At 45.8% G+C, this 57,671-nt stretch carries 59 protein-coding genes; 48 read left to right on the top strand and 11 right to left on the bottom strand.

From position 1 onward, the window contains the following. Positions 1-137 precede the first annotated feature (137 nt). The 19 genes from M2404_RS18865 (at position 138) to M2404_RS18775 (ending at position 19,156) form a co-directional block, all read left to right on the top strand. Positions 138-989, top strand: coding sequence for a flagellin N-terminal helical domain-containing protein (locus tag M2404_RS18865; RefSeq protein WP_259241416.1), 852 nt, complete (start codon positions 138-140; stop codon positions 987-989). A gap of 68 nt (positions 990-1,057) precedes the next feature. Beyond that, positions 1,058-1,435 (top strand): flagellar protein FlaG, encoded by a 378-nt coding sequence (locus tag M2404_RS18860; protein WP_259241415.1) that lies wholly within the window; start codon positions 1,058-1,060, stop codon positions 1,433-1,435. 8 nt (positions 1,436-1,443) lie between these two features. Next, positions 1,444-2,904 (top strand): flagellar filament capping protein FliD, encoded by a 1,461-nt coding sequence (gene fliD / locus M2404_RS18855; protein WP_259241413.1) that lies wholly within the window; start codon positions 1,444-1,446, stop codon positions 2,902-2,904. A gap of 22 nt (positions 2,905-2,926) precedes the next feature. Continuing rightward, positions 2,927-3,364 (top strand): flagellar export chaperone FliS, encoded by a 438-nt coding sequence (gene fliS / locus M2404_RS18850; protein WP_259241412.1) that lies wholly within the window; start codon positions 2,927-2,929, stop codon positions 3,362-3,364. Next, positions 3,364-3,669, top strand: coding sequence for a hypothetical protein (locus tag M2404_RS18845; protein WP_259241411.1), 306 nt, complete (start codon positions 3,364-3,366; stop codon positions 3,667-3,669). Before fliS ends, M2404_RS18845 begins: the two co-directional genes overlap by 1 nt. A gap of 20 nt (positions 3,670-3,689) precedes the next feature. Beyond that, positions 3,690-6,488 carry a 6-hydroxymethylpterin diphosphokinase MptE-like protein gene (locus M2404_RS18840; RefSeq protein ID WP_259241410.1) on the top strand — a complete coding sequence of 933 codons (2,799 nt, stop codon included), beginning with the start codon at positions 3,690-3,692 and terminating at the stop codon, positions 6,486-6,488. Between the two features lie 77 nt (positions 6,489-6,565). Further along, the gene (locus tag M2404_RS18835) at positions 6,566-7,513 is read left to right on the top strand and encodes a glycosyltransferase family 2 protein (RefSeq protein ID WP_259241409.1); all 948 of its coding nucleotides are present in this window, start codon (positions 6,566-6,568) and stop codon (positions 7,511-7,513) included. Continuing rightward, positions 7,510-8,688, top strand: a complete 1,179-nt coding sequence (glf, locus tag M2404_RS18830; protein WP_259241408.1) for a UDP-galactopyranose mutase — start codon at positions 7,510-7,512, stop codon at positions 8,686-8,688. Before M2404_RS18835 ends, glf begins: the two co-directional genes overlap by 4 nt. Positions 8,689-9,047: 359 nt before the next feature. Beyond that, positions 9,048-9,863: a capsular polysaccharide export protein, LipB/KpsS family gene (locus M2404_RS18825; RefSeq protein WP_259241407.1), complete on the top strand. Its 816-nt coding sequence runs from the start codon at positions 9,048-9,050 to the stop codon at positions 9,861-9,863. Continuing rightward, complete coding sequence (locus tag M2404_RS18820) at positions 9,856-10,977, top strand: class I SAM-dependent methyltransferase (protein ID WP_259241406.1); 1,122 nt, start codon at positions 9,856-9,858, stop codon at positions 10,975-10,977. Before M2404_RS18825 ends, M2404_RS18820 begins: the two co-directional genes overlap by 8 nt. Next, positions 10,974-12,170 carry a glycosyltransferase family 2 protein gene (locus M2404_RS18815; RefSeq protein ID WP_259241404.1) on the top strand — a complete coding sequence of 399 codons (1,197 nt, stop codon included), beginning with the start codon at positions 10,974-10,976 and terminating at the stop codon, positions 12,168-12,170. The genes M2404_RS18820 and M2404_RS18815 overlap by 4 nt, the downstream gene beginning before the upstream one ends. Before the next feature lie 79 nt (positions 12,171-12,249). Next, on the top strand, positions 12,250-13,017 hold the full coding sequence (rfbF, locus tag M2404_RS18810) for a glucose-1-phosphate cytidylyltransferase (RefSeq protein WP_259241403.1): 768 nt from the start codon (positions 12,250-12,252) through the stop codon (positions 13,015-13,017). After that, on the top strand, positions 13,017-14,093 hold the full coding sequence (gene rfbG / locus M2404_RS18805) for a CDP-glucose 4,6-dehydratase (protein ID WP_259241400.1): 1,077 nt from the start codon (positions 13,017-13,019) through the stop codon (positions 14,091-14,093). Before rfbF ends, rfbG begins: the two co-directional genes overlap by 1 nt. After that, on the top strand, positions 14,078-14,641 hold the full coding sequence (gene rfbC, locus M2404_RS18800; protein ID WP_259241398.1) for a dTDP-4-dehydrorhamnose 3,5-epimerase: 564 nt from the start codon (positions 14,078-14,080) through the stop codon (positions 14,639-14,641). Before rfbG ends, rfbC begins: the two co-directional genes overlap by 16 nt. Continuing rightward, positions 14,638-15,864, top strand: coding sequence for a class I SAM-dependent methyltransferase (locus M2404_RS18795; RefSeq protein ID WP_259241397.1), 1,227 nt, complete (start codon positions 14,638-14,640; stop codon positions 15,862-15,864). The genes rfbC and M2404_RS18795 overlap by 4 nt, the downstream gene beginning before the upstream one ends. 4 nt (positions 15,865-15,868) lie before the next feature. Beyond that, complete coding sequence (locus M2404_RS18790) at positions 15,869-16,996, top strand: DegT/DnrJ/EryC1/StrS family aminotransferase (protein ID WP_259241396.1); 1,128 nt, start codon at positions 15,869-15,871, stop codon at positions 16,994-16,996. A 1-nt stretch (position 16,997) separates the two neighbouring features. Next, positions 16,998-17,822, top strand: a complete 825-nt coding sequence (locus M2404_RS18785; protein WP_259241393.1) for a formyltransferase family protein — start codon at positions 16,998-17,000, stop codon at positions 17,820-17,822. Then, entirely contained in the window at positions 17,822-18,625 is an 804-nt protein-coding gene (locus tag M2404_RS18780) for a cephalosporin hydroxylase family protein (protein ID WP_259241390.1), read from the top strand. Before M2404_RS18785 ends, M2404_RS18780 begins: the two co-directional genes overlap by 1 nt. A 24-nt stretch (positions 18,626-18,649) precedes the next feature. Continuing rightward, positions 18,650-19,156 carry a hypothetical protein gene (locus M2404_RS18775; protein ID WP_259241389.1) on the top strand — a complete coding sequence of 169 codons (507 nt, stop codon included), beginning with the start codon at positions 18,650-18,652 and terminating at the stop codon, positions 19,154-19,156. Between the two features lie 303 nt (positions 19,157-19,459). Here the strand turns inward: M2404_RS18775 and M2404_RS18770 are convergent, their stop codons facing one another. Beyond that, on the bottom strand, positions 19,460-20,719 hold the full coding sequence (locus tag M2404_RS18770; protein ID WP_259241388.1) for a glycosyltransferase family 2 protein: 1,260 nt from the start codon (positions 20,717-20,719) through the stop codon (positions 19,460-19,462). Between the two features lie 233 nt (positions 20,720-20,952). Here M2404_RS18770 and M2404_RS18765 point away from each other — a divergent pair, with 233 nt between their 5' ends. Next, positions 20,953-21,780, top strand: a complete 828-nt coding sequence (locus M2404_RS18765; protein WP_259241387.1) for a glycosyltransferase family 2 protein — start codon at positions 20,953-20,955, stop codon at positions 21,778-21,780. A 203-nt stretch (positions 21,781-21,983) separates the two neighbouring features. Here M2404_RS18765 and M2404_RS18760 read toward each other — a convergent pair whose 3' ends face one another. The 10 genes from M2404_RS18760 to pseB form a co-directional block, all read right to left on the bottom strand. Further along, positions 21,984-22,670 (bottom strand): PEP-CTERM sorting domain-containing protein, encoded by a 687-nt coding sequence (locus M2404_RS18760; protein ID WP_259241386.1) that lies wholly within the window; start codon positions 22,668-22,670, stop codon positions 21,984-21,986. 134 nt (positions 22,671-22,804) lie between these two features. Next, positions 22,805-23,521: an SDR family NAD(P)-dependent oxidoreductase gene (locus M2404_RS18755; RefSeq protein ID WP_259241385.1), complete on the bottom strand. Its 717-nt coding sequence runs from the start codon at positions 23,519-23,521 to the stop codon at positions 22,805-22,807. Further along, a complete protein-coding gene (locus tag M2404_RS18750; protein WP_259241383.1) occupies positions 23,514-24,797 on the bottom strand; it encodes an AMP-binding protein in 1,284 nt (427 codons plus the stop codon). The genes M2404_RS18755 and M2404_RS18750 overlap by 8 nt, the downstream gene beginning before the upstream one ends. After that, positions 24,794-25,060, bottom strand: a complete 267-nt coding sequence (locus tag M2404_RS18745) for an acyl carrier protein (protein WP_259241381.1) — start codon at positions 25,058-25,060, stop codon at positions 24,794-24,796. Before M2404_RS18745 ends, M2404_RS18750 begins: the two co-directional genes overlap by 4 nt. 11 nt (positions 25,061-25,071) lie before the next feature. After that, entirely contained in the window at positions 25,072-25,659 is a 588-nt protein-coding gene (gene pseH / locus M2404_RS18740; protein ID WP_259241378.1) for a UDP-4-amino-4,6-dideoxy-N-acetyl-beta-L-altrosamine N-acetyltransferase, read from the bottom strand. 4 nt (positions 25,660-25,663) lie between these two features. After that, on the bottom strand, positions 25,664-26,713 hold the full coding sequence (pseI, locus tag M2404_RS18735; protein WP_259241377.1) for a pseudaminic acid synthase: 1,050 nt from the start codon (positions 26,711-26,713) through the stop codon (positions 25,664-25,666). Further along, positions 26,700-27,740 (bottom strand): UDP-2,4-diacetamido-2,4,6-trideoxy-beta-L-altropyranose hydrolase, encoded by a 1,041-nt coding sequence (gene pseG / locus M2404_RS18730; RefSeq protein ID WP_259241376.1) that lies wholly within the window; start codon positions 27,738-27,740, stop codon positions 26,700-26,702. The genes pseI and pseG overlap by 14 nt, the downstream gene beginning before the upstream one ends. Before the next feature lies 1 nt (position 27,741). Continuing rightward, positions 27,742-28,440: a pseudaminic acid cytidylyltransferase gene (pseF, locus tag M2404_RS18725; RefSeq protein WP_259241373.1), complete on the bottom strand. Its 699-nt coding sequence runs from the start codon at positions 28,438-28,440 to the stop codon at positions 27,742-27,744. After that, positions 28,437-29,585, bottom strand: coding sequence for a UDP-4-amino-4,6-dideoxy-N-acetyl-beta-L-altrosamine transaminase (gene pseC, locus M2404_RS18720; RefSeq protein ID WP_259241372.1), 1,149 nt, complete (start codon positions 29,583-29,585; stop codon positions 28,437-28,439). The genes pseF and pseC overlap by 4 nt, the downstream gene beginning before the upstream one ends. After that, the gene (gene pseB / locus M2404_RS18715) at positions 29,582-30,583 is read right to left on the bottom strand and encodes a UDP-N-acetylglucosamine 4,6-dehydratase (inverting) (protein ID WP_259241370.1); all 1,002 of its coding nucleotides are present in this window, start codon (positions 30,581-30,583) and stop codon (positions 29,582-29,584) included. Before pseB ends, pseC begins: the two co-directional genes overlap by 4 nt. Before the next feature lie 201 nt (positions 30,584-30,784). Here pseB and M2404_RS18710 point away from each other — a divergent pair, with 201 nt between their 5' ends. The 28 genes from M2404_RS18710 to M2404_RS18575 all read left to right on the top strand — a co-directional run bounded on the left by M2404_RS18710 (position 30,785) and on the right by M2404_RS18575 (position 57,588). Further along, positions 30,785-31,579 carry a flagellin gene (locus M2404_RS18710; protein ID WP_259241367.1) on the top strand — a complete coding sequence of 265 codons (795 nt, stop codon included), beginning with the start codon at positions 30,785-30,787 and terminating at the stop codon, positions 31,577-31,579. Between the two features lie 112 nt (positions 31,580-31,691). Continuing rightward, positions 31,692-33,143, top strand: a complete 1,452-nt coding sequence (locus tag M2404_RS18705) for a sigma-54 dependent transcriptional regulator (protein WP_259241366.1) — start codon at positions 31,692-31,694, stop codon at positions 33,141-33,143. A 120-nt stretch (positions 33,144-33,263) separates the two neighbouring features. Continuing rightward, a complete protein-coding gene (locus M2404_RS18700; protein ID WP_259241364.1) occupies positions 33,264-34,367 on the top strand; it encodes a sensor histidine kinase in 1,104 nt (367 codons plus the stop codon). Between the two features lie 6 nt (positions 34,368-34,373). Beyond that, complete coding sequence (locus tag M2404_RS18695) at positions 34,374-35,744, top strand: sigma-54-dependent transcriptional regulator (protein ID WP_259241361.1); 1,371 nt, start codon at positions 34,374-34,376, stop codon at positions 35,742-35,744. Between the two features lie 116 nt (positions 35,745-35,860). Continuing rightward, positions 35,861-36,196 carry a flagellar hook-basal body complex protein FliE gene (gene fliE, locus M2404_RS18690; RefSeq protein WP_259241358.1) on the top strand — a complete coding sequence of 112 codons (336 nt, stop codon included), beginning with the start codon at positions 35,861-35,863 and terminating at the stop codon, positions 36,194-36,196. 14 nt (positions 36,197-36,210) lie between these two features. Continuing rightward, a complete protein-coding gene (fliF, locus tag M2404_RS18685; RefSeq protein WP_259241356.1) occupies positions 36,211-37,905 on the top strand; it encodes a flagellar basal-body MS-ring/collar protein FliF in 1,695 nt (564 codons plus the stop codon). Continuing rightward, the gene (fliG, locus tag M2404_RS18680; RefSeq protein WP_259241354.1) at positions 37,898-38,932 is read left to right on the top strand and encodes a flagellar motor switch protein FliG; all 1,035 of its coding nucleotides are present in this window, start codon (positions 37,898-37,900) and stop codon (positions 38,930-38,932) included. Before fliF ends, fliG begins: the two co-directional genes overlap by 8 nt. A 17-nt stretch (positions 38,933-38,949) precedes the next feature. Next, positions 38,950-39,774, top strand: coding sequence for a flagellar assembly protein FliH (gene fliH / locus M2404_RS18675; protein ID WP_259241352.1), 825 nt, complete (start codon positions 38,950-38,952; stop codon positions 39,772-39,774). A 3-nt stretch (positions 39,775-39,777) separates the two neighbouring features. Further along, a complete protein-coding gene (fliI, locus tag M2404_RS18670; RefSeq protein ID WP_259241351.1) occupies positions 39,778-41,124 on the top strand; it encodes a flagellar protein export ATPase FliI in 1,347 nt (448 codons plus the stop codon). After that, positions 41,121-41,576: a flagellar export protein FliJ gene (fliJ, locus tag M2404_RS18665; protein WP_215397906.1), complete on the top strand. Its 456-nt coding sequence runs from the start codon at positions 41,121-41,123 to the stop codon at positions 41,574-41,576. Before fliI ends, fliJ begins: the two co-directional genes overlap by 4 nt. A 129-nt stretch (positions 41,577-41,705) precedes the next feature. Then, entirely contained in the window at positions 41,706-43,496 is a 1,791-nt protein-coding gene (locus M2404_RS18660; RefSeq protein WP_259241350.1) for a flagellar hook-length control protein FliK, read from the top strand. A gap of 95 nt (positions 43,497-43,591) precedes the next feature. Continuing rightward, entirely contained in the window at positions 43,592-44,113 is a 522-nt protein-coding gene (gene fliL / locus M2404_RS18655; RefSeq protein WP_259241349.1) for a flagellar basal body-associated protein FliL, read from the top strand. Between the two features lie 12 nt (positions 44,114-44,125). Continuing rightward, entirely contained in the window at positions 44,126-45,214 is a 1,089-nt protein-coding gene (gene fliM, locus M2404_RS18650) for a flagellar motor switch protein FliM (RefSeq protein ID WP_259241346.1), read from the top strand. 6 nt (positions 45,215-45,220) lie between these two features. Beyond that, positions 45,221-45,610: a flagellar motor switch protein FliN gene (fliN, locus tag M2404_RS18645; RefSeq protein ID WP_259241343.1), complete on the top strand. Its 390-nt coding sequence runs from the start codon at positions 45,221-45,223 to the stop codon at positions 45,608-45,610. Further along, complete coding sequence (gene fliO, locus M2404_RS18640) at positions 45,610-46,116, top strand: flagellar biosynthetic protein FliO (protein ID WP_259241341.1); 507 nt, start codon at positions 45,610-45,612, stop codon at positions 46,114-46,116. The genes fliN and fliO overlap by 1 nt, the downstream gene beginning before the upstream one ends. An 8-nt stretch (positions 46,117-46,124) precedes the next feature. Then, positions 46,125-46,871, top strand: a complete 747-nt coding sequence (gene fliP / locus M2404_RS18635; protein WP_259241339.1) for a flagellar type III secretion system pore protein FliP — start codon at positions 46,125-46,127, stop codon at positions 46,869-46,871. After that, a complete protein-coding gene (gene fliQ, locus M2404_RS18630; RefSeq protein ID WP_215397912.1) occupies positions 46,868-47,137 on the top strand; it encodes a flagellar biosynthesis protein FliQ in 270 nt (89 codons plus the stop codon). Before fliP ends, fliQ begins: the two co-directional genes overlap by 4 nt. Before the next feature lie 6 nt (positions 47,138-47,143). Then, positions 47,144-47,917 carry a flagellar biosynthetic protein FliR gene (fliR, locus tag M2404_RS18625; RefSeq protein WP_215397913.1) on the top strand — a complete coding sequence of 258 codons (774 nt, stop codon included), beginning with the start codon at positions 47,144-47,146 and terminating at the stop codon, positions 47,915-47,917. A gap of 15 nt (positions 47,918-47,932) precedes the next feature. Next, on the top strand, positions 47,933-49,060 hold the full coding sequence (gene flhB, locus M2404_RS18620; protein ID WP_259241336.1) for a flagellar biosynthesis protein FlhB: 1,128 nt from the start codon (positions 47,933-47,935) through the stop codon (positions 49,058-49,060). 105 nt (positions 49,061-49,165) lie between these two features. After that, positions 49,166-49,837 carry a nucleotidyltransferase domain-containing protein gene (locus tag M2404_RS18615; protein WP_259241335.1) on the top strand — a complete coding sequence of 224 codons (672 nt, stop codon included), beginning with the start codon at positions 49,166-49,168 and terminating at the stop codon, positions 49,835-49,837. 15 nt (positions 49,838-49,852) lie between these two features. Further along, positions 49,853-53,821, top strand: a complete 3,969-nt coding sequence (locus M2404_RS18610) for an RHS repeat-associated core domain-containing protein (protein WP_259241334.1) — start codon at positions 49,853-49,855, stop codon at positions 53,819-53,821. Continuing rightward, positions 53,818-54,264: a hypothetical protein gene (locus tag M2404_RS18605; RefSeq protein ID WP_259241333.1), complete on the top strand. Its 447-nt coding sequence runs from the start codon at positions 53,818-53,820 to the stop codon at positions 54,262-54,264. The genes M2404_RS18610 and M2404_RS18605 overlap by 4 nt, the downstream gene beginning before the upstream one ends. 120 nt (positions 54,265-54,384) lie before the next feature. Beyond that, entirely contained in the window at positions 54,385-55,074 is a 690-nt protein-coding gene (locus M2404_RS18600; RefSeq protein WP_259241331.1) for an RHS repeat domain-containing protein, read from the top strand. Next, a complete protein-coding gene (locus tag M2404_RS18595; RefSeq protein ID WP_259241330.1) occupies positions 55,071-55,487 on the top strand; it encodes a hypothetical protein in 417 nt (138 codons plus the stop codon). The genes M2404_RS18600 and M2404_RS18595 overlap by 4 nt, the downstream gene beginning before the upstream one ends. 42 nt (positions 55,488-55,529) lie before the next feature. Continuing rightward, positions 55,530-55,928: a hypothetical protein gene (locus tag M2404_RS18590; protein WP_259241329.1), complete on the top strand. Its 399-nt coding sequence runs from the start codon at positions 55,530-55,532 to the stop codon at positions 55,926-55,928. A 196-nt stretch (positions 55,929-56,124) separates the two neighbouring features. Then, complete coding sequence (locus M2404_RS18585) at positions 56,125-56,736, top strand: RHS repeat domain-containing protein (protein ID WP_259241328.1); 612 nt, start codon at positions 56,125-56,127, stop codon at positions 56,734-56,736. A 395-nt stretch (positions 56,737-57,131) separates the two neighbouring features. Next, positions 57,132-57,350, top strand: a complete 219-nt coding sequence (locus M2404_RS18580) for an RHS repeat-associated core domain-containing protein (RefSeq protein WP_259241427.1) — start codon at positions 57,132-57,134, stop codon at positions 57,348-57,350. A gap of 61 nt (positions 57,351-57,411) precedes the next feature. Further along, complete coding sequence (locus M2404_RS18575) at positions 57,412-57,588, top strand: hypothetical protein (RefSeq protein ID WP_259241327.1); 177 nt, start codon at positions 57,412-57,414, stop codon at positions 57,586-57,588. The last annotated feature ends 83 nt before the right edge of the window (positions 57,589-57,671 follow it).

The raw sequence follows: 57,671 nt of genomic DNA, 5'->3' as shown, positions 1-57,671 counted from the left end.
GATTTTTTCCTAAAGTATATGAAGTCGTGGCCGAAATACTGGTTAAGCCAAGTTGCAGCTTGGCTCAGTTAACGGGATAACCGTATTTTAAACAGCAGTTGAACGTAGCTTTGTTACCGACAACTAAGGAGTGACTCATGGCTTTATTTGTAAATACCAATACCTCGTCGCTGAATGCTCAGCGTCAGTTATTTAACTCTGGTAATTCACTGGATGTTGCGTTTAAGCGCTTATCTTCAGGTTTCCGCATTAACAGTGCTGCTGATGATGCGGCAGGTTTGCAGATATCTAACCGTTTAACCAGTCAGGTTAACGGCTTAGATCAGGCAGCCCGTAATGCTAACGATGGTATTTCACTGGCGCAGGTAGCAGAGGGTGCCTTTGATGAAATTACCACCTCATTACAGCGTATGCGCACACTGGCAGTACAGGCACAAAACGGTATCAGTAATGAGGATGATATTGCTGCTTTGCAAAAAGAATTCAGCGCATTAAAAACAGAAATTACCCGTATTGCTGATACTACAGAGTTTGGTGGTACCAAGTTATTGACAGGGAGCTTCTCTACTAAGGTTTTAGTTGGTGCTCAAGCCTCAGCTAACGACTTTATTTCCGTTAACATCGCTGCCAGCAGTGGAGCGAATGGTTGGACTGCAACAGGCTTAGGTTTGGGTTCAAACAGCCTTAGTTATGTTGCAGGTACTAGCCATGGTGCGTCGGCGGCAATGGCGCAGATTGATGCCGCAATTAAAGCTGTAGATGGCAAACGTGCTGATTTAGGTGCGGTGCAAAACCGTTTCCAGGCTACTATTCGTAACTTAACGAATATCTCTGAAAACGTTTCTGCTGCCCGCAGCCGTATTCGTGATACGGATTTTGCTAAAGAAACGGCCGAATTAACCCGGCAGCAAATTCTGCAGCAAACCAGTACAACAGTGTTAGCGCAGGCAAACCAGCGGCCACAGGCAGCCTTATCTTTATTGGGCTAAACTAATACGCGTAGCGGTGAGAATTTGGTATAAAATTCTCACCCTGCGCGCCGATAAGGAGTTTGGATATGAGTAGCATTAGCGCTAATACTATGGCGGGTGTAAGTTATATTCAGGTAGCTGATAAACCAGCATTGCCTGCTGAAACAACCCCGGTAATTGATAAGCCTGCCCAGGCTGTAAAGCCAGTTACAGATGTTAGTGATATTGAACTGCAACAGGCGATTGATGTAGTTAATCAGGCTGTTGCTTTGGAGCAGCGGTCATTAAACTTCTCAATAGATGAAGCATCAGGTCGTTCAGTGATTAAAGTGATAGACTATGAGACAGACGAGCTGATAAAGCAGATACCATCAGAAGAGCTGTTAAAAGTTGCGCAGGATATTAAACGATTGCAGGAAGAGATGGGGCAGTCTATTGGCCTGTTAATTGACAATAAAGTATAGAGGTTATTATGTCTGGTGTTAATTTTTTAGGTTCAGCTTCCGGATTACCGCTGGAAGAACTGGTGACAACCTTTGTTAAAGCTGAGCGAGATGTAAAGCTTGGCCGGATTAATACTCAGAAAAAGACGCTGGAAGCTTCCCTTTCTGGTGTTAGTCGCCTCAAATCTGTTTTATCCGCTTTTCAGGATGCAGCCAAAAAGCTCAGTGGCGAAAGTTTAAATACCCGTAAAGCAACCGTTATTCAGCCGACAGACAATAAAACCTATATTGAAGCAACGGCATCTAACCGATCTGCCGCGGGCAGTTTTGATATTAAAGTAAATCAACTGGCATCTGGTAGCCGGTTTGAGACTCAGGATCAGGCCTTCTCCTCTGCAAATGATGTTGTTAGTACCACGAACGGCAAGCTGACGTTTACTGCAGGCAATAAAAGCTTTGATGTTGATGTTACCGCAGATATGACACTAAATGAATTACGTCGAAAAATTAACGAGAACAGCGGAAATTTTGGTGTCAATGTTAATATTGTTAACGCTGGCGGGAGTGTTGGTTCCAAGCTGGTATTTACCTCAGATATCAGTGGTGATGGCAATGATTTGGTTGTTAGTAACAATAATGCTGAATTAGACAAGATATCTACAGTGGCGACAGGCTCTGATCCTGCAATGGTACAAAAACAAGTTGCTCAGAACGCTATCATCGAGGTTGACGGAATCACTGCAACCAGTAGCAGCAACGTATTTTCTAACGTTGTCCAGGATCTTGATATCACTGTTAAAGCTGTCACTCCAGAAGGAAACAACGCCACAGTAGATGTAGCCTATGACAAAGAAAGCGTTGAAACCAATGTTAAAGCCTTTATTGATAGTTATAATGCGCTGGTTGATCAGGTTAATGCTTTAACAAAGTTCCGCACTTTAGGCTCAGATGGAAAAACAGTAACCAGCGAAGGTGGTGCTTTGGCTGGCGATTCACTGCCGCGTAACATCATGACTCAACTGCGTGGTATTTTAGGTTCTAACGTAGATACTGCGGATTCGGGGTTGTCCACTCTTTACTCACTGGGCATTACCATGGATAAAAATGGTAAGCTGGAAATTTCTACCAGTACTGAATTCGGCTCAGAGTCAGGTAAAATGCGCTTTGATAAAGCGTTAAATGAAAATTTTGACAGCATTGCAAAAGTTTTTGGCGGCAATAATGGCCTTGTCAGTCAATTGGACAGCTTTATTTCAGATTTTAACAAAGGCGGCGGAATCATTGATGTACGTGAAAAGTCGCTTAAAAAACAAATTGAAGATAATACTAAAGCTTTGGATGCCGCTAACCGATATATGGATAACTACGAACAAACCCTGCGTAAGCAATACGTAGCACTGGATTCACTGTTGGGCGGGATGCAAAGAACAGCTTCAGCTGTGACATCTCAGCTTACTAACTTGCCAGGGTTTAATACTAATAAGTCTTAAATGATTTAAGAGGTTATCTAATATGAGTTATGGTGTGAAAGCATATAAAGCCGTTGGTGTTAAAGACGATTTAGCTGTTGCTGATCCGCATCGTGTCATCCAGTTACTGATGCAGGGCGCGCTTGAGAACCTTGCCAAGGCTAAAGGTTGTATAGAGCGCAAAGACTTTGCCGGAAAGTCATTGACGGTGTCTAAAGCGATGGCCATTATCAGTGCACTGCAGAATTCCTTAGATATGGAAGCGGGCGGTGAAATATCAGACAATCTCTGGTCTTTGTATGACTTTATGATAAACCACTTAATGCTCGCCAGCCGCGAAAACAGCCTGGAAAAGCTTAGCGATGTGCTTGGTATTTTGTTAACAATTAAATCCGCCTGGGATCAAATACCTGTAGCCGACAGAGAGAAAGGATACCAGTTACAAGCACAGAAACAACAACCGCTGGCTGTTGGTGCCTGATGTCGTTATCTGAGCTTATGTTGCAAACTGCTGCTCTACGTAGCCAAATGGATATATTAGTATCTCAGGAGCAGCCTTCAGTGGAAGAACTGGAAGTATTAGCAGGGCTTTTTCATCAGCAGATAGTATTTCCCCAGCCTGAAGGCAGTAATGCTGCCGAGTATGCTAACTTTCTCCAACAAAACCTTGACTGGTTGAATACTTTTATAGATAAACTGTCAGTAGCAAAGCAGGCTGTTGCTACTGAATTACTTAAAATTCAAAAAGGTAAAAAGGCAAAGCAGGGCTACAGCGAGAATAATTAGTATAATTCGATAAGGCCGTTATGCTTAGGTATATAAATAATCAGTTGTTACAAGATCAGCTACAGCAGCAACAGCTTGAAATGCAGCTCTCTGCACACATCCAACAACGCCTGCCACAAAATATAGCGGCATTTCGCCAATACCAGCCTGCTTTGTTACCCTTACTTCAGGCTGTTGCTACACAGTACTTTGTATTCTGCACACGTACCGGTGAGATGAATATTACTGATTGTACTACCGGGAGGGTGTTATACGGCGAATCTCCTTCACAAGAAACGATAGCTGAGACACAAAGTTTCTGGCAGCATGCCCCTTATATCAGTCTTGCTGCAGCTTCTAAACCAGCCGGCCAACAACTTCAAACTGAAACATTGCCGGTGGCAGTTGATACTCTTATGGTGTTTGGTTTAGGGCTTGGACATCATATTGCAGAGTTACTGCGGAATGTACGCATTAAATACTTAGTTATTTATGAACCTGAAGCTGATTTTTTACTCTGCTCTGTTCAGGCAATTGATTGGACAGAAATTTTTGAGCTTGCAGAGGTCTTAGGCACGCAAATCGCATTTCAGATAGGCAATAGTGGTACCAGTGTTACTGAAGACCTAGCTGAACTACTATCATTATCTGCAGATATGCAAAAAGTGTATTTATATCGGCATATTTGTCATAAAGTTAGTGATGAAGTCTTTGAATTTCTAGTAAATAACTCTGGTAAACCACAGCAACTACTGAAACACGGCAAGCAGTTTCTGGGATTTGACCATGCGCAAGATTTTTTACCTCAGCGGCCTGGCAATGTTCTGGCAAACCAGTTGTACAGCACTGAATATACAACGCAGCAGAAGCTCTGTTTTGAGCGAAATATGCAAGCTATTGCAAAGTTATATCCGGATGTTTATCAGAATTTTATTGCATACCAACCAACGCGCTGGCAGCTGGTTAATCAAAGCGATGGTTCAACTAATATATGGCACATTCAGCGCCAGGCAGCGTTTTATCAGGATATTGAATACGAGTCTGCTGAGTTAACACAGCTGTTTATAAAGCAGCCAGCAAAAGACGATATTATGGTTAACCAAACCGTAAGATGGAAGTTTCGTCATTATGTGCATTATCAGGCAATAAAAGAGTTACAGGCGGTATTCGCTAACATTGAGCATCAGCAGCAAACATTGCCGGAGCAGGTTAACTCTTTGATTATATTTGGTATTGCTCTGGGGCGCCATCTGGAGCTGTTGTTAGAGCAACATGAGGTAAATAATTTATACCTTTGCGAACCTAACACTGATTTCTTCTATGCCAGCCTATATGTTACCGATTGGGCCGGGGTACTGGAAACAGCGGAGAAAAGCGGGCGTCGAATTTATCTGAATATTGGCGGAACCGGGCAGGAATATTTCGCTGACTTTGCTGAGCAATTTTATCATAGCGGTGCTTATGCAATAGCTGATACTTATATGATGACCAGCTACTACACACCTGCACTAGCTCAAGCTGTACGCATGTTACGCAGTCAGCTAAGAGTTATTCTGGCATTAGGCGAGTATTTCGATCATGTGCGTTATGGCATCGCCCACACTGCACACAGCGTGCAAGTTAATCATCATTTCTTAAAAAATCTTACAAATTTGCCTGTTCATGCAGCACAACATATTCCTGTTTTTATTATCGGTAATGGCCCTAGCCTTGATGACTGCATAGAATATATCCGGGAATATCGTGATAAGGTTGTGGTTATCAGTTGTGGTACGGCACTTAAGGCGCTTTATCAGCTAGGCATTAAACCCGACATTCATGCAGAAATAGAGCAAAACCGTTCAACTTATGACTGGGTTACACAGGTACCAGATAATGACTATTTGAAAAGTATTAAGTTGCTGTCTGTGAATGGTATTCACCCTGATACGGCAGCGTTATTTCAGGACGCATACTTGGTATTTAAAGAGGGTGAAGCCTCTACTGTACTATTTCAGTCTACCCTTAAACAAGCTGGATTTGATGCTGAGACGTTAGAGTTTGCTTACCCCACAGTGTCAAATTTAGTAGTAAACTTTGTACTAAAAACCGGTTTTAAGCATATTTATCTGTTTGGTGTCGATTTGGGTTATGCAAATGTATCGCAGCATCATTCTAAACACTCGGCATACTACAAAGCTGATGGCAAAGAGGTGTACAACTATCAGAAAATGCATGGTGATGGTATTCCTGTATCCGGTAATTTTCAGCCTACGGTATACACCAAGCCGGAATTTGATGTTTCGCGCCGTTTGATTGAGGAAGCTATTGCCGGACATCTGCAAAAAACTGATGTGTACAATTGTAGTAATGGTGCAAGAATTAGCGGGGCAATGCCACTTCTACCAGATAATATTCTGCTGCGTGATGTGCCGGCACAACCAGAAAAACTTATTGATGACTTGTTCAAAGTACTGTTTCACCAGCATTATTCCAAATCTGTTGAAAGTATTTTGCAAAATTATGACCTTGAATTGTTACGAAACTCTGTGGGGCAATGGTGTCAGTTGATTGAAACACCTGTTACCTCGTTAACCGAGGCCCGCGATATTATCAGCCAACAGTGGCTACATTTGCGTAGCTCTGTTCAGCAAAAAGGCAATTTAACCATGCTGCTGTTTAACGGCAGTGCTATGTACTTTTTAAGTGTGTTAACTAAACTTCTACCTGTTAATAATACGGAAGAGCAATTCCAGCGTTTTAATCGGGTACTTAGTGTGTGGCAAGACTATCTGCAAAAAGCAGTTGACGAGTTTATTGCTGAGCCACTTAAGTTTGATACTACACAGGTCGCTCTATAGCTGAGAATATTAAAGCTGATAACCAGACTAGCCGATAAAACAAGTGACAATGGAATTTTTCCAAGCTCAGAGCATCTATGAAATTATCTGTTATTGTTCCAGCATTTAAACTAGCACCTTATATTCATGAATGCCTGCTAAGTATTCTGGCTCAGCAGACAAACTTTAATTTTGAGGTGATAGTTTGTGACGACACCTCCCCTGATAATACGCTGGGAGTGATTAATTATCTGGCATCCGCCTATCCTAATTTAAAGATCCTGTGTAATACGCAAAATCTGGGCTTAATAGGAACAATGCGGCGCTTGCTGGAAACAGCAAAAGGAGAGTATATAGCTTATCTTGATGGTGATGACATCGCTTTGCCAGGTAAGCTTCAACAACAGGTAGACTATCTGGATGCTCATCCTGAATGCCGTATCGTCTACCATGAGTCGGATATGTTTGATAGCAAAACGGGCGAAACGCTGAAGTGGTACTCCCGGGATTTCTATAACTATAAATATATTCCACAGCAAGCTACTATCGCTCATCTGATTAAATACACTGTCTTTTTACAGGCAAGCAGTGTAATGGTTCGACGCTATGACCAAATGCCCGCTGCTCTGGCACATGGAAACCGCATTATATGTGACTATCCGTGGCATATTATGAACCTTGGATTGGCTGGCGGCACAGTTGACAGACTTGATCAGGTATTGGGGCGTTATCGTATTCATCAGGACAGTTTCGGCGGCCAAACCCAGCGAAATGCGCAAAGACGTATTGAGGTAACAGAGGAATTAGCAAACGCCTGTCAGCTTGGCAGCCGCTTTAATGTTGATCAGTCTATAATACAATTCGGTGTGAACCACGTTTATTTCTCCGCTGCATTGTATTTTTTGCGCCAGCAGGAATTCGATTTGTTCCGTCAGATGATCGAGCTTTCGGCTACAGATCAACTTTATTTTGATGAACGCCATCAGTTGGTGTATCACCATCGGGCAACACCAGACAAAGTATCTGAACTACTGGGATGGGTATGATGGGTGCTTATCAGGCTATCATTGTCGGGGCAGGATTTTCAGGTGCTGTAATGGCTGAGCGGCTTGCCAGCGTGTTGGGTTGGAAGGTATTAGTGTTAGAGCAACGTGCGCATATAGCAGGGAACTGTTTTGATAAGAAGAACGAGCAAGGTATAACAGTACATCAGTACGGCCCTCATTTATTTCATACTTCAAAGCCAAGGGTTTGGCAGTATTTGTCAGCTTTTACCGCCTGGCATCCTTATCAGCATAAAGTATTAGCCAGAGTAGGGGAAAAGTTAATCCCATTACCTTTTAATCTGAACTCCTTGCATTTGGTATATCCGGCGGAGCAAGCGCTTGCATTGGAAAGAAAGTTACTTGAGTTATACGGTGCCGGAAACAAGGTGTCTATTCTTAAGCTGCGGGAAACGGCAGAGCCAGAACTGGCCGAGCTCGCTGACTGGATTTATCAGAATATTTTTGTAAATTACACCATGCGGCAATGGGGCATTAAAGCCGAGGATATTGCTCCTGACGTTTTGGCCAGAGTACCGGTGGTGTTAAGCCGGGATGACCGTTATTTTCACGATAGTTATCAGGCGATCCCTGCTGCAGGTTACACTGCGCTGATTAACCGTTTATTGTCACATCAAAATATTAATGTGCAACTACAGCAAAACGCTTTGCAAAGGCTAAAACTGGAAAACGGAAAAATCTGTTTTGACGGTGAGATTTTTAGCGGCAAACTGATTTACACCGGTATGCTTGATCAGTTGTTTAGTTATCAGTTTGGTGAATTACCTTATCGGTCGTTGCAGTTTGTGTTCCGGCAGCTTGATTGCCCTTACTTTCAGACGGCAGCCACTGTTAATTACCCTAATGCCCCTGATTTTACCCGTATTACTGAGTTTAAACATATTCTGGCTGAATCGTCAGATGGCACCACAATCGTTACTGAATACCCTCAGGATTATGATAAAAACGATCCTGAAAAAAATATTCCATATTATCCCGTATTTACTGCAGACAATCAGCAGAGATTTGAAAAGTACAAAACGCTATCAGCACAATATCCGCAACTTATTCCTCTGGGACGGTTGGCAGAGTATAAGTATTTCAATATGGATGACGCAGTGGCTAATGCTCTTGAGGTTAGCCAACTGCTGTATGAGCAGTATGGAAAGCCAATATGAACAGGGTATGCCCTTGGGGTCTCAGTGAATTAAATCAGCATGATTATGCAGTGATCGGCTCAGGTGGTTTTGTACAACTTTTGCTAGATACATTGCGCCAAACAAATACCCGCTTACCGCAAACGCTGCTTGATGCAAACAAACCTGAGCGGGCTATTAGCGAAGCCGACTATCTTGTGCTGGGGACTGATACTTTTCAGTTAGAAATTATTGAGCGTTGGCAGCCTTATCTCAGAACCGGGCAGCAGTTTATTGATGTTAGCGATATAGTGCTATGTGCCAAATTCGGAGTTCAACCTCCTGCTTTGGATTATCGCTGTAACAATACAGCCGATGTTCTGTTTTGTGGCATTGGCACCGTGGTTAGCGAAGCTCAGTGGCTTTATCCTGTACGCCAATATCTGGCAGAGAAGGGGCTGAGCTGGCGTTGTATGCACCCTCTGGATAACCATCAAAGCGATTTGCTCCGTCAGGCAAAAGCCACCATAGTCTGGAATGGCAGCCAGCGTATTTACAGGGACTTTCTAACTCAATGTCAGTTAAACCGCGTCCCTGTCACCTATGCAGAATGTGGCTTTTTCCCTCAAGCTGAACATTTTTACTTTGACAACGCCGGTGTGAATCTTAGTTCTCAGTTGCGAGCAGATGATTTGAGCTGGTTAACTGAGCATGATGTCAAAGTGGCGCAACACTATCGTGAACAGCTTTTTCAGAAAAGACAGAGCCAGGATAAGGGCTATGTTTTTGTGCCACTGCAAATTGCTTCCGATAGTAATATCCAGAACCATTCGCGTTTTACTAACGGCATGCAGCAATATATCAACTTTGTGCTGTCACAGCATGATGCTACAAAAATCATTTTTAAGGTGCACCCCAAAGATCTATATGCAGATAGCTATGAATTTCATGGTGCTACAGTCAGCTCTGCAGATACGTTAGATCTTATTGCCGGTGCGACTTTGGTTCGGGGAATTAATTCCTCAGTGTTGTTTGAAGCTGCTTTGTTCGGCAAACAAATTAAAACAGATGGCGATTGTTTATTAAATAATAACAGCGCTGATGCGCTGCGGGTTGTTCAAGCCATGATTGCCCGCCAGTACCGCACAACTGAGTTTGAACCTGGACAAGCCAAACTGGCTCGTTTTTCCAATCTTGGACATTTATTTTATGACTGAATTAAAGCTGCAAGTCTGCATCGATCAAGCGCCTTCTGTTCTGGTAAGTGTTAATGCAGGGCAGCAAAGCGACTCTGTTCTTGCATGGGAACTATCTCGCACTTATCAAAATGTCCGGCATATCCGGCTTGAACATGTGCTGCAGTATCTGACTACTATGGAAGCCGATACTATGCTGCTGGATGTATTTAACGCTCTGCAGATAGGCGGAACTGTCGAAATACTCTGTGAGGATTTTGATGCAGTCGTTTTGCAGTGGCAAAACGCTGTTTGGGATGAGGGCAGTATTCGCCGTCCTGACTCTGATGCGCGGCAAGCTTTTGCCAGATTATTCGGCCCGCAAAAACAGGGAAACCCGACACAAACGAATTATGACTCAGGATACCCTGATACATTTAAATCTGCTTATAACAGTGCCCGGTTACATTTTCTGCTTGAAAGAACTGGTTTTACTCAGGTAAGTGTAAAGGCCTCGGCAGGCGGTTTGGTCGGTCAGGGTTTAAAAACAATGCAAAGAGGCGAGCGTCAAATTGCCAATAGTCTGGCGGGTATCCGGCCTGACCATATCAATCGTTATACTTTTGCAAAAGAGCAGCTTATTCCACAGCAGCCTTCCGCAGTGCTGGATTTGGCTTGCGGTATAGGCTATGGCTCAGCGTTATTGGCTGATACATTGAAATGCCGGGTAGTTGGCGTAGATATCGACACAGGTGCGATTCAATATGCCAGACAGCACTATGCATCAGAAGGCACTGAATTTATTCAGGCTGATGCCCGATTGCTGGAGTTAGGTACTGAAACTTTTGATGCGGTAGTATCTTTTGAAACTATTGAACACGTAGCGTTCGATTTGGAATTATTGCAGAAGTTTCATCGGGTACTGAGAGTGGGTGGAACTTTGATTGTCTCTACCCCAAATCAGGATGTTATGCCTTTTGATGCTGAAAAGTTTCAGTATCATATCCGGCATTATACCGTTGAAGAGTTTGTTAGCCTGGTACAGGCAGCAGGCTTCCATGTTACAGCCCGTTATCAGCAAAAAGATCCACATGGCGGTGTGGTAGAACCCGGTCATGAAGGTGCTTTCACCATTCTGGTATGCAATAAGCAATGAGCTTAACTGAACAGGAGCCTCTCTTTTCTATTGTGATACCGGTATATAACCGGGTCGAGCCGTTGCACAGAGCTCTAACGTCGGTGCTTGCACAGGATTATCAAAGCTTTGAAGTTGTGGTGGTTGATGATGGTTCGGCACCTGAAACAGGCATGGCAATAGCTGTGTTAGTGGCTAAGTTAAAGGATAATCGCATTAAGTTGGTTGCCTACCCGGAAAACCGCAATGGCGCTTATGCCAGAAATCAGGGTATAGCGGCTGCGAAAGGGAATTACATCTGCTTCCTTGATTCCGACGACGAGTGGTTGCCCACTAAGCTCAGCGAGTGCACAGAATTTATCCGCAAACACCCGGACTGCAAACTGTTTTACCACCGTTACTCAAATGTCAGGCAGGGTAAGCCTGAGCCTGCATTACCTACCGAGCCGATAAAAATAGGCCAGACGGCTGCTGAGTACTCATTTTGCACTAATCGCTACGGTGGTATTCAGTCTAGTTGCATCACCGTTGAAGCCGGACACGCAAAAAGTATCCGGTTCAATGAGAAGCTAAAAGGCCATCAAGACTGGGATTTTGTGCTCAGAGCGACAGCTACTCTTCCTCATATAGGTTTTGTACCGGAGGCATTAACCTGGCGGCATATTGCAGATGGAAATGCTGGCATGGTATCGCGGGATCTGAATTACCAGTTTTCCCGCGAATTTTTTAGTGATTATCGGCGTTACTTTAGCCTGAAAGCGGCGGCAGGTTATTCAGCGTATATACTGACCCACAAAAGACTAAAAACCTGGCCGAAGCCTGATTTTGATCGCTACCAGTTGCTAGCCTGGTTATATCATCCTTATTACTGCTATCAGCAGTACAAGCAATTACGGCAGCTGCAGACCAGATGTACCAGATTGCTACAGTATTGCCAGCGAAATAATATTCAATACCTGGCCTTGGTTGGCGTGAATGCCTATACCGAGTTTTTCATTGGTCATCATGGCAAGAATTTTGCTGGTATTACGTTGATAGATAAAACCAAGCGCGTCAATACTATGTTTGGTCCTAGCCGTCCTGCGGCAGAGTTAATGCTCGAAGACTGGCAAAGAGTAGAGCTAGTGGTGGCTATGACTGATCATCACTTTGTATCTATGCAGAGTGACTTAGCTCCTTATACTGCAAAAGCCAGTCAGATGTATGCATTTTGATTTATATATCATTGGCTTATAAGGCCTTGTTCCGGTTGAAGTTTGTAGTCGATAAAATGGCAGGAGAGTCAGTAAGCTTATGAAAGCAGTTATTCTTGCGGGGGGCTTTGGTACTCGCATCAGCGAAGAATCGCATCTGCGCCCTAAACCGATGATTGAAATTGGTGGCAAACCTATTCTGTGGCATATCATGAAAATTTATTCTGCTCATGGTATTAATGATTTTGTGATTTGCCTCGGTTACAAGGGATACATCATCAAAGAGTATTTTGCTAATTATTTCTTGCATATGTCAGATGTCACTTTTGATATGCGTTCAAACACCATGGAGGTTCATGAGAAACATGTCGAACCTTGGCGCGTAACTTTGGTAGATACTGGCGAGCACAGCATGACGGGCGGGCGTTTACGCCGTGTCAGGGAGTATGTTGGAAACCAGACTTTTTGTTTTACCTATGGGGATGGTGTTTCAGATATCAATATTAAGGAAACAATTGCCAAGCATAAAGCATCAGGCAAGAAAGCGACGGTAACTGCTATTCAGCCTCCAGGGCGTTATGGCGCTCTGGATATCAGTGGTGGTGTTGTGCAACAGTTTCAGGAGAAACCGGCGGGAGACGGTGCATGGATAAATGGGGGTTTTTTTGTACTAGAACCTTCTGTGTTTGATTACCTAAGCAGCGATGCTGATAGTTTTGAAGCAGAGCCACTCATGAAGATAGTGAGCCAAGGGCAGTTAAATGCCTATCAGCATAAAGGTTTCTGGCACGCAATGGACACGTTACGTGACAAAAACCATCTCGACCAGTTATGGCAACAAAATAAAGCTCCCTGGAAAATATGGTGATGTCATTATTTAACGGTATTTTTAAGGGAAGAAAAGTATTGCTGACAGGCCATACCGGCTTTAAAGGCAGCTGGTTGGCGTACTGGCTAAGGCGACTTGGAGCTGACGTGACTGGTGTCTCATTGCCGCCTGTTACGTATCCTAATCACTGGCAGTTGCTGAGTTTGGATATCGACAGTGTCGAGGCAGATATCAACAACGCTCAGCTGATGAGATCGCTTCTGAAGCAGACTAAACCTGAACTCGTGTTTCATTTAGCTGCGCAGCCTCTGGTTAGGGCGTCTTATCAGTCTCCTATAGATAACTGGCAAACGAATGTGATGGGTACAGTGAATGTACTGGAAGCCTGCCGTTCAGTATCATCTGTAAAAGCCATCGTTGCCGTTACAACAGATAAAGTGTATGAAAACAATAATAAAGGCGTTAATTTTTCCGAACAGGACCCATTGGGTGGCCATGACCCTTACAGTGCATCTAAAGCTGCCTGTGAACTGGTGATCCAAAGCTATCGACGCAGTTTTTTTGAACAACAGGGAGTATTGTTAGCCAGTGCCAGAGCCGGTAATGTTATAGGCGGAGGCGATTGGGCCGAAGACAGACTAATTCCTGATATTGTTAGGGCCTCTCACGCCGGTTCCCCGTTAAAAATTCGTTACCCCGAGGCTGTGAGACCTTGGCAACACGTCCTTGATTCGATATCAGGATATCTTTGTCTGGCGCAAAGTCTTTTGCTTGGAGAATCAGCTGGAGCTAGAGCTTGGAACTTTGGCCCTGACGTTTCTGAATGCGCAACAGTTGATATGGTGCTCCGGCAAATGCAACAACACTGGCCGGAGCTTAGCTGGCAGGCTGAATCAGAGCCACAACCTGTTGAAATGTCGCTCCTAATGTTAGACAGTGAGCAAGCACGGTGTCAGTTGAACTGGCAGCCAGTATGGCATTTTGAACAAGCCGCACATTATACAGCTCAATGGTATCAGAATTTTTATAACCAAAAGCAGGTGAGTACGGATGTCCAATTACAGCAATATTGCGAGGATGCAAAACAACAGGGGTTGGTATGGGCCAACAGCTAACCGCAGCTAAAACAAAGTTAAATGGAGTGTACTGTATTACCTCAGAACGCTTTAGCGACGAACGAGGTTTTTTCAGCCGCTGGTTTTGTGCCGAGACTTTAAAACCGTTGATGGGGGAGGCCGTAATACGGCAAATTAACCATTCGGTTAATCTGCTCAAGGGAGTAACCCGTGGGTTACATTTTCAATATCCCCCTGCAGCAGAATACAAGTTGGTGCGCTGTATTAAAGGTAAAGTATATGATGTAGTTGTTGATTTACGACATGGCTCACCGACGTTGAATAAGCATATCGGTGTCGAGTTGGATGCAGAAAGCAATAACATGCTGCTTATTCCACCTGGCTGTGCTCATGGTTTTCAAGCACTTGAAGATGATAGCCAGTTACTGTATTTGCATACCGCCGATTATCAGCCGCAATACGAAGGAGGCTGCCGGGTGGACGATCCTGCACTAAAAATAAATTGGCCTTTGTCGATAATTCTATTATCAGAGCGGGATGCTAACTTTCCGCTGCTCGGTCACAGTTTTGACGGAATTATGTTATGAGATGCCGACACTGTCAGTGTGCGCTTTCCTTACCCATGGTTGATCTAGGGACAATGCCGCCCTCGAATGCATATTTAACTGGTGCTGAGCAATTTGCTAATGAAAAAGCGTATCCGCTAAAGGTTTGGGTTTGTCAGTACTGTTGGCTAGTACAAACTGAAGACTTCACAAAGGCTGATGAGCTGTTCACAGCTGACTATGCTTATTTTTCATCGACTTCAGCGAGTTGGTTGGAACATGCTAGGCAGTTTGCAACGCAAAGCCGGGTACGACTTGGGTTAAATGCACAAAGCTTTGTGGTTGAACTGGCATCAAATGATGGTTATTTACTGAAAAATTATCAGGCTGCAGGTATTCCCTGTCTAGGAATTGAACCTACTACGGCGACAGCCAATGTGGCGAGGCAGCTGGGGCTTGAAGTAGTATCCGCATTCTTCGGGAAAATGCTGGCAGAACGTCTTTACACACAATATCGCCAGGCCGACCTGATTATCGCAAATAATGTGCTGGCCCATGTGCCGGATATCAACGATTTTGTGTCAGGGATCAGCCTGCTGCTGTCGGATAATGGGGCTGTCAGTCTGGAGTTTCCCCACTTGTTGAACTTGCTGACACAATGTCAGTTCGATACCATCTACCATGAGCATTATTCCTATCTGTCGTTGCATACGGTACAAACAATTTTGCACACAGCAGGGCTGAGAGTGTTCGATGTTGAACAGTTGCCAACCCATGGTGGCAGTCTGCGGCTTTGGTGCTGCCATCAGCAAGCCCAGTATGAAACCTACGATAGCCTGCAGCAAGTGCTGGCGCTGGAAACACAAGCTCGGTTGACAAGTCCAGTTGCTTATCATGGCTTTCAGCAAAGAGTGGTGGGTATTGCAACGAAATTGAAGGATTTTCTGCAACAATGCCATGCGGAAGGCAAAACGGTTGCCGCTTATGGAGCGGCAGCAAAAGGTAATACGTTACTCAATTATGCAGGTATCGACAGCCGTTTGCTGCCTGTTGTGTACGATGCTGCAAAATCCAAGCAAGGCAAATTTCTGCCTGGTAGCCATATTCCCATTGTTTCGCCTGACTTGCTGGTTAATAATCCGCCTGATGTGGTGATTATTCTGCCGTGGAATATTGCCGATGAAATCAAAGCCCAGCTTCGTCAGCAATGCCATACAGCATTGACTTTTGTCACTGCTGTGCCCTCTTTGATTATAAGTGAGTGATTTTATGCACGAAATCCCCGTATTTAAACCGCTGATTACTGAACAGGAAATTAATGCAGCCACTGAGTCTCTCCGTATTGGATGGTTAGGCATGGGGGCAGCGGTAGGTGAATTTGAACAGCATTTGTCTGACTATTTGGGGTTACAAGATCGGCATCTGGTGGCTGTTAGCACCGGACATGCCGCATTGCATCTGGCAATGATGTTGATTGAAGCCTGCCCAGGGGATGAGATTATTACGCCGTCTTTTAATAACATCGCCGACTTTCAGGCTATTCTGGCCGTTGGTGCCACGCCAGTGTTTTGTGATATTGACGAACGGACGCTCTGTATCGATCTTGTTAAGGCAGAAGCACTGATTACGCCTCGGACTAAAGCCATTATTGTAATGGATTACGACTGCTGCCTTGCGGATCATGATCAGGCCGCCCGCTTGGCCGAGCAGTATGGTATCCGAATTATTCATGATGCCGCTCATTCGCTAGGATCTGCCTATAAAGGACGTAAAGTAGGCACTTTCTCTGATTTATGTATGTTCAGTTTCGATCCGGTAAAAACGATTACCACTATTGATGGTGGCGCATTGGTCGTTCGCTCAGAGGCCGAAAAGCAGGTATTGCACGAAATGCGTCTGATCGGCATGGGGCAGCCTGCTGCTGTAATGTATGAGAATAAGCGAGCCTGGACTTATGATGTGCAGCGGTTAGGGTTTCGCTACCATCTGGCAAATCTGCATGCGGCTATAGGGCTGGTCCAGCTTACAAAAATGCCAGCAATTACTTACAGCAGACAGCAGACTTGCAAGCGATACAATGAACATTTTGGCAGGCTCCCTCTGGTGCAAGTGCCACATTCTGATTTTAATGACGTCACCCCGTTTTTGTACTATATCCGGGTGCCGGCAGAACACCGGCAACCACTACGCGATTACATGAAAGCCGACGGGATTGATACGGGTATTCATTGGCAGCCTGGTCACTATTTTGCATTGTTGAAGGATATGCCCAGAGGGAAGTTGGAAGTGACAGAGCAAATTGCTAGTGAGATTCTTTCTTTGCCACTGCATTCTATGATGTCAGAAGATGACGTCTTACGTGTCATTACTTCGGTTACACGCTATTTTGAGGCATAAAATGACTAAACCATCAGTAATTCTGCTTGGTTCTAAGCCCGGTGCCGTTGTTGCGCTGGAAAGTCTGGTTGAGCGCGACTGGACGGTTGTTGCCGTAGTATCGGCAGACCAGGACAGCCACACTTTTATTCGTAGTGAAACATTGTCTCAGGCGGCTGACAGAATGAAAGTGCCGTTATATTCTAATCAGCGCCAGTTAAGCGGCTTGCAGGCTGATTATGTAATCAGCTATATGTTCAGGCACAGAGTACTGCCGCAGACACTGACAATGGCAAACAAGGCTGCACTAAATTTTCATGCGGGCCCTTTACCAGAGTTTGGAGGTTGGGCATTTTACAATGTTGCTATTCTTGAAGGGGCTAAGGAATATGGTTGTAGCTGCCATCATATGGATGACGGCTTTGATTCTGGAGCGATAGTTCGGGTTCGCAGATTTCCTGTAAACAGCGAACAAGAAACAGCTTTTAGTTTAGAACGCAGATCCCAGCAGGAGATGATCAAACTATGGCATCAAGTCTTGGACATGGCTGAAGCTGGGGCTCCATTACCTTGTGAGCCACAGGACCCTTCCAAGATGCGTTACATGGACAAAGATACGTTTATGGCACTTAAACAGATCCCTGATGGTGCTGACGCTGAAACAATAGAGCGGGTAGCACGAGCATTCTTTTACCCACCCTATGAACTGGCTTATCTGATACATAACGGCCATCGTGTGGCAGTGATACCTAAGTTGGCAAATACTCTGCTTGGTGAGTGGTTGCATCGGGATGATCTGGATGACTTACGCAATGTAAGTCGGTTATGCAGCAACGGAGAAATATAGTGATTACGATAGTAGACGATAAGGTCATGGTGACTGATGAGCAAGGCAATACTCAGTCGTTCGGCATCGGTACTCCAGAAGCTTTCCAGATTATCAGCAATGTTTGGCTGCGTTCGGGTTGGGACACCAAGTATGTCTATTCCTTTAGTTGGCTTGGGCGCCCGGTGATTCAACTGCCTGAAGATATGATCCGTATTCAGGAACTGATCTATGAGCTTAAACCTGATGTCGTAATCGAAACAGGAATAGCGCACGGTGGCAGCCTAGTCTATTATGCTTCTATTCTGAATGCGATTGGGAAAGGTCGGGTTATTGGTATTGATATTGAGATCAGGCCACATAATAGAGCTGCGATTGAAGAACATCGTTTGGCACCGATGATTCATCTAGTGGAAGGCTCATCTATTGATGCAGATGTTGTGGCACAAGTCAGGTCTCTGGTTGTGGCGGGGGAAAAGGTGTTGGTGATTTTGGACTCGAACCATGAATGTGACCATGTGCTTGCCGAATTAGAGGCTTATGGCCAGCTTGTAACGCCGGGTTCTTATATTGTGGCCTGCGATGGCATTATGCAGGAAGTAGTTGGAGCGCCAAGAACTTCGCCGGATTGGAAATATAATAATCCGCAGCAGGCTGTTCGTATTTTTCTGGAACAGAATCAGGAGTTTGAACTGGTTGAACCAGACTTTCCCTTTAACGAGGGGATGATTATGGAGCGGGTAACCTATTGGCCTAATGCTTACCTTAAAAAGAATACAAGTTCTGTGGAAAAACAATGGGAAGTGGGTGGAATTTTTCCCTAAGATATAATGCCTCGGAGGTTTTTTATGAAGAATGTTATTTTGGCTTTAATTTTTACTTTTCCTATTTATTCCTATGCACAGAGCGGTAAAGCAATAATTAATAACTTTCAATCGTCAAACTATGGTCAAACAAATAGAATTGAATCTTTTATTTATCTTTCTAATATATCGGTTAGTTCAACAACTGTAAGGATTACATTTTATGATAAGAATGGCAGTGTTGTGACTGATGGTGATGATAGTAGCTTTGCTGGATTGTTGAGAGCGGAAAATGTTTCATCATATTCTGACAATAATTCAGAATATTCTTTGCAGTTTGTTTTAGGTTCCAATAAGTCAACTAGGGTTTCAATTATGAATCCTATAAATACTGATATTTATGGTTATGCTGTTGTTGAATGGATGAAAGAGGATGCCCAAGTACAGAGTCTTGCTTCATATTCTTTGATTGGGCACTCATATGGTTACAGAGTATATAATGGCTCAACCGGTTATTACTCAATCCCCATAAATAATGGGGAACCATTTTAGAATTTAGTATTATCTGAACTTTAAGAGAAGACGTAACATGGGGATTGGATCTGATAATGCTGACAACTAGCTTGAAAAACGCCGACAGTGCCAGATAGATAAATAGAGTATGTCAGTGCGTCTGGAATTATGTCTGGGATTGCCAGAATAGTAGTTGAATGAACGTCAATTGGAGCATAATATTTTACTCACTGGGCAGGTGCATGGCTAAGACGAGTCAATCAGTAATTGCAGCTTTTGATGCAGATAGCACGCAACCATGCCAAAGCAACGTTGCGCTATCTGCTGCTTTATATTACTTTTTCACAAGCATAAAGTTTTGATTTGTTCTTTTTTAAAACCAAGGGTAAGTAAACTGGCCAGAATTTCTTTGTCCCATTGCGAGGCAATAATAATCAGTGAGTTGTCAGGGATTTCTTTCGGAGATAGTACTGTAATATCACCCACTGACGTTCCCCATTTACCTTCTGCAGAGTCGGCATAAAAACTAACAGAGACTTGATTATGCTGACACAGTTTTACAAAGTCTTTTCCTTTATTACCAGTGCCATAGACAACTAGTGGGGCTAAAATCAGTTTTAGTTCTGCATAACATTCTGCTGACAGACCGAGCTGTCTGGTGTATTTATAAGTGCATATGGCATCCTGATGACGATACTGAACTCTCCCAAATTCTTGATAGAGAACCCGAAGTGAGCTGCAATGTTGTTCGGATAGATTTGCTCGCAGCTGCTGTATCCCATCTGCGGTGTGCCACTTGTGTAGTTCAGCGACGTAACCAGGATGTTTAGCTTTGATATAGTCTAGACCTTGTTCCTGCTTTTTCTGCTTTACAGTTAAATGATTAACGCTTTTGGCAAAGTCGTGGCGCAGTATCGCAAAGGGTAGATAAAGTTGCTGTGTTTGTTTAACACCTTTAGCTTGTAATCGAAGGGCAAGATCTATGCCGCCATGGCCAAAATTAATTTGGTCATCCCAGCCACCAGCTTCAAAAAATGACTGCGCGTTGTAGGAGCTGTTGCCCTCAAGCGTGGAGTACAAGGGAAATACAGTCTGGCCGTGGTAATAATGCTGCGGTAACTCATTAGCAGGGTTTTCTGGTAGTAGTGGCAAATAGACCCCTCGGATAGCAACGGTTTCAGGTATTAACTGATGCATACGTAAATGCGCTTTTACTAAGTCCTGATCAGCAACTCCATCGTCTTCCAGAAACAATAGGATAGGTGTGCTTGCAAACAGAGCTCCAATATTTCGGGCTAGATAAGCCCCCGTATTTCGTTTCAAACGGATAAAATGATGGCAATGTGGCTTGACCCAGCCTAGTTCGCTATCCACGCTACCGTTATCGACAAAAATCAGCTCAAAAGCTTGGCAACTTTGCCGAGAGAGGGCTGCAATCGCATCGGATAGCAAAGGGTTTATTTGCCAGCAGATTATGATGACAGAAACAAAAGGCTGAGAAATAGCTTGTTTATAACTTGTATGAGATTCAAAATCAGGTTGATATAAAGCTGTTTTGTAACTCCAGTTGCGCTCTTGCAGTTTGCTGATTAGTATGTCCATACTTATTTCCTGTTACAACAGTTTTAAAGTTTGATGCTAACATATTGATTTTTATTTTATTTGTCGCTCAATAGGGTATAAACTTTAGCAAAGTAAGAATCGCCTGAAGTTGTTAAACAGCCCAAATAGATAGTGTACTGGCTAGATACATTTTTGGGAAAGGTTTTGCTTCGTTTACTTTTTCAGTATTTCTACCCATTTGGGTTAAAGTGTTTGTAACAGGGATATTTTCTATGCCTCGAGTAACTATCGCAATACCGATGTTCAACGAATCTCAGTTTATCCGAGATTCCGTTCTATCTGCGTTAAATCAGGGATTTCAGGATGTTGAAGTTGTGGTTTATGATAATGCTTCTACTGATGGTAGTGTGGAGGAGATAGAGGGGCTGCCATCTCTTAAGGTTGTTAGACACGCAGAAAATATTGGTGCACTTAACAATTTCAAGCATGCTTTTCTTAGTAGCGAAAGTGAATATTTCATGTGGCTTGGTGCGCATGATGTGATATCTGTTAACTATGTCGAGAATGCTGTCAGTTTTTTACATGAAAACTCAGATTTTACAGCTGCTTTTTCACAGTGTTATAGGATTGATGCTGCAGGCAAGTTAGAGCGCGAACTGACAGAGTCCTATTATGATTTCACTCAGGATAATGTAGTGGAACGTTATTTGTATTCAGTTTTTAGCTTAGTGAATTGTACTTGTGTGCATAGCTTATTTCGACGGGACAGTCTAAATAACTTCACATGGCCAGTTGCTCCTGCCTGCGATAAAGTAATGCTTAGCCATATATTATCTACAGGAAAGATGGCTTTTCTGAAAGATTCAGCTTATTACCGTCGTTACTTCGACAATAGAACTGGAATAAATGACAGTGCTCGCATGAAAAGAATTGCAGGAAGTACTGCTGATGTAAATCTCAGCTACGCTGATTTGATTAAAGAGTATTGTAATGACTTCCGGCGTTGCTTTCATTCCGATAATGTTAGCCGTGAACTTGATATAGGTGCTTTAGCTATACAAGCTTTTCTGAAGAAACGATATGCTGCTGATCTAAAGTAAAGTTGCATTTACACTGTATTTTATAGAATTTTTTAGCTAGATAAAATAATATAATAACCTGAAATACCTTAATGGGATGACAAGCATTATATTTTATAATGCTTGTCATATTCAGACTTGGCTTAACTGTAACTGTATGTTCTATTTATTTAGTGAGAGAGTTTTAATTTGTACACCGTAACCCACTTATGATAACTAACTTTTCACTGGGGAACCGAGTTAGTAGATTTCCGTCTAAATAATAATAATCCCATTAAGCCAAAGGAAAATATTCCTACGTAAGACGGCTCGGGAACCGCATAACTATCGCCACTGAACCGTACGTTATCCAAAGAAACAGTCTCTGCGCCAGATCGCCAGTCTCCTAGTATTCGGATTTGAGTGACTGAGGATAAAATTGATGTAAATTCAGCCAAACTTGCTGTTTTTCCTCCCAGCAACCAATCGTCTGGAGTCAATTGGAATTGTAATGTAGTCCATTGTCCTGCTCTAATGTCACCGATGATGTTGCCAACTTTCAGCTTGGTTTGTAACTCTCCGTCAAGACCCATAATCGTCGCAATTGAATAGTCTAATATGGGGTTACTAACGCTACTTAGCCTGATATCAAAAGAGAAAACTCCATTTAGAAATTCACTTAAATCACCGTTAAACTTATTCGGAGCTATAAACCAATCTACAGTTCCTCTTGCGGCATCTTGTATATAGATATAGCCGTCAGGGTTTCCGTTGCTGCTACTGTATCTTAACGACGATCCGCTGTCTCCTATACGTCCCCATCCCTCAGTGTTATAGTCAAAAGAAGATTCTATCGTAATTGGAGCAGCAAGACATTTTCCTGACCACATTATAAGAAAGACAATAACAGCAGGTAGTGATTTTAAAATCATAACTATTCCTTTAAATAACTTATTTCATTACCCATAATTAGGTACTGATTTCATGCAAATAAACTGCCAACCTTGAAATTGGTTGAGTTTTTAAAGGTCTCGTCGAAATGTTATCTAAAACATGGAAAACAGGGTTAAGCCGTACTACCAGCATCAACAGTAATGGTAGTGCCTGTTATCGCTGCCGCTTGTTCACTCAATAGGTATAACACAGCACTTGCCGCATCATCCGGTGTTGCCAACCGGCCCAGTGGGCTGCGCCGCTTTACACTCTCCAGCTTGTCACCTTGCAAGCTGCTGGTCATTTCGGTTTGCATATAGCCTGGTGCTACGCAGTTTACCGTGATGCCTGCTTTGCCCACTTCACGTGCTAATGATTTTGTAAAGCCTTCCAGTGCCGCTTTACTGGCGGCGTATACGCTTAAGCCGTTAAAACCAGTACGGGCGATAATCGACGAAATATTGACGATACGGCCGCTCTGGTTTAACAACATTGGCCTTAACAGGTATTTGCTAAGCAAGATAGGTGCCTGAATGTTCAGATTAAGTAGGCTATTTATCTCAGTGTTGTGCATGGTAGCCAGCACGCCGTCATAACCAACAGCAGCGTTGTTAATCAGCGCATAAGGCCGGCCGTATTGCTTGGTTAGTTCGCTGCAAAGGGTGGGGATCTTGTCCAGTTCAGATAAATCTGCAGCATAAAAGTGTAAGCCATGCTGTTGTAATTGTGTTAGCTCTTTGCTTTGGGTTCTGGCCAGCGCAAGCACACTATAGTCAGCCTGCAGCAACTGGCGGCATATTGCCAGGCCTAAGCCACGGCTGGCACCGGTAACAATGACTAATTTACTCATGAGCCTCCTTTACATCAGCCTTACGGCTTAACTTACCGGTTGCATTGGTTGCTAAGTTGCTGACAATATTAAACCGGGCTGGCCACTGATAACGTTCCAGTTGCTGCTGGCAGTGCTGCAGTAGCAATACTTGCAGTGTTTTACTGTCATTACTGCTGTCGGCAACGATATCTGCAATAACTAGCTGGCCTAATACGCTGCTGGTTTTGCCATACACTTTTGCCTGATGCACTGCCGGGTGCTGCAACAACACTTGCTCTACCTGCTCAGGGTGTACTTTATTGCCGCCAACATTGATAACACCACTGGCCCGGCCGAGAAAGATAACTCTGTCTTGCACAATAGCGACTAAATCGCCGCTGTCCAGATAGCCATCGCTATCAACGGCGGATGCCAGGCGGGTATCAGGCAGCTGTGGCGGTTTTAACCATAAATGTTGGTTGGCGTCTATTTTAAGAAACAGGTCGCTGTGGCATTGATTTAACCAACTGACCGGAAAGCCTGCATGTTTATCGGCAACAGCAAAGCCCACACCGGCTTCGGTGGAGGCGTAGATATGCAGCAATCGGGAAGCCGGAAATAACGCGGCAAGTGTATCAAGCAGCGGTTGGTCGGCAATTTCGCCGCCCAGCGTTATTTGTTGTAATGGCAGCGTGCTTAGTTGTCCGGTCATTAGTAACTGACGCCATAAAGATGGCGTGGCCGAAATTGCTGTAATGGTATGCTGCTGCATCAGGTTGATACGCTGCTGCGTGTCACTGCTGCTGCAGTCGGTTATTACCGCGCCGGATAATAAACTTTGTAACAGCACTTGTAAGCCGGCAAAGCGGGTTGGTTGATAACATAATGCCCAGCGTAGCGCCGTGCTTTGTGCAGAGGTTTTAGCAGCGCGGCTTAAGCTGGTAAATGAATGCGCTATCCATTTGGGTGTGCCGGTAGTACCGGATGTCGCCAGATACCAGCGGGTTGGCTCTGCTGTGGGCGTTACAGTTGTGGCAGTAGTGTTTTGAGGCCAGCGTATAACTTGCTCTGGCAGTTGCAGGTCGTTATCCGGTAGCAGATATAGTGAGCTGCACCAGCCATCGAACGCCAACAAGGCACAGGTAAAGGTGTTTAGATCTGTATAGCTAAGGGCAATAGCCTGATGTTGCAGTGCCGGATATTGCTGCCTGAGTTGCAGTGCTTGCGCTATCAGCTGCGAATAGCTGATATCAGCACCAGCGCTGATGGCAATGGTGTTATAGTTTGTTTGTTGCAGCCGCTGCAGCAGGCTCATTGGTTCTGGTTGCCGCCTGCCAGCGCCTGGCGATAAACGCTGACAAATTCGGCGAAAGTACGAGGATATACTGCAATTTGCATCTGGCTGAATGGATCTATACCCAGATCCTCTTCCAGTTGCGCGACCAACATAGCAAAACCCAGTGAGTCGAGCCCGCTTTGCAGCAGTACCGTGTCATCGGTGATGTTATCAATCAACTGGCAGTTTGCGATCATGGCAACCTGCTCCAGCGTTTGGCGAATAGTATGTTCCAGTTCCACGTTAAAACCTGCTACTGAGTAAATTGAATTAAGGCAGCCGCTGCAGCAATTTGCTTTGGCAACCGCGCTAAAACAGCATCGCGGTTGGCACGCCAGTCGGCCAGCGGGTAATGAAATGCCTTTACATGGTAAGGCTGATTATCTCTGAGCTTGCCCGGCAAATCGAGTAAAGGCTGATAACCAAACAACTTGTGCATTTTTAGCACGCTTTGGTTAAAAGACAGTACTTCCGCATATAGGCTGTGCTGTGCACTTTGCATCGCTGCATAGTCCAGTGCGGCAATCTCCAGCAAGAGGCCTGAGCCTGGCCAGACATTAGTTTCACCCAGATAACAGCCCCATTCCAGCACACCGCTACTGCGCTGGTTAAAGTTAAGCACACCTATTGGCCGTTGATGCTGATAAAGCACAAAGAAGTTACGGCTTAAATCATGCTGCAGCTTTTCAAACCAAGCCAGGTGTTCAGGCCAGCTAATCGGTGTGTCATTGTGCATATTACGTCTGATATCTGGCTGGTTACGCCACTGCCATACCTGCTTAAGCTCAGCCTCGGTCAGTGGGCGAAACTCGCTGGCAGGATACTGCTTAGCTGCCACCATAGTGCTACAGATACTCCCAACTCATCGCGGTGCCTTTGGCCGCAGCTTTTTTTACCGGTTTGCCCAGTAACATAGGCAGATATTTGGGCTCTAAACCAAAGCCGGGGCGCACTGAGCGCAGGTTAGATTTGGTGAAAATATCACCGGCCTGCATATCTTCGGCAATGTATAACGAACGGCGGTATTTACGCGAGGCTTGCTCTTTGTCTGTGCCGCCGTACGTTACTTTACCCAGTGCTACCGCTGCACGCTTGCACTCCTGCACCAGCGCGGAAAATTCATCGGGCTCAAGCGAAAACTCGGCGTCAACACCGCCTTCGCTTCTGTCTAACACAAAGTGTTTTTCAATCACTGTTGCGCCCAGCACCACACTGGCAACGGCAACACCGATACCGGCAGTATGGTCAGACAAACCAACCTGACAATTAAACAGCTGGGCTAAATGTGGGATTGTCACCAGATTGGCATCAACTGGATCGGCCGGGTAGTGGCTGGTACATTTTAGCAAAATAAGCTCTTTGCAGCCGTGTTTACGCAGTACCTCTACTGATTCGGCCAGCTCGGTTTGTGTAGCCATTCCGGTAGACATAATCACCGGTTTGCCGGTTTCAGCTACTGCTGCCAGCAGCGCATGATCGCTGTTTTCAAATGAGGCAATTTTATAGCAGGGTACATTTAACTGTTCGAGATATTCTACAGCCGCCTGATCAAAAGGCGTGCTAAACGCCAGCATGCCGTGTTGTCTGGCACGATCAAAAATAGCCTGATGCCAATCCCAGGGGGTCATGGCCAGTTGATACAACTGATACAGTGATTTGCCCTGCCATAAGTTGCCCGGATCCTGAATCACAAAGTCACCACTGCGGATATCCAGCGTCATGCTGTCGGCAGTGTAGGTTTGTATTTTTATCGCATCGGCACCACAGGCTGCTGCTGCGTCTACCATCGCCAGTGCTTTATCCAGCGACTGATCATGGTTACCTGATAGTTCAGCAATGATAAATGGCGTTTCACCCGGTCCTATGGCGCGCTGGCCCAGTTTAATTATTGCCATTTAATCCTCGTACTAAAGCAAGTATCTGTTGTGCTACTAACGGTGTGCCAGCGTCTGCCGGTACAACACCGGCAGCGCTCTGGCTTATTTTATCTAACAGTGCCGGTTGGGACAGGTAATAGCATAGTTGCTCTGCAAAGAACTCTGCTGACATTTCAGCAGCCTGACCCAACCAGACACAAGCGCCAAGCTGATCCAGATAAGCCGTTGTCGCCTGCTGATTTTCGGCAACGGTAACAACCAGACCCGGCAGGGCGCAAATACACCTCTCCCAATGGCTGGCACCACCGGCACCAAGCATGAGTCGTGCGCGGTACATCAGGGTTGCCATATAGTTACATTGCACATGTAACTGCACATTGGGCAGGCATGCTACTTGCTGTTCAATCGCAGCACGCCACGGATTATTTGCCCCTATTACTATATCGGCTGTAAACCGCTCTGGCTTTAATTGTTGTAGCGCTTTAATTGCCAGGGAGGTTAAATTTTGCTCGTCACTGCCGCCAAAGCCAATCAGAATGTGATTAGGCTGGCGATGTTTTACCGGCTGATAAAATTCTGGCCGTAACAGGGCAAAGCGTGGCCCAAGCAATATTTTACAATGCGCAGGTACTAACTCAGCATAGCGTTGCTCAGCTTGTGGTAGCAGGTTTTGATCAAGCAGCATATCGCAGTCATGTTGCCGGTTAGCCAGATCGTCAATCACCATAATATGTTCACAGCACTGGCGCATAGCCGAGCAATATTGCTGCGCCAGTGCGTAGTGATCAACTACCAGCAACGGGTAGTTTTGCGTAAGTTGCTGCAGTGTTCCGGTGGCGTCCTGTTGCTCGTCAGTTGCGCGGGTAAGAATATAAAGCGGGTACCCTTGCTGACGAATCACATCGTGCAGATTGCCATCGGTCTGACGACAGACAAAATGACATTCAGCCCCCAGCTCTGTTAGCTTTTGTGCCAATGCCAGACAACGCATTACATGGCCGGAGCCTATTCTGACTGAAGCATCAGCACGAAACAGGATCTTCATGTTATGGCGCTTCTTGTTGCAGCAACTGATATAAAAGTTCAGCGCGACGCCAGTCTTCCGGTGTATCGATATCCTGTACCAGATGATCTGGCAGCACCAGCATGCGTGAATTGGTACCAAAAATAGTTTTGCTGCTATCCAGCCAGGTGCTGGCTTTACCCCAGTAAAGCTGGCCTGCATCGTGATAAGCCGGGGGTAAGTCCTGCGAGCGTTTGCTTATGCTGTGTGGGTCAAACGGCGCTACGCCACCGCTTGCGGTCATTACCAGAGCACGTTGGATCGGAAATGAAAAACGGGCACTGGTAAATACATAGTCTGCGCCGGTTTGCTGCAGTTGTTGCAGGCCGTCGCGGATGAGTGCAGCGCTTAATAACGGCGTAGTAGCGTATAAGCAGGCGCATTCGTCTAACTGCCAGCCGATGGCTTGTAACTGTTGTATTGCATCGCGGATCACGGCACTGGTGCCGGTATGATCATCGGCAAGTTCGTTACTGCGTCTGAACGGTGTTTCTGCACCATAGTGCTGTGCTATAGCGGCTATTTCTGCATCATCGGTAGACACAACCACCTTGTCTACTACACCGCTATTTAGTGCCGCTTTAATGGGATAAGCCAGCATAGGCTGGCCACAGAAGTCGTTAATGTTTTTGCGTGGTATGCGCTTACTGCCGCCACGCGCCGGAATAATGGCTACTCTCACTGCAACAATTCCGCCAGTGTATCGGCAATATATTGCTGTTGCTCGCCGCTGAGCTCAGGAAACATTGGCAGGCTGATAATACGCTCGTAAAAATCTTCGGCAACAGGAAAATCGCCCCAGTCGAAGCCCAGTTGCTGGTAGTACGGCTGGGTATGGATGGGAATATAATGCACATTTACCCCAATGCCTGCGTCACGCAAACCGTCAAATACCGCTTTGCGCCTGGTTTTGTCATCCAGGCGGATAATATATAAGTGCCAGGCGCTGATATTAATATCATCCAGCGCTGGCAAACCAAGCGGCAGGTCGGTCAGCAAGCGGTCATAGTTAGCTGCCAGCAACTGACGCTTTTGAATAATAGGTAATAAACGCAGGCTTTGGCTTAACCCCAGCGCGGCCTGAATGTCGGTCATGCGGTAGTTAAAACCCAACAGCAATTGCTGATAATACCAGGCACCATGGGCAGGCTCGGTCATCAGGTTTTCGTCGCGGCTAATGCCGTGGCTGCGTAGCAGGCGCATTCTATCGGCCAGCTCTGAGTTGTTAGTCAGTGCCAATCCGCCTTCAGCGGTAGTAATAATTTTTACCGGATGAAAGCTGAATACCGTAATATCGCTGTAACGGCAGTTGCCTACCGGCTCATCCTGGTAACTTGCACCAACAGCATGTGAGGCGTCTTCAATAACGCTAAAACCAAACTCATTGGCCAGATAATGTATCTGCTGCATATCACAGCTGGCACCGGCTAAATGCACCGGTATTACCACTTGCGGCAGGTTGTCATTGCTACGGGCCAGTTCCAGCTTTTGTCGTAACTTATCTATCGCCATATTGCCGCTGTCGGGTTCAATATCAACAAAATCGACATCGGCGCCGCAGTAACGTGCGCCATTAGCTGAGGCAACAAAACTGACTGGAGACGTCCAGACTCTGCTGCCGGGGCTAACGCCAAGTGCCAAACAGGCAATATGCAAAGCCGAGGTAGCACTATTTACTGCTACAGCATGCTGCGCCGTTGTCAGTTCACAAAAGCGTTGCTCAAAAGCAGGTACGGTCGGCCCCTGGGTTAAAAAGTCACTTTGCAGTACCTGTGTTACTGCATCAATATCTGCCTGGCTAATATGCTGACGGCCATAGGGGATCACAGCATTGCTTCCTGATTAAACTGACGCATCTGGTCAACACTAAGAAAATCCGGGTTGCTGTCAGACACATATTCAAAACCCGGTGTAACCAGTTTGCCTTGCTCCAGCAATGCATTGCTGGAGAAATCATTGCTACGGTTAAAAAACTTAATTGCCGGGGCAATGACGAAGTGATCAGCAAACTCGTAAGTGTGATAAGACATATCGCCCGGACACATCATTTCATGTAATTTCTCACCGGGGCGAATGCCCACCTCTTTTACGGGTAAATGCGGGGCCATGGCTTTGGCTAAATCGACAATACGGATAGAGGGAATTTTCGGCACAAAAATTTCACCGCCAAGCATACGCTCAAAGTTTTTTAATACGAAATTGACACCTTGCTGCAGGCTGATCCAGAACCTTGTCATTTCAAGGTGGGTAACCGGAATATGATCATGCTTTTTATCAATCAGCTGTTGAAAAAATGGCACCACTGAACCACGCGAACCGACTACATTACCGTAGCGTACTACCGAGAAGCGCGGTTTGGCACCGCCGGAGATGTTATTAGCAGCGATAAACAGCTTATCGGAAGCCAGCTTAGTAGCGCCGTATAAGTTAACGGGGTTAGCGGCTTTATCGGTAGACAGTGCAATGACTTTTTCTACACCATTTTCTATCGCCGCGTTGATCACATGTTCAGCGCCGTTAATATTGGTTTTAATGCATTCCATCGGGTTATATTCGGCTGCAGGTACCTGTTTTAGCGCTGCCGCGTGGATAACGTAATCCACGCCGTGCATTGCCCGCACCAGCCGGTGTTCATCACGCACATCGCCGATAAAATAGCGCATACAGCTTTGGTTAAACTTTTGCTGCATTTCGTACTGTTTTAGCTCGTCACGGGAGTAAATAATGATTTTTTTCGGCTTATAGCGTGCAAGCAGGGTTTCTGTGTACTTATGGCCAAATGAGCCGGTACCACCGGTAATTAAAATTGTTTTGCCGTTAAACATAAGCTGCTCCCGGGAACCACTTTTGTGCGAAATGCTGTTTAAAATGACATTAGCATAAACTGTGCCGCCAGAGCTAACATATTCAGTTCAAACACTTTAATACTAATATATTGGCTTAATTTTTGCGCAGGTTTAATTAATAGCGGTTTACCGTCGCTTTGACTAAACTATAACCAGTTTTAAACACAAATTGGTGCCAAGATGAAACTTAATACCCCCGGCAGTTTAAATACCTTAAACCAGGCCCAGTTACAGCAGGACAGCCTGTTAAAAAAGCTGGCTGCGGCAAAGCGTATTACCAGTGCTGCCGATGATGCAGCCGGTTTGCAAATAGCGAATCAGCTAAGCAGCAGTATTAATGGCAAAGGCCAGGGCGAGCGTAACCTGTATGATGGTGTGTCACTTGCGCGGGTTTATGAACAAGGCTTGCAGGGCATAAATGACAACCTTGGTGAGCTTAGCCGTTTGGCAGTCGCTGCCGGTAATGGTATTTACGGCGCACAGGAGCGCTCAGCGCTGCAGGCTGAAGCTGCGCAATATACCGCTAATATTCAGCAGGTTATTGATAGTACAGAATTTGCTGGTAAAAAGTTGTTTAATCAGGATGGCGCTTTAAGCTTTGGCACCGGCTCTGGCAGCCTCAGTTTCAGCACCGCAGATGTTGCGGCAGGTTTAACAGCACAGAATGTTTTTAGTATCGATTTAACTTCAGTTGACAGCGCTGCAGCGTCGCTGAGCAGTATTCAGCAGTCACGGGATTACATTAGTGCTTTACAGGCCGATGCGGGCGTGTCAATTAACAGCTTCAGCTCTGCGGCCAGTAATTTAAATGGCCAGCAAATTGCCGAGTCAGCGGCACGCAGCCGGATTGAAGATCTCGATTTTGCTCGCGCCAGCAGCAATAAGGTGGCTGCTGATATTCTTGCAAATACCTCCGTCAGCGTGGCTTTACAGGCCCGGATACAGCAACAACAAGCATTAAACCTGCTAAGTTAACCGGGCAAAATAACGCTATTTTTTTGACACAGTGTCAAGAAAATAGCGTTTTGCCTTGCAAGCTGGTCTATGAGAAGTACAATGCTATAAAAAGCATAATAAAAGCAGTGGCATGGTAAATAATCCTTTTCTGTATATCGTAGATGAACAAAGCAGCCGCAGCAGCCGGCTTAGTACGGTATTAAGTTTTATTAATGAGCCGCACCAGCTCCTGGATATGGCAACACTACAGATGCGGCTGGGTAATCAGGAGCCGGTAGTGGTACTGCTTGGTGCTCTTGAAAGCCAACAGCATGCTGATCTTCTGTTGCGCTATCCGGCAACGGCGTTCTTACTGCTTGGTGAACCTCTGCAACCCCTGCTGCAATATGCTAATGCGGTGGGCTTGCTTAGTGAACCATTCTCTTATGCCTCTTTAACTCAGCTCTTACGTGACAGCCAGCAGTATCATCGCTTGTTACCACTGCAGCATAAACAGCAAAACACGGCCAAATTTGACGGTATGGTGGGTACCTCCGCCTCTATGCAGCAGGTTCGTTTTCTTATTCAGCAAGTGGCAAAAACCGAAGCTAATGTATTAGTGCTTGGCCCTTCAGGTACCGGCAAAGAAGTGGTAGCGCGTAATATTCACTTATTGTCTAACCGGGCGGGCGGGCCTTTTGTACCCATAAACTGTGGTGCTATACCGGCGGAACTACTGGAAAGTGAACTGTTTGGCCATGAAAAAGGCGCTTTTACCGGCGCTATTTCTACCCGCAAAGGCCGTTTTGAGCTGGCGCAGGGGGGGACACTGTTTTTAGATGAAATAGGCGATATGCCACTGAACATGCAGGTAAAGCTGCTAAGAGTATTACAGGAACGTACCTATGAGCGGGTAGGTGGCACCCAGCCTATTAAGGCTGATGTGCGCATTGTTGCTGCCACGCACCGTGATTTAGAGCACATGATTGCTGAGGGCAGTTTCCGTGAAGATCTGTACTACCGCTTAAATGTATTTCCTATTGAAACCCCTGCGCTTAACCAGCGCTGCGATGACATACCGCTGCTGATCAGCGAGTTGTTACAACGCCAGGAAAAATACAGCCAGGCCAAAGTCAAATTTACCGAATATGCTATGCAAAGCCTGCAACTGCACAGTTGGCCGGGTAATGTGCGCGAGCTGGCAAACTTGCTGGAGCGGATGGTTATTATGTACCCGGATCAGGTTGTTGATGTAGCCGAGTTGCCGTTTAAATACCGTCATCTGGATATTGAAAGCTATGTACCGCAATATCCTGAAAGTTTACAGGAACGTGATTTACTAAACGAAATGTTTCAGTCTGCAGATGATGGCGAAGACGACACTGATAGCGAAGGTTTTTTTGCCGTTGCCGATGGCCTGCAGGAATTACCCGATCAGGGGCTGGATTTAAAAGAATATCTGGCCGGGTTGGAAATCCGCTTTATATCCCAGGCTCTGGAGCGGCACGAGTTTGTTGTGGCCCGGGCTGCTGAAGTGCTGGGGCTGCGCCGTACCACGCTGGTAGAAAAAATGCGTAAGTATAACCTCGGTAAAGACGAATAATAATAGCCAGTAACTGCTAGTGTCAGCCTTTTGACACTGTAAGTGGCTAAAAATATTAAAGTTTATCTGGCATAATGCCTGCATTACCCCTTAGCGATAACGTAACGTTTAAGGGTAATTATGACAACGGCCAACGCATATGACTTTTCCTTGCGCACTTTGCCGGATACTGCAGCGGCAGCAGCCAGCGGGCGCAATGTACTGCAGTTATTGCCGCCAGCTCACTACGATGCCGTATTACAGGCTTTACCTGCCGCAGTGATCCTGCTGGACCAGCGTGGTGTAGTGTACCAGGCCAATCCGGCGGCAATAAATTTGTTGGGAGAGCCGCTTACCGGGCAGCGCTGGCTGGACGTTATCGGCCGTTGTTTTCGCCCGCGTAGCGATGATGGCCTGGAAGTATCCTTGCAGGATGGCCGGCGGGTTAAACTGCAAATAAGTACTTTGGCACAAAGTGGCGCCTCGCTGCAGGCGGGCCAGCTTATTATGCTGACTGATCTGACCGAAACCCGGCAATTACAAAGCCGCCTTAGCCATATGCAGCGTTTATCCACTCTGGGTAAGATGATGGCAACGTTAGCTCACCAAATCCGCACACCGTTATCGGCTGCTTTACTCTATGCGCAAAATCTGGCTAACCCAAGAGCCACTTTGCAGGTACAACAGCAGTTTCAGCAAAAGTTATTATCGCGTTTACAGGATTTAGAGCAGCAGGTCAGTGATATGCTGCTATTTGCCCGTTCTGGCAGTGCCCGGCAAGTTACCTCATTCTCACTTGGGGCTTTAATTGAGCAGTTAAACACCAGTATTGAAGCATTGCTGCTTCAGCATAATAGCCGTTTATCACTGGCCTGCAGTGATCCTGCGCTTTGTTTGCTGGGCAACCAGAATGCGCTGTGCGGAGCCTTGCAAAATCTTATTCAAAACAGTATTCAGGCAGCCGGGCCTGATACGCAAATACAGCTTGATATCATGCGCAGTGAACACCAGCACGATATGTTATTGCTGCGCCTTACCGATAACGGGCCGGGGGTGGCTGCGGCACTGCGCGACTCTCTGTTTGAACCCTTTGTTACGGGCCGGGCACAGGGCACCGGCCTGGGGCTTGCGGTGGTGCAGGCGGTAGCGCACTCGCATCATGGATCGGTGCAATATATTCCGACAGAGCAAGGCGCCTGCTTTGAAATGCTGCTGCCAATACAGCAGCCGGTTAGCGGGGAGTAACACCATATGAGCCAACATATATTATTGGTAGAAGACGACGCCGGTTTGCGCGAGGCCCTGCACGACACCCTATTGCTGGCGCAGTATCAGGTATGTGCAGTTGACAGTGCCGAGCAGGCCTTACTGACACTGAAACGCCAGACGGTACAATTGGTTATAAGCGATGTGCAAATGCAGGGGGCTTCAGGCCTTACGCTACTCAAAACCTTACGCGAGCAGTATCCGAATATTCCTGTACTGATGATGACAGCTTACGCCACGGTGCAGGCGGCGGTTGAGGCTATCCGACTGGGGGCAATTGATTATCTGGCAAAGCCATTTTCACCGGAAGTACTGCTTAATACTGTCAGCCGCTACGTTAGTGTTGAACCCGTAGCCAGTTTTGAACCCATAGTGGCTGCAGCATCCAGTAAACAGCTGCTGGCACTATGCGCTAAAGTTGCCCGCACCGAAGCCAGTGTAATGATTACCGGCCCCAGCGGCTCAGGCAAAGAAGTATTGGCCCGTTATATTCACCAGTTGTCCGAGCGCAGCGGTGGGCCCTTTGTAGCAATTAATTGCGCCGCCATTCCGGAAAATATGCTGGAATCCACTTTATTTGGTTACGAGAAAGGCGCTTTTACCGGCGCTATCGCAGGTTGCCCAGGCAAGTTTGAACAGGCCCAGCAAGGCACTATTTTGCTGGATGAAATAACAGAAATGGATTTAAATCTGCAGGCCAAATTATTGCGCGTGTTACAAGAGCGTGAAGTAGAGCGCTTGGGCGGTCGTAAAACCATTAAACTGGATGTCAGGGTATTGGCCACCAGTAACCGCAACCTGAAGCAAGCCGTAGAGCAGGGCCGGTTTCGGGAAGATTTATACTACCGGCTGAATGTATTTCCACTGAGCTGGCCGGCGCTATGCGAAAGGCCGGCCGATATCGTACCGCTGGCGCAGCACTTACTGCAGCGCCATTGCCAGGCAGCCGGGCGTGCTGTAGTGCATTTAACTGAAGCGGCAGCTTTGCAATTAACCCGCTATAGCTGGCCGGGCAATGTACGTGAGCTGGATAATGTAATACAGCGCGCTTTAATTATCTGCCAGAATGACAGTATTGAAGCTGATGACATTTTGCTGGAGCAAGCCGGTATGCAACTGCCGGTTCTGGCTGAGCATGAGATACCTGCACAGGTTACAAGCCTGGAGGCAGATGATGACGCTAATACCGGTTTTAAAGCCAGCGTACACGAGCAAGAGCATCGTATTATTCTGGCAACGATGAAAGCCTGTGCCAACCGGCGTAAAGACGTAGCCGAACGGCTAGGCATCAGTGATCGCACCCTGCGCTATAAACTGGCCCGTATGAAAGAGCATGGTATAGAGCTACCAGCCTGACATAAAACCCTCAAATTGAGGGTTTTTTCTATTAAATTCATATCATTAAAACTTGGCATAACTCCTGCTTTGCTTTGGCTAACCGTATTAGCAGCAAATTTTTGACAGGTGACGCTATGAATATCAAAGGGCAGGCCCTTTACGCCGAAATGCAGTCGCTGGCCAGCCAGGCCCGTGGCGTTGGCAGCGAGCTGAAGCTGAAAAATACCGCTGAAGTTAACCCCAGCCAGAGTGATTTTGGCAATATGCTGAAAAATGCCATTAGCAATGTAAACGCCTTGCAACAAGAAACCAGCCAGATGCGGACAGCGGTGGAAATGGGCGATCCTAATGTATCGCTGGCACAGGTAATGATTGCCAGCCAGAAATCCTCTCTGGCATTTGAAGCCACCTTGCAAGTACGTAACAAACTGGTAGAAGCCTACAAAGACATTATGTCGATGCCGGTATAACGGAGGAATAAGCTGTGGCTGAAAATCAATCCACCGAGCTGGCACTGACTAATACCGAATACGGTAGCGGTGAGCAGCAGGAACAAAAACCGGGTTTTGTCGGCAGTTTGGGCGGCATGGATCTGGTGCGTCAGATCACTCTGATTGTTGCACTAACGATATGTCTGGCTATAGCTATTCTGATTATCATGTGGGCCCGTGAACCAGAAATGCGGCCGCTGGGCAATTTTGAAACACAGGAACTGATCCAGACACTGGATCACCTTGATGCACAAAAAATCAGTTATAAACTGGAAGGCAACACTATTTTGGTACCTGAGGACAAATTTCAGAGTATTAAACTGTCGTTGTCGCGCGCGGGCCTGACCAGAGAACCCTCCAGCGGCACCGAATTTTTACTGCAGGACAGCGGCTTTGGCGTGAGCCAGCGCCTGGAAATGGAGCGGTTAAAACACAGCCGTGAACAACAATTAGCCCGCACTATTGAAGAGCTGCAAAGTGTATCCCGTGCCAGGGTATTACTGGCTATTCCCAAAGAAAACGTATTTGCCAGAGTAGAGCGGTTGCCATCAGCTACGGTGCTGGTAACGGCCCGCGGTGGTACGTCAATCCGTGACAGCGAAGTGGCGGCTATCGTCGATATCGTTGCCTCTGCAGTACAGGGGCTGGAGCCGTCCCGGGTAACGGTAACGGATCAGAATGGCCGTTTGCTGAACAGTGGCTCACAAGATGCCGCCGCCGGGCGTTCGCGTAAAGAGTATGAACTGCAACGCACCCGTGAAGATGAATACCGTCAAAAAGTCGACTCTATTTTAATGCCGGTACTGGGTTATGGTAATTACACCGCTCAGGTTGATTTGCTGATGGACTTTACCGCCACCGAGCAGACGCAAAAGCGCTTTAACCCGGATTTACCTGCAGTGCGCAGTGAAATGACCATTGAAGAAAACAGCGTGGGTGGGCTAAGTGCCGGTATACCAGGCGCCTTATCTAACCAACCGCCGATGAATTCCGCTATACCTGAGCAGGCAACCGGCGCCGCCGCGCAGCCGGTAGTGCCGGGCCGCAATCATAAAGAAGCCACCCGTAATTATGAACTGGATACCACCATCAGCCATATTTCCCAGCAAAGTGGTGTGATCCGCCGTTTAAGCGTGTCAGTGGCAATTGATTACAAACCTGCAACTGCTGCAGATGGTGAACCTGAACCCCGCACCCAGGCAGAGCTGGCTAACATACGCCGCTTATTGCAAGGTGGTATTGGCTTTGATGCCCAGCGCGGTGACATGATAGAAGTGATCTCCGTGCCCTTTATGAAAGAAGCCATTATCGAAGCTGAAACACCTAATTTTTATGAAGAAGAATGGTTTTTACGCGTAGTGCGGCTGATTATCGGCGGCCTGATTATCGTTGTGCTTATTCTGGCTATTGTACGGCCAATGCTGAAAAAACTGATTTACCCTGAAGAAACCAAAGATACCTATGACGATAACGCGCTGTCCAGCGGGCTGGATTTGGGCGATGACACTATCGACATGCTAAGCTCAACATTCGACGAGAATGCGGTAGGCTTTGCCCCGGATGGCACCTTAATGCTGCCGGATTTACATGGTGACGACGATTTATTACGCGCAGTTCGGGCTTTAGTGGCAAACGAGCCGGAATTATCCTCTCTGGTAGTGAAAAACTGGTTGGCTGAAGATGAGTAGCATAGAAGCAATAAAGCCGTCGTTTGACGTAGGTAAACTGGACGGTGTTGAAAAAGCCGCCATCTTGCTGCTGAGTTTGTCAGAAGAAGATGCTGCGCAAATTTTAAAACACTTAGAGCCGAAACAAGTGCAGAAAGTCGGTTTGGCTATGGCGCAGATGACCGATCTGAACCAGGCAAAAATCTCGGCTGTGCATCGCTTGTTTATCGAGCAAATCCAAAACTTCAGCACCATTGGCTTCCAGAGCGAAGAGTTTATCAAGCGCGCTTTAACTGCGGCACTGGGCGAAGAAAAAGCCGCTAACCTGATAGATCAGATTGTACTGGGTGGCGGTGCCAAAGGTTTGGATTCGCTAAAATGGATGGACTCTAAGCAGGTCGCCAATATTATCCGTAACGAACACCCGCAAATTCAAACAATAGTTTTGTCTTACCTGGAGCCCGAGCAATCGGCAGAGATTTTGTCGCAGTTCCCGGAAAAAGTGCGGTTGGATTTAACCATGCGAATTGCCAACCTGGAAGAAGTACAACCGGCAGCACTGCAAGAGTTAAACGAGATTATGGAGAAACAGTTTGCCGGTCAGGCGGGTGCGCAAACTGCGAAAATGGGTGGCTTAAAAGCCGCTGCCGATATCCTTAACTATATGGATACCAATATTGAAGGCCAGCTGATGGACTCTATCCGTGAGCACGACGAAGAAATGGCGCAGCAAATACAGGATCTGATGTTTGTATTTGAGAACCTGATCGACGTTGATGACCGCGGCATTCAAACCCTGCTGCGCGAAGTACAACAAGATGTGCTGATGAAAGCGTTAAAAGGTACTGATGAAAACTTAAAAGAGAAAATCTTCAAAAATATGTCTAAACGCGCCGCGGAACTGCTGCAAGACGATTTAGAGGCTATGGGGCCGGTGCGGGTAAGTGATGTTGAAGCCGCACAAAAAGAAATTCTGTCCACCGCGCGACGTTTATCTGACGCCGGTGAAATTATGCTTGGCAGTGGCGGCGGCGATGACTTCGTCTAAACAGAGCGGGTAGTATTATGAGCACTGATGCATTTAGGCACAAAAAGCCGTTTTCGCCCGATGATGAAACGGATGAACTGATCAGGCACTGGCAAACACCCGATATGACGCCGGCACCTGATGGCCTTCGTACCAATGCGCTGAATAAAACTCAGCCTCAGGCCAGGGTGAGTAAAGCAGATGACGATGAAGAGCTGGCAATCAAGCCACTCACCGCAGACGAGATAGAGCAAATACGTCAGGCGGCTTATGAAGAGGGCTTTGGGCAGGGTAAAGACGACGGTTTTAGCAAAGGTTATGCTGAAGGCCGTGAACAAGGCCTGCAGGATGGCCAGGCGCAGGGCCAGGCTGAAGGTAAAAAGCAGGGGCTGGCAGAAGGCCAGACAGAGCTTAATGATAAGCTGGTACAACTGAGCGCACTACTTGATCAGTTACAACAACCGCTGGCCAGCATTGATACACAGGTAAAACAGCAGTTATTACAGCTGAGTCTGGCTATGGCACAGGCCGTGATCAATGTTGAAGTTAAAACCAACCATCAGGTTATTTTGCAGGCAATTTCAGAAGCAACTTCAGCGCTGCCATTACAAGCCGGGCAACTGTTAATAAAGCTGAACTCGGCTGACTTAGCTATTGTTGAGCAACATTACACTAAAGATGAGCTGGCACAACGCAACTGGCAGCTCAGGGCTGAGCCTGTGGTGGCGCAGGGTGGTTGTGTAGTAGAAAGCAGCCAGTCCAGCGTGGATCGCAGTTTGCAACAACGCATTCAAAGCAGCCTGGAGCATTTTATTCAGCTACAACAGCACGATGCCAAAACTGACGCAGAAGCAGAGGATTAAGCTATGGCAAACAGCGAAAGTCTGAGCCGGTTTCTGCAGCAACAACAGCGTTATGTACATAGCTCACGGCCTGCTGTTGCCGGCCATCTGGTGCGTGTGGTGGGCTTAACGCTGGAAGCAACCGGTTGTAGCGCTGCTATTGGCCAGCCGTGCTCGGTAGAAACCGCCCGCGGCGAAATTATGGCGGAAGTAGTGGGCTTTGCCAACGACCGTATTTATCTGATGCCTAAAGATGATGTGTCTGGCGTTGTGCCGGGTGCCCGCGTTACGCCTATGCTTAACTTTAAAGGTGTACCCCTTAGCCTTAATTTACTTGGCCGGGTAATAGACGGCGTAGGTGCACCGCTGGACGGTAAAGGCCCTATAGCGGCGGAACAATTCGGTGGCGCCAAAGCTAAACCTATTAACCCTTTGCACCGCCGGCCAATTAAGCAGCCGCTGGATGTTGGTGTGCGTTCTATCAACAGTATTCTTACTGTAGGCAAAGGTCAGCGTATGGGCCTGTTTGCCGGTTCAGGCGTAGGTAAAAGTGTACTGTTGGGGATGATGACACGGGGCACATCGGCGGATGTTATTGTGGTAGGCCTGGTGGGAGAGCGTGGCCGCGAGGTAAAAGAGTTTATTGATGAGATTCTGGGCGAAGAAGGCAAAAAGCGTTCAGTGGTCATTGCCGCACCGGCCGATGTATCGCCGCTGATGCGGTTAAAAGGCTGTGAAACAGCCGTGCAGGTAGCTGAATATTTTCGCGATCAGGGCATGGATGTGCTGCTCCTGATTGACTCCATTACCCGCTATGCGCAGGCACAGCGTGAAATTGCACTGGCGGTGGGTGAGCCACCTGCTACTAAAGGCTATCCGCCTTCGGTATTCGCTAAATTACCGGCCCTGGTTGAGCGTGCCGGTAACGGTAGTGGCAACCAGGGATCTATAACGGCATTTTATACTGTGTTGTCTGAAGGCGATGATTTACAAGACCCTATTGCCGATGCATCGCGCGCTATTCTTGATGGCCACATAGTATTGTCCCGGGTTTTGGCCGATGCCGGGCATTTTCCGGCGGTAGATGTAGAAAAATCGATTAGTCGTGTTATGCCAGCTGTTACCAGTGCTGAACATCAGCAAATGGCGCGTACAATAAAGCAGTTGTATGCCAGTTATCAGCAAAGCAAAGATTTAATCGCCATCGGGGCTTATGTGCGGGGTAGTGATCCACAACTGGATGTTGCTATAGGCATGATGCCGGGTATTAACCGCTTTTTACAGCAGGGCATGCACGACGTTGTAACCTATGATGACAGTTTGCAGGGGCTCAACCAACTGGTACCCGCGGCGAAAGGGAGTAACAGATGATTAATCACCGTTTTGCCATGTTAATTAAAATACAAAAAGAGCGGGAAGAGAAACTACAGGCCCATTTTGTCAAAGCTCAGCAGTTTTACCAGCAGGCGGAGCAGAAATATCAGGGCCTGGCTGATTACCGTACTGATTACATTCTGCAGAGCCAGCAACAAGGTGCGGCCGGTTTACAAAGCCGGCAGTACAGCCAGTTTATCAGCTTTATCGGTAAGCTGGACCAGGCAATACAACAGCAGGGGCGGGCGTTACAGCAGGCTAAAGCGGCGGCAGAGCAGCGTAAACAAAGCTGGCTGGCAATGCAGAAGAAGCGTAAAGCCATGGAGTTACTGGTGCAGCGCGGCGAACAGGCCGAGTTATTAAAGCAACTGAAACAAGAGCAGAAAAATGCCGATGAGTACGCCAGCCAGCAATTTATGCGTAGCCGTAATGAGCCACAAATGTACTAATTTACTCAGGTTGGCCTGAAATTTGAATGCAATTGAAGATAACTGGATATACAGGTTTTAATGCAACGGCTTTAACCGGTTTAAAGCGCAGTTAATGCCCGACCATAGTGATCAGGCTGGGGAGTGAAAATGGTGCAGGCTATACAATCATTCATGCTGACATCCACCGCAGACAGCGCGCTGCGGCTGGATGGCGCATTATCAGACTCTGCAGCAGAGGCGGGTGCCGAGCCCTCCGGCCTGGGGTTTGGTGAAGTGCTAAACGGCATAACGCAACCGGCAACAAATAGCCAGCCAGGTGCTAAATTACGGCATGTCCCTGCCGGAATAAGCGTATTAAGCGGGGTAAGCCAGGCATTATTAGCGGCAGCTAATGCAGAAAACGACAGCGCGGCAGGCGCTGATGAAGGCTCTTTGCTGGCATCCAGCTTGCTGGGCCAGATAGCGCTAAAAGATAAACTGCCTGAAACCGGCAGCGAAACCGAAGCCACTACTGGCAGTGATGCTGATACAACTGATAGCGCCGATGCCGGTGCTGCTGAGGATACCCCGGTTGCCGTGTTGCCGGGTACTAACCAGCCTGAAGCTGATGCCACAAAGGCAGTTAAAACAGCAGAGCATCTGCAGCAATCTGCCGACGAAATCACCGATACTGCCACTGAGGCGCAGGTAAAAGCAAACAGTCAAATCGCCGCTGAGATTACGCCGGTTAACGTGGCAGATAAAACAGAAGCCGCCGCTGGCGGTAAAGGCGATGCCCAGCCGGTGGCAGAGTTGCAAGCTGGTGGCAATAAAACGGCATCGCCGGACGATACAGAACTGGCAGCCGGAGCGGGTTCAGATAAGCCTATTCTTGGCGATGATAACCAGAGCAACGGCGGAAAAGCAGCGATAGATACCGCAGTTAAAACGGACGTCAGTCTGGTAAAAACCGATGACAACAGCATAAAAGCCAGCACTGTTACACCGCAAACGGCTCAGGCTGATACTAAAATGGCAGATGCTGATAATGCGGCACAAATTACCGCAACGGGGCTTACTGCCACAGGTAGCCCAGATAACAACAAAACTGAAGCTGACTCTGCTATAACAACAAGCAGGCCGACGCTGACGGCAGCATCTGATAAAACCGATAGCCAGACAGGGGGCAAAGCGGCTGCTGAGTCAAATGCTTCTAAACATGATGCTCAACATGGCTCGTCACAACAAGGCTCTTCACAACAGAATCCGTCGCAAAACAGTTCGGCACAGCAGGGCTCTTCACAACAGCATTCGTCACAACAGCAATTGCGGCAAAATAATGATGGCCAGCCAGCGGATGGTTCAGTGGCAGTGCCTGATAGCAGTGTTGCAACAGCCAAGGTAGCGGCAGATACCAGCACAGTGGCACGCAGTGAGACAGCATTTGGCAGCGCACTGCACGTAGCTGAACAACGTCAGCAAGCCAGCCCGGCTCAGACAGTGGCGCGGCCATTAGCCGAGCAGTTAAAGCAAAGCCTGAATTTACTGCAGCAGGACGCGGCGGGGCAATTGCGTGAACGAGTTAGCTTTATGGTGCGCCAGAATATTCAGATAGCAGAAATCCGGCTGGATCCGGCCGGGCTTGGCCAGATGCAAATAAAAATAGATATGCAGCAGGATCAGGCATCAGTGCAATTTATTGTGCAACAATCGCAGGCAAAAGAATTATTAGAGCAGCAATTACCGAGGCTTAGAGAAATGCTGCAGCAACAGGGAATTCAGCTAACTGAAGGCCAGGTACAGCAACAATCCCAGCAAGAGCGCCAGTTAGCTCAGCGTGACAGTAATCATTCTGGCAGCAATGGTAAACATACCGCAGACGATAGCCAGGATGGTCAGGCAGAAACGGTACAACTTAATGTAAAAACATCTGACCGGCTGGTGGATTATTATGCATAACAACCTGTAGTGGCGGTTAATTCAGTCACGATGATTTACATTGGCTGCCACAGGTGAGCATAATAATATTATTTTAACGAACAGGTGGCACAAACATGGCAGCAGAAAAAGATCTGGTTATTGCAGAAGGTTCAGCCAAGAAGAAATGGCTGCTGTTGGGTGGTGGTGCAGTACTGGTGGTGGTGTTAATTGTTGTGGGCCTGATGTTATTTAGCGGCTCAGGCAGTAATAGTGCCGCAGCAACGTCAGATACGGCGTCTGGTGAGGCAGGCCCGGCTGGTGCTAAAGATGCAAAAGGCACAGCGCTGTATGTGCCACTGCCAAGGCCCTTTGTGTTTAATGTGCCCGGTGCATCGCGTGACCGGATGGTACAAATTAAAGTGCAGTTACTGGTGCGCGGCAGCAATAATGAAACCATAGCTATGCGGCATATTCCACTGATTGAAGGCAGTCTGCTGGAAACCTTCAGTGCAGCCAATGCAGATGAGCTGGTTACCGTTGCCGGGCGCGATGCGTTAAAAAACAAAGCGTTAAGCGATTTACAACAGGCGATGATCGAGGTAGTGGGTTCGGTGGTGGTAGAAGAAGTTCTCTTCACCGGTTTTGTGATGCAATAAGAGTGAGCAGCCGTGACCGATTTACTGTCACAAGATGAAATTGATGCGCTGTTACATGGTGTTGATGACGTCGAAGAAGAAGAAATAGACGATTCCGGTGAAGGCCGGGGCCGCTCTGCCATGGAATACGATTTCTCGTCGCAGGATCGTATTGTACGTGGCCGCATGCCAACGCTGGAGATGGTAAACGAGCGTTTTGCCCGCCATATGCGTATCAGCCTGTTTAATATGATGCGCCGTACTGCCGAAGTGTCAATTAACGGCGTGCAGATGATTAAATTTGGCGAGTATGTGCACACCTTATTTGTACCCACCAGTTTAAACATGGTGCGTTTCAGGCCGCTTAAAGGCACCGGCCTTATTACCATGGAAGCCAGGCTGGTGTTTATTCTGGTGGATAACTTCTTCGGCGGTGATGGCCGTTACCATGCCAAAATTGAAGGCCGCGAGTTTACGCCAACCGAGCGGCGTATTATTCAGATGCTGCTAAAGCTGATTTTTGAAGATTACAAAGAAGCCTGGGCACCGGTAATGGATGTGTCTTTCGAGTATCTGGACTCTGAAGTTAACCCGGCAATGGCTAATATTGTCAGCCCTACAGAAGTAGTGGTGATCAGCTCTTTTCATATTGAACTGGACGGTGGTGGCGGTGATTTCCATGTCGCCTTACCGTATTCCATGCTTGAACCTATTCGCGAGCTGCTCGATGCCGGTGTACAAAGCGACAAAGAAGATACCGATTTACGCTGGAGTAAAGCTCTGCGTGATGAAATTATGGATGTAAAAGTAGATTTAACGACCAGAATGATGGATGTCGATTTAACGCTGCGGCAAGTTATGGAATTAAAGGCCGGTGATATTATTCCGATAGAGATGCCGGAACATATCACGGTGTTAATTGAAGATTTACCAACATACCGGGCCAAATTGGGCCGTTCGCGCGAACATGCGGCGTTGAAGATTGTTGAGAAAATTAAACGGCCTGAGTCAGCGAAATCTGAGATGCATGTGTTTACTAAAGGTGGGCGGCGCCTAGACAGCGATGCCGATATTTCCGAGTTAGAAGCCGATCTGAACCTGTCAGATCGCGACAGAAGGTAACAAAAAATGGCTGATGATAAAGACACCATGGACGAATGGGCCGCTGCCATGGCCGAAGCTGAAGGCACCGGTGGTGCAGAGGCTGTTGAGCTGGAAGAGCTGCGAGATGAAAAAGCAGATATTACAGTAGACGAAAAACGTAAGCTGGACACCATTTTAGATATTCCGGTTACCATATCTATGGAAGTGGGGCGGGCGAAAATAAGTATCCGTAACTTATTGCAGCTTAATCAGGGCTCGGTGGTTGAACTGGAGCGGGTAGCCGGTGAACCACTGGACGTGCTGGTTAACGGTACCCTGATCGCGCACGGTGAGGTAGTGGTGGTAAACGACAAGTTTGGTATTCGCCTGACTGACGTTATCAGCCAGATTGAACGGATTAAGAAGTTACGCTAATGCGATTATTGCTTGTTATTTTGCTATGTTGCAGCTTACTGCCGCTGACGGTAACGGCCCAAAGCAGTACCGAAACAGCGGAACATACTCAGGACGCAACCCAAACCGAGGTTACAGCGCAAAGTGAGACAACACCGGTAACGGCTCTGCCTGCGCCAGCGGTAACACTTAAAACAGAAGCACCCGCAGAGCGCCCGTCAGCAGGCCTTGGCCTGGGTAAAATGGCGCTGTCACTGGCGATTGTGGTCGCAATAGTACTGACACTGGGCTGGGCGTTCAAAAAATTGACGCTACGCTTACCTGGCAGCCGGCACATAAAAATTATTTCTACCATGCCGCTTGGCCCAAAAGAGCGTTTGTTAGTTGTTGAAATGCAAGGAAAACAACGTGTTTTAGGTGTCACCGCGCACAGCATAAATTTACTGTTTGAACTGGAAAATCCTCTACCTGAAGAAAAGTTGGCATCAGACTTTCATACACAGTTGCAATCGTTCCTGAAAAAATAGTGTGAGCTATGTTGCGACTGTTGTTCGTGGTGCTGGTAATACTGCTAAGCCCCGATGTTTTGGCTGATAATGGTGCCTTGTCGGCAGTTACGGTAACTACCGCTGCCGATGGCTCCCAACAATACAGTGTAACGTTACAGGTACTGGCGCTGATGACAGCGCTCAGCTTTATTCCTGCTATCGTGATCATGATGACCTGCTTTACCCGCATTATTGTAGTGCTGGCTATACTGCGCCAGGCCATTGGTTTGCAGCAAACGCCGTCTAACCAGGTACTAATAGGCATTACGCTGTTTCTGACCTTTTTTATTATGGCGCCGGTGTTTAAAAACATTAACGACACGGCCATTCAGCCCTACCTGAGCGAAGAGATTACGCCGGTGCAGGCGCTGGATGCAGCACTGATACCAATAAAAGGCTTTATGCTGCACCAGACCCGCACCAAAGATTTGGATACTTTTGCCCAGATCGCCGGGCTGGAAATTGCTGCTTCCCCGCAGGATTACCCCATTACCGTGGTGATCCCGGCTTTTATCACCAGCGAACTTAAAACCGCATTTCAGATTGGCTTTATGCTGTTTATCCCGTTTCTGATCATTGATCTGGTTGTCGCCAGCGTATTAATGGCAATGGGTATGATGATGTTATCTCCGATGATTATCTCGTTGCCCTTTAAGCTGATGATGTTTGTACTGGTTGATGGCTGGATTTTAGTTATGGGCACACTGGCTACCAGCTATGGAGTGGGCACATGAGCCCGGAGATTTTTGTCGATGTGCTGCGTGATGCGCTGTTTCTGGTAATTTTGCTGGTAAGTGCCATTATTCTGCCATCGTTATTTGTCGGTTTACTGGTAGCTATTTTCCAGGCGGCAACCTCTATTAACGAGCAAACATTAAGCTTTTTACCGCGGCTTATTGTTACGTTGTTGGCACTGATTTTTGGTGGCCACTGGTTTACCCGCGTAATTATGGAATACACCAACGAACTTATTTTAAGCATTCCAACGGTAGTGGGTTAACGCGCGATGGAATTTCCGCTGAATGTACTGATGCAGACTCTGGCAGATTACCTGCTGCCTATGTGTCGTGTAACCGGTATGTTCCTGATTATGGCCGGTATTGGGGTCCGTAACATACCGATGCGGATAAAAACCGGCCTGGTATTGATGATCACGCTGATTATTATGCCGACACTGCCGCCGGTGCCTAACCCGGATTTAATGTCCGGCCAGATGATACTGGAAGTGATGCTGCAACTGCTAATTGGTTTTGCGCTGGGCTTTATTTCATTAATGTTTATTACCACCTTCGTTGTTGCCGGGCAATTGCTGGCTATGCAAACTGGCCTGGGCTTTGCGTCTATGGTTGACCCGGCCAGTGGTGTGAATGTGGCGGCTATCGGTCAGTTTTATCTAATTCTGGCCACCTTGTTGTTTTGGATCTTTGATGGCCATCTCATCATGATCCAAATGCTGGTATTTAGCTTTGACACGCTGCCGATTAACGGCCAGTGGTGGGATGTAACCAGCTACTGGACTGTAATAGAATTCGGCGGCTGGATGTTTGCCACCGCACTGGCAATAGCACTGGCACCGATTGTATCGATGCTGGTGGTAAACCTGTCGTTTGGCATTATGACGCGTGCCGCACCGCAGCTGAATATTTTCTCGATAGGTTTTCCTATTACCATGCTGGCCGGTTTAATCATTTTGTGGTTAACGCTGGACACCTTTTTATTTCATTACGACAAACAGTGGCAGCACGTAATAGATTACAGCTGCCGGCTGATTGGCTGTTAAGCGGAGGGCTCTGCAATGGCAGATGAAAGCGCCGAAAAAACCGAACAGCCCACCCCCAAGAAGCTGCAGGACGCAGCTGAAAAGGGCCAGGTTGCCCGCTCCAAGGATTTAGGTACAGCTTTTGTGTTAATTGGCAGTGCAGCCGCTTTACTGGTGTTTGGCAAAATGCTGGCAATGGCGGTACTGGATGTTGGTCAACGCATGTTAAAGCTGGATGCGAAAGATATTTTCGAAACTAACTCCATGTTTACCGCCTGGGGTGCAGCAGGCGAAAAGCTGATCCCACCGCTGGCAGGCATTTTTATTATTATTCTTATTGCAGCTTTTATCGGTAATACCTTGTTAGGTGGGTTTAATTTTAGCTGGGAGGCCGCAGGGCCCAAAGCCAGTAAAATGAGCCCGCTAAAAGGTTTTAAGCGTATGTTTGGTTTGCAAGCGCTGGTAGAACTGCTTAAAAGTATCCTCAAAGTGGTGGTGGTAATCGGCATTGCCTATCTGCTGCTTAAAGTGTTCTTTTTCGACATTATGGCGCTGTCTTTAATGAGTGAGCCCAATAATATCGAATCGGCGTTACACTTTTTAGCCTGGTTGTTTTTGGGGTTATGCGCCAGCGTATCGGTAATTGCCATAGTTGATGCGCCATATCAGAAGTGGAATCATATAAAACAACTGAAAATGTCACTGCAGGAAATTAAAGACGAATATAAAAACAGCGAAGGCGATCCGCAAATTAAAGCCCGTATCCGCCGTACTCAAATGCAAATGTCGATGAAACGTATGATGCAGGAAGTACCCAAAGCGGATGTTATTGTAACTAACCCGACGCACTATGCGGTGGCGCTAAAATATGATCAGGGCAAATTCCGCGCCCCGGTCGTGGTGGCTAAAGGCGTGGATGAAGTTGCCATGCATATCCGTAAAATAGGTAATGAACATAAAGTGCCGGTTATTGAATCGCCTTCGCTGGCACGGTCTATATACTACACCACCAAGCTTGACCATCCGATCCCCGAACAACTTTTTGCGGCTGTAGCGCAGGTTCTGGCCTATATACATCAGCTGAAAATGTATAAAAAAGGCAAAGGCAGCCGGCCAAGAACGCTGGCAAAAGAGCTGCCGATACCGGAAGATTTTCGGCATTAGTTGTAATCTTTTTGTCAAGAAAAATATTTATCATTAATATGATGGGGCTCTATATTACAATTTATTTTTTTATGTATACTTTCTGCCGCTTTTCAAGGAGGAAATGTGATAGAAAAAATAAAAAAACTCTTTCTGACAGATCCCAAGTACATAGGTGCTGTACTTTTTGGCTCGCAACTGAATAGCCCCAAACCGGACAGTGATACTGATATAGTACTTTTTACTGCAGAATCTGTATTTATTCATAAGATCCACAAGATTGAAGGTAGCTTATTTGATGTTTTTGAAATGTCACTGGAGCAAGCGTTTGATCGTTTGCGGTTGCGGGAACCTCTGTGGCTAAGTGCTTTTTCAACAGGGCATAATGTTACCGGTGTTGAGCCGGTAACATTATTATTGCAAACGGCAAGGCAAATCAAACAAACCTATAGACCTCAGCTGACTGCTGAGCAGCTAACACTGTTAACTTACGCATTGGAAAGCTGTTACTACAAACTTAGCCGTCATCAGCAAGATAGTTATTTTTATCTGCATTATAGTAATGAGTTTATTCATGTCGTTAAAAAATGTCTGTTTTATGTAGCTGGGATTCAGCCCTGTTCACTTAAAAAACAAATGGATATTTTGATGACAGATTTTGGCGAAATGTCAACGGCAATAAAGACTTTCTTAATACAGACAGATATCGTCAACAAACAGCAGTTAACAGACTATATCTATAACAATGTTCGGGTATTATTACCGGACATCACTTACCCCATTCTTCTCCGGTCGTAACTTAAGAGAATATCAATGCAAAAAAAATATTATACACTTGCGGCTTTAGCTTTAGCAGGGCTATCGCCGACAGAAGCAGAAGCAAACTGTACAATTGTTTACACTAATTCTGGCAGTGGTAGTGTTCCTCAGCAGGTATGTTGGGGGAGCGGTGGCGGTTGGGGGTGGACTGGTGGAGGGGGCGGAGTCGGAAGCTGGGATTGGGGGAGAGATCATAGTGGCTCTGATACTGGGCAGTCAGAATTTATAGATTCCAGTAGCCAAAACGAACCACCAGCAGAAGATAGGAAATGTGGCAACCCTATTGTTGTATCGAGCGGGAAAAAGGTCGAATATGACATCGACTTTATTGGTAAAGAGCAGCATCCGTTAGCTATAGCAAGAAGTTACTCCAGTAAGAATGATTTTGACGGAGCTATGGGCAAAGGCTGGGGTGTTTTAGTTGATAAGAGGCTGGATTTAACCAGCGTAGCTTCCTCTGGCCCGAAAGTAATCGATGAGAATGGCTTGGAGGTTAGTTTTCAAGCAGAAAACTTTAATGTACCTTATGTTGGCTGGATCAATGCTTATAAAACGGCATCAGGTAAAAACTATATTTATAAAAATGCCGCTGGTAATTGGGTTTTCAGGAAAGAAAACAACACTTATGAAACATACAGCGCACAGGGACAGTTGCTAAAAGTTACTTACTCAAAACGGCCAGACGGGCCAGGTATCAGCCATACTTATACGTATACCAACGGTAAAGTAGCCAGTATAAGCCATTCTAACGGTCGTAAACTAACAGTTACTTGGTCCGGCAACAGGATCAGCAATATTAAAGATAACGCCGGTAATCAGTATACTTATAGCTACATCAACGGTGTGCTAACAAAAGTGAGTTTTCCGGATGCTAGCAGCAAAACTTATCACTACGAAGATAGCCGCTTTCCTTTTGCTTTAACCGGAGTGACGTTAGGCTCATCCCGTTATTCCTGGTTTACTTATGATAATTCTGGGCGTGCGATAGAAACCCGGCACAGCCAGAATATTGATAAATACAGCTTTGTTTTTAACAGTTTGTCTACTGTGGTAACCAACTCTATGGGGCATAAAACAACCTACTTTTATACAAATAACGCTAAGAGTAGGGTTAGTAGTGTGTCTAAAGAAGGTAGCGCTTACTGTGAAGCTGCTAGCCAGCAAACCATGTATGACAATGCTGGTAATAAGGTTTCGGAGACAGATTGGAATGGTAATCGTACTACCTATACTTATACAGATGGAAAGTTAGCAACCAAAAAAGTTGCAAATGGAACAACTGCTAGCATTACTTATGGCTACAGTTGGGACACGGTACTTAATTTGCCTACTGAAGTTACAGAAACCGGTGGTATGACACGCCGTTATAGCTACGATGACCGTATGAATATAACGAGCCAACAGGTAATAGCAGATAGTCGTGACTTAACGACATCTTATAATTATCAATACTATAGCAATAACGGTATTCAGAAATTAACTATTACTGCCCCTGATGGTGCAACTTCAACAATGGATTACGATGCATCAGGAAATCTCATTCGGTATACCGACCCGATGCTGCATACTACTACTTATAGTAATTACGATACTTTGGGTAATGTTGGAAGGATAACCTACCCTGATGAAACTCAAGAAGCTTTTACCTACGATAAGCGTAGTAAGCTAACAAAGCATGACAAAGTTGCAGCAGACGGAAATGTTTCAAGCATCCAGTATGCCTACAATCAGTTCGATAAAGTTTCCTCAGAAGTTCATAGTTCTGGTTTCTCTATGGTATACAAGTATGATCCTGCTGGCAGATTATTGTCTAAAGAGCAGGTTCGCGCGGGTAAGGTTTATTCCCATAGTTTTTCTTACAATCTTCTTGGAAATGTGTCCTCTGAAAGTATCATAGATCCTGACAATGTATACTCTCAGTGCTATTACGACCCACCTTATGTAGATGAATGCTATGATTATGTTAGCCCAATTTACTCCAGAACTTATGTTTACGATGTTCAAGGGTTGCTAGGTAGGGAAAATCAAAAGAATTTCTTATATGACAAAAACGGAAATGTCATTTCTGAAAAAAATACCAAAGGATATACGATAAGCTATATTTATGATGCGTTGGATAGAATTACCGGACAAACTGATGCGAACGGTAAAATAACCCGCTTTGCTCATGATGTAAGAGGGTTAAAAAGCGTTACTGATGCACGCAGTAAAGTGACAAGTTATAGCAGGAATGCTCTTACCGACATAGAGCAACAAATTAGCCCAGATACCGGCACAAGTGTGTTGAACTATGACAATGCAGGAAGGCTGGATAGTAAACGCGATGCCCGCAACAGAATTTCAAGCTATATCTATGACGATTTAGGGCGCATCACGCGCAAAACAAGTAATACTACTCATAATTGGTATTATGACAATGGTATCTATGCACAGGGTAAGTTAACGGGGTTTAGCGATGATAGCGGTTCTACTTCATACGAGTATGGTAGTTGGGGCTCTTTAACCAGACAAACTAGCGTTATCCAAGGAACCAGTTATCAAACTAACTGGAGTTACGACACTCTGGGGCGCGTTAGCACTTTGACATATCCCGGGGGGAATAAGGTAACCTATGGTTATGATGCATATGGTGATCCGGCGGCGATCACTGTTAGTATTAACGGTGTAAACCGTAGTTTGATTTCCGGAATTAAAAAGTTACCTTTTGCACCCGTAAAAGAATGGAACTTTGGTAATGGTTTAAAACGTAATATTTATTACAACACCGATTTCAGAGTTAGTGGTGTCATAACCGATACTATACAAAGGTTAAACTTTGCCTATGATGGTGATGGCAATATAACCAAAATTACCAACGGCATTAATACTGCATATACGCAGACCTTTACTTATGACAAGCTAAACCGGTTAACAAACATTAGTAGCACCGGTCTTGGTAATCATAACTTCAGCTATGACGACTTGGGCAACCGCACCGCGCGCAGCGGGGCTATTTCAGAAAGCTATGCCATTAACACCGCCTCCAACCGGCTTAATCAGGTAACCCGTGGTAGCCAAACCAGGGTATTTACCTACGATGCCAACGGGAATGTGACTAATGAAAAGCGTTTTGACGGCAGTAACTTCGCTTACACTTATAACAATGATAATCGTATGGTCAAAGCCGGCACTACTGACTACATATACAATGCGATAGGCCAGCGGGTGTATAAAAAGGTAGGTACTGCTATCACGCGTTTTATCTACAGCCCACAAGGCCAACTGCTGGCTGAAGGCACGACAAAGCAATATATTTACTTTCAAGGCCAGGTAGTGGGTTATATCAATAATAATGTGCTCTACTATGTGCATAACGACCATTTAGGTCGGCCGGAGGTCATTACCAACCAAAGCAAAGCGGTAGTATGGCGGGCGAAGCTGGAAGCATTTGACCGTTCAGTGTTAACCAGTAGTATAGGCGAGTTTAATATCGGCTTCCCCGGCCAATACTGGGACGCTGAGAAACAGAGCTGGTATAACTACTTCCGCGACTATGATGCGACCTTAGGGCGGTATTTGCAGAGTGATCCTATTGGTTTAGCGGGTGGGTTAAATACCTATGGGTATGTTGATGGGAATCCTCTAATAAGATTTGATCCATTTGGTTTAGATTGGGTTACGATCGACATAGATCATCACGGTATGAAAAACTGGTCCTTATTGTGGATGAATCGTTTGGCAACGCTCGGTTCTGATGAAATAGTATCGGCTAAAAACTGCGTTGGTTGTACAAGAGACGTCATTCAAGAGTGGCAATCTAAAGATAGCAATGCTTGTAAACAAAATTCAGAAGGTAAGCAATTCCCTAACGACGGCGACATCCGAAAAATCAGACAAACATTTGGAGAATGGCCTGACGCTTGGGCTATTAACGGAAAATCATGGCACTGGACCCCAGCTGTTTCTAATAGGACTTCAAAATGAAAAAAAAAGCCTTGGACAAATTTATTGTATTGTTCGGCGTGTTAGATCTGATGCTAATATGTAAATTTTTTATGAATTTCATCTCTCAAGAAGGTTCGTTTACTTTTGGTAAAGTAGTCAACCTTTTTAGCATTTCTACGGAGTTTGGTAGCTCAATGCAATTGATAACAGTTGTTAGTCTATTGCTATATTTATCAATTGTTATATCAGCGCCGCTACTTATTTTAAAAAAGAAAATCGGTGTTATATTGTCCTTAGCACAGTCACCTTTCAGGTTTACTATGATAATTCAACCTACTTTCTTTTTCTTACCCATAATGCTCTCATTTAAAGATATAGGATTGTTTATAATTGGCGCCATTGTGCTGTTGTTAGAAATTGCTAAGGTCTGGCTGCAAATATCATGGTTAAGAGTGGAGAAAAAAAGTATTGGACATCAATGAAATCGTAGCTTCAGGATGATTCTCGGTCTTTTTTATAATACCTCGAAGGTTGGTTCGAGATATTACCATACTTTCAGCACCATGCATAATAACTGAAAGCTTGGATATTAGGGTCTGGTCGTGGGGTATATTTTAAACAACCAGCTGTACTATATACATAACGACCATTTAGGCCGGCCGGAAGTGATAACCAACCAAAGCAAAGCGGTAGTATGGCGGGCCAAGCTGGAAGCATTTGACCGTTCGGTGCTAACAACATCTATTGGGGATTTCAATATAGGTTTTCCCGGCCAGTACTGGGATGCCGAAAAGCAAAGCTGGTATAACTACTTCCGCGATTATGATGCGACCTTAGGGCGGTATTTGCAGAGTGACCCAATAGGTTTGGCGGGTGGGTTGAATACTTATGGGTATGTTGGCGGGAATCCGTTACGTTACATTGATCCTTACGGTCTAAGCCCAGGGCTGATGTGCTTGGTTCCACCGGTTTCTGGCGCTTGTGCAGCGGGTGCCGCGGCTATCGGTAATGGTATTACCGCTATTGGTGCTGCAGGAATTGGGCTTTGGGCTGTATTGAATGAAAATCAAAATGAAACCCGACCGAAAGATTGCCCTTCGGGAACTCTTGATATTGATAAAGCTAAAAAAAGATTTGGATGGGAAAAAGATACCTTGCATGGAATAAAGGATGCCGCTCACGGTGGTATGGGAACAGGTAAATCATGGACAGGAGTTGCACCTGATGGAACAGTTGGTATTAATGAAGGAGGACATTGGGTTCCTCAAGGTCATTGGGGAGAGTTATTATGATTTCACAGTCAAGTTTCAGAGTTACTTTGCAAATCCACCATCCAAGCCTCTCAGCTGATGAAATAGTTGATAATTTCAGCTATCCGATAAGATATAAACATTCCGTTGGAATGAGTAGAAAAACTAAAACCGGACAAGATTTGGGAGGTATATATTTAGAAACTGCTATTAGCTTCAAACTGCATGATGAACCTATAGCAACTTTTGAATATATATCTAAATTTTTACTAGATTTTTTAGAGAACTTTGATAAGGATTTCTTGGGTAAAATAATTTCCACCGGTGGTAAATGCTCATTTTTATTTGGCATTTATTCAAATAATAATGTTTTTTTAGAATTATCACCTGTAGTAATAAATTACCTTTCATCACTTGGTTTCGGTATCAAGCTTGATTTTTACGGGGGAGAGTGAGAACTATGGCCCTCTAGATATATATATTAGGTGAATCGACATATGATTTTTAGTGCTTCTTTGCGAATCCGTCATTCAGCTTGGTCTGCAGATTCTGTATGTGATTACGTGAAATTAATCCCGAAGTTTATTCAAGACTTAGGGAAAGAGCGAACAACTCCTACCGGCCAAACGCTGACTGGTTGTTATGAGATGACCTATGTCAGCTTTCCGCTTTATTCTGGTAATGAAATTTCTTTTGAAGATTTCTTCAATACGGTCATCAGTAATGGTTCCCTTAAAGATAAAAATTTTTCAATTATCTGGGAAAGTGGCGGTTCTGCAGAAATTTTACTTGGGGTGAACATAAAGGATAACGAATGGATATCTTTGGAGATGCCACATCTTGATTGTTTAAGTAAAGCCAGACTCGAAATGCAGTTTGATATTTATACAGAATGATTCACCCAAATAAAGTCAGATTAGATTGGAACACTAGGTTTCCAAGAGTGGACCTAGCGGGACTTACCACTATCTGTGTAGGGCAAGCTTTCGAATGGCAGTGATACGCTCAGCAGTATCTATATCCGTTTTGAAGGTCAGGTAGTGGTATATATCCACAATAACCAGTGTACTCGACCACTTAGGTTGGCCGGAGGTGATAACCAACCAAAGTAAAGCGGTGGTATGGCATGCGAAGTTAGAAGCGTTTAATCGTTCAGTGTTAACCAGTAGCATAGGCGAGTTTAATATCGGTTTCCCCGGCCAATATTGGGATGCCGAAAAGCAAAGCTGGTATAACTACTTCCGCGACTATGACGCCACTACGGGGAGATACCTTCAATCAGACCCGATTGGATTGGCGGGGGGATTGAACACTTATGCTTATGTGGAAAATAACCCTTTAGTGAATGAAGATCCTTTGGGATTGAGTAGATGGTTAGGTGTCAGCATGTTCTGTACAGGGTATTCTGCAGGTTCTACATTCAATTCTTATCGGAATTTGAGTAAAGGTGCAGAGCAGTTAGCTTCTTTAAACAATAGTCGGTCACAGCTAGTAAGCGCTATTGAGGATGCAACAAAGGCTAAAAGTTGTTCAAAAGAAGCTATCAATGATGCCCATAAGACCCTAACTAATTTAGACAATTTGATAAGGGATATGAGTTTTGAATTAGCAAAAGACAACGCATGGTTTACTACATTTCCCACCGCTATGCTCGTCTGCATGGGCGTTGCTCATAGCAACAGTGTGAAAGGAGTGCGTTTCTGATGCTGCTTAATTTTATTGATGATTCTTATTTTCATATTGTATTTATATCTTTATTTTCTTTCATTGTTATTGCATTTTATGCAAGAGAAAAAATATTTTACTTCATATCAAATAGGTTAGATGTTTCTAGACAAGAAGTGCTTAACCTCTCGATGGCGGATAAGCGGTTGGGAATAACTGAGTCCAAGCTATATAAGTGGTTTAGGGCTACGAGTTTTATCCTCTATATCTGCTGTATTACAATGGTTTTATTTATTATATATACCGCAATCTATTGGAATGAAAAAATCGGAATATTGACTGGAGGATAAATATCAAAGCTAAATGGTCGCGCCTTGCATTTGCAGTGCGACCATTTAGGTTGGCCGGAGTTGATAACCAACCAAAGCAAAGTTGTGGTATGGCGCGCCAAATTAGAAGCGTTTGACCGTTCTGTTCTTACAACGTCTATCGGTGACTTCAATATAGGCTTCCCCGGCCAATATTGGGATGCCGAAAAGCAAAGCTGGTATAACTACTTTAGGGATTATGACGCCACTACGGGGAGATACCTGCAATCAGACCCGATTGGATTGGCGGGGGGGATTGAACATTTATGCTTATGTGGAAAGTAACTCTTTAGCTATCTTTATGGGGTAGCTATTTTAACTCTATCTAATTAGATCTTGGTGTCATATGAAAATAATTGATAAAGCTGAAGCTGATGAGCTTATTCGTCCATTGGGTTTGAAGGTTGGTGAATGGAACCAAATAGAATATTTGCATGTTGATGGGTTGCATTGTTATAAATATATCCCTAATAAAAGTGCAATTGATATATATGTTCTAGTAGAAAGGTTGCTAAATAACTGATCCTAACTCTGATACACCCGCTGCAAGCCATGACCGCCTCCCGGAAACGGCGCGGCGTTATCCATAAAATGCTCAACCTGCTC

It is taken from the genome of Rheinheimera pacifica, from assembly GCF_024809855.1.
GTDB lineage: Bacteria > Pseudomonadota > Gammaproteobacteria > Enterobacterales > Alteromonadaceae > Alishewanella > Alishewanella pacifica_A.
The sequence above is the reverse complement of the archived record's forward strand: the minus strand, read 5'-3'. Positions and strand labels throughout refer to the sequence as shown.

Bases quoted from the DNA above. Each gene is read 5' to 3' on its own strand.
- M2404_RS18865 (WP_259241416.1), top strand. From the start codon at position 138: ATGGCTTTATTTGTAAATACCAATACCTCGTCGCTGAATGCTCAGCGT.
- M2404_RS18860 (WP_259241415.1), top strand. From the start codon at position 1,058: ATGAGTAGCATTAGCGCTAATACTATGGCGGGTGTAAGTTATATTCAG.
- fliD (WP_259241413.1), top strand. From the start codon at position 1,444: ATGTCTGGTGTTAATTTTTTAGGTTCAGCTTCCGGATTACCGCTGGAA.
- fliS (WP_259241412.1), top strand. From the start codon at position 2,927: ATGAGTTATGGTGTGAAAGCATATAAAGCCGTTGGTGTTAAAGACGAT.
- M2404_RS18845 (WP_259241411.1), top strand. From the start codon at position 3,364: ATGTCGTTATCTGAGCTTATGTTGCAAACTGCTGCTCTACGTAGCCAA.
- M2404_RS18840 (WP_259241410.1), top strand. From the start codon at position 3,690: ATGCTTAGGTATATAAATAATCAGTTGTTACAAGATCAGCTACAGCAG.
- M2404_RS18835 (WP_259241409.1), top strand. From the start codon at position 6,566: ATGAAATTATCTGTTATTGTTCCAGCATTTAAACTAGCACCTTATATT.
- glf (WP_259241408.1), top strand. From the start codon at position 7,510: ATGATGGGTGCTTATCAGGCTATCATTGTCGGGGCAGGATTTTCAGGT.
- M2404_RS18820 (WP_259241406.1), top strand. From the start codon at position 9,856: ATGACTGAATTAAAGCTGCAAGTCTGCATCGATCAAGCGCCTTCTGTT.
- M2404_RS18815 (WP_259241404.1), top strand. From the start codon at position 10,974: ATGAGCTTAACTGAACAGGAGCCTCTCTTTTCTATTGTGATACCGGTA.
- rfbF (WP_259241403.1), top strand. From the start codon at position 12,250: ATGAAAGCAGTTATTCTTGCGGGGGGCTTTGGTACTCGCATCAGCGAA.
- rfbG (WP_259241400.1), top strand. From the start codon at position 13,017: ATGTCATTATTTAACGGTATTTTTAAGGGAAGAAAAGTATTGCTGACA.
- rfbC (WP_259241398.1), top strand. From the start codon at position 14,078: ATGGGCCAACAGCTAACCGCAGCTAAAACAAAGTTAAATGGAGTGTAC.
- M2404_RS18795 (WP_259241397.1), top strand. From the start codon at position 14,638: ATGAGATGCCGACACTGTCAGTGTGCGCTTTCCTTACCCATGGTTGAT.
- M2404_RS18790 (WP_259241396.1), top strand. From the start codon at position 15,869: ATGCACGAAATCCCCGTATTTAAACCGCTGATTACTGAACAGGAAATT.
- M2404_RS18785 (WP_259241393.1), top strand. From the start codon at position 16,998: ATGACTAAACCATCAGTAATTCTGCTTGGTTCTAAGCCCGGTGCCGTT.
- M2404_RS18775 (WP_259241389.1), top strand. From the start codon at position 18,650: ATGAAGAATGTTATTTTGGCTTTAATTTTTACTTTTCCTATTTATTCC.
- M2404_RS18770 (WP_259241388.1), bottom strand. From the start codon at position 20,719: ATGGACATACTAATCAGCAAACTGCAAGAGCGCAACTGGAGTTACAAA.
- M2404_RS18765 (WP_259241387.1), top strand. From the start codon at position 20,953: ATGCCTCGAGTAACTATCGCAATACCGATGTTCAACGAATCTCAGTTT.
- M2404_RS18760 (WP_259241386.1), bottom strand. From the start codon at position 22,670: ATGATTTTAAAATCACTACCTGCTGTTATTGTCTTTCTTATAATGTGG.
- M2404_RS18755 (WP_259241385.1), bottom strand. From the start codon at position 23,521: ATGAGTAAATTAGTCATTGTTACCGGTGCCAGCCGTGGCTTAGGCCTG.
- M2404_RS18750 (WP_259241383.1), bottom strand. From the start codon at position 24,797: ATGAGCCTGCTGCAGCGGCTGCAACAAACAAACTATAACACCATTGCC.
- pseH (WP_259241378.1), bottom strand. From the start codon at position 25,659: ATGGTGGCAGCTAAGCAGTATCCTGCCAGCGAGTTTCGCCCACTGACC.
- pseI (WP_259241377.1), bottom strand. From the start codon at position 26,713: ATGGCAATAATTAAACTGGGCCAGCGCGCCATAGGACCGGGTGAAACG.
- pseG (WP_259241376.1), bottom strand. From the start codon at position 27,740: ATGAAGATCCTGTTTCGTGCTGATGCTTCAGTCAGAATAGGCTCCGGC.
- pseB (WP_259241370.1), bottom strand. From the start codon at position 30,583: ATGTTTAACGGCAAAACAATTTTAATTACCGGTGGTACCGGCTCATTT.
- M2404_RS18710 (WP_259241367.1), top strand. From the start codon at position 30,785: ATGAAACTTAATACCCCCGGCAGTTTAAATACCTTAAACCAGGCCCAG.
- M2404_RS18705 (WP_259241366.1), top strand. From the start codon at position 31,692: ATGGTAAATAATCCTTTTCTGTATATCGTAGATGAACAAAGCAGCCGC.
- M2404_RS18700 (WP_259241364.1), top strand. From the start codon at position 33,264: ATGACAACGGCCAACGCATATGACTTTTCCTTGCGCACTTTGCCGGAT.
- M2404_RS18695 (WP_259241361.1), top strand. From the start codon at position 34,374: ATGAGCCAACATATATTATTGGTAGAAGACGACGCCGGTTTGCGCGAG.
- fliE (WP_259241358.1), top strand. From the start codon at position 35,861: ATGAATATCAAAGGGCAGGCCCTTTACGCCGAAATGCAGTCGCTGGCC.
- fliG (WP_259241354.1), top strand. From the start codon at position 37,898: ATGAGTAGCATAGAAGCAATAAAGCCGTCGTTTGACGTAGGTAAACTG.
- fliH (WP_259241352.1), top strand. From the start codon at position 38,950: ATGAGCACTGATGCATTTAGGCACAAAAAGCCGTTTTCGCCCGATGAT.
- fliI (WP_259241351.1), top strand. From the start codon at position 39,778: ATGGCAAACAGCGAAAGTCTGAGCCGGTTTCTGCAGCAACAACAGCGT.
- fliJ (WP_215397906.1), top strand. From the start codon at position 41,121: ATGATTAATCACCGTTTTGCCATGTTAATTAAAATACAAAAAGAGCGG.
- M2404_RS18660 (WP_259241350.1), top strand. From the start codon at position 41,706: ATGGTGCAGGCTATACAATCATTCATGCTGACATCCACCGCAGACAGC.
- fliL (WP_259241349.1), top strand. From the start codon at position 43,592: ATGGCAGCAGAAAAAGATCTGGTTATTGCAGAAGGTTCAGCCAAGAAG.
- fliN (WP_259241343.1), top strand. From the start codon at position 45,221: ATGGCTGATGATAAAGACACCATGGACGAATGGGCCGCTGCCATGGCC.
- fliO (WP_259241341.1), top strand. From the start codon at position 45,610: ATGCGATTATTGCTTGTTATTTTGCTATGTTGCAGCTTACTGCCGCTG.
- fliP (WP_259241339.1), top strand. From the start codon at position 46,125: ATGTTGCGACTGTTGTTCGTGGTGCTGGTAATACTGCTAAGCCCCGAT.
- fliQ (WP_215397912.1), top strand. From the start codon at position 46,868: ATGAGCCCGGAGATTTTTGTCGATGTGCTGCGTGATGCGCTGTTTCTG.
- fliR (WP_215397913.1), top strand. From the start codon at position 47,144: ATGGAATTTCCGCTGAATGTACTGATGCAGACTCTGGCAGATTACCTG.
- flhB (WP_259241336.1), top strand. From the start codon at position 47,933: ATGGCAGATGAAAGCGCCGAAAAAACCGAACAGCCCACCCCCAAGAAG.
- M2404_RS18610 (WP_259241334.1), top strand. From the start codon at position 49,853: ATGCAAAAAAAATATTATACACTTGCGGCTTTAGCTTTAGCAGGGCTA.
- M2404_RS18605 (WP_259241333.1), top strand. From the start codon at position 53,818: ATGAAAAAAAAAGCCTTGGACAAATTTATTGTATTGTTCGGCGTGTTA.
- M2404_RS18595 (WP_259241330.1), top strand. From the start codon at position 55,071: ATGATTTCACAGTCAAGTTTCAGAGTTACTTTGCAAATCCACCATCCA.
- M2404_RS18590 (WP_259241329.1), top strand. From the start codon at position 55,530: ATGATTTTTAGTGCTTCTTTGCGAATCCGTCATTCAGCTTGGTCTGCA.
- M2404_RS18575 (WP_259241327.1), top strand. From the start codon at position 57,412: ATGAAAATAATTGATAAAGCTGAAGCTGATGAGCTTATTCGTCCATTG.